The organism is Flavobacterium sp. (genome assembly GCF_032153895.1).
Lineage (GTDB): Bacteria > Bacteroidota > Bacteroidia > Flavobacteriales > Flavobacteriaceae > Flavobacterium.
Genome location: NZ_JALDYN010000001.1, coordinates 1 through 57,671, shown reverse-complemented (window position 1 = coordinate 57,671; position 57,671 = coordinate 1). Strand labels below are relative to the sequence as shown.

Here is a 57,671-nt window from a genome sequence, read left to right as displayed (position 1 = left end):
AGTTGCAACGCTTCATACCCGTCAACCTCATTGGTTCTGACTTGGGTAACGACACATGGACCCGCTTCGATTACAGTACAAGGAATATTCTTCCCGTTCTCGTCGAACAAGCTAGTCATGCCGATTTTTCTTCCAATTAACCCAGACATATTAAACTATTTATTAATAAATTATAAAAATTCTTATTTTTTTGAGTGTGCAAAAGTAGGGATTATATTTTGAATACCAAAACATAATCCCTAAATACTTTAAAATGCGTGATTTATCACACTTTGATTTCTACTTCAACTCCACTAGGCAACTCTAATTTCATTAGAGCGTCGATAGTTTTTGAAGAGGAAGAGTAGATATCTAAAAGTCTTTTGTATGAACTCACTTCAAACTGCTCTCTTGATTTTTTGTTTACGTGCGGAGAACGTAATACAGTGAAAATCTTTTTGTGAGTTGGTAATGGAATAGGACCAGTTACCACAGCACCTGTACTTTTTACAGTTTTTACGATTTTTTCTGCTGATTTATCAACCAACATGTGATCGTAAGATTTTAATTTTATTCTGATTTTTTGACTCATCTTGATAAAAATTAAGCGTTACCTTTTGCTTTTTTAATTACTTCATCTGAAATATTAGATGGAGTTTGCTCATAGTGCGAGAATTCCATAGTAGAAGTTGCACGACCTGATGACAATGTTCTTAATGTAGTTACATAACCAAACATTTCAGAAAGCGGCACGTTTGCTTTAATGGTTTTAGCACCATTTCTGTCACCCATGTCATTAACTTGTCCTCTACGACGGTTCAAGTCACCTACAATATCACCCATGTTTTCTTCCGGAGTAATAACTTCGATTTTCATGATTGGCTCTAAGATTACAGCTCCAGCAGCTTTCGCAACTTCTTTGTAACCCATTTTCGCTGCTAATTCGAACGATAATGCATCCGAATCCACCGCGTGGTAAGAACCATCCAATAAAGTAACTTTCAAACTATCTACAACATATCCAGCCAAAGGACCTGTTTTCATAGCTTCGCGGAAACCTTTCTCAACAGCAGGAATATATTCTTTAGGAACGTTACCTCCTTTTACCTCGTTAACAAACTGCAATCCTACAGCTGGTTTACCATCAACTGCCTCAGCCGGCTCCAAACGGAAAACGATATCCCCGAATTTACCACGACCTCCAGACTGTTTCTTGTACACCTCTCTGTGTTGTGCAGATTTCGTAAACGCCTCTTTGTACTCAACTTGCGGCTCACCTTGGTTAACCTCAACTTTGAATTCACGTTTCATACGATCTACCAAGATATCTAAGTGAAGCTCACCCATACCAGAGATGATAGTTTGACCTGAAGCCTCATCCGTTCTAACTGTAAACGTTGGATCTTCTTCAGCTAATTTCGCTAAAGCCATACCCATTTTATCTACGTCAGCTTTTGTTTTAGGCTCAATCGCGATACCAATTACCGGATCAGGGAATTTCATAGACTCAAGAATAATTGGATGTTTTTCATCACACATTGTATCTCCAGTCTTGATATCTTTAAATCCTACTGCCGCTCCAATATCTCCAGCCTCAATGTATTCGATTGGATTTTGCTTGTTAGCGTGCATTTGGTAGATACGAGAAATACGCTCTTTGTTTCCTGAACGTGTGTTCAAGATATAAGAACCCGCATCTAAACGACCAGAATAAGCACGGAAGAACGCTAAACGACCAACATAAGGGTCAGTAGCAATTTTAAATGCTAAAGCCGCGAAAGGCTCTTTTACATCTGGACGACGTAAGATTTTAGTTTGATCTTCTTCTAACAAATCAGCATCATCAGGGTGAATACCTTCGATACCTTCTTTATCCAAAGGAGATGGTAAGTATTTACAAACTGCATCTAACATGAACTGAACTCCTTTGTTTTTGAAAGAAGAACCAGCAATCATTGGGATGATCGCCATGTCGATAGTAGCAGCTCTTAATGCAGCGTTGATTTCGTCCTCAGTAATTGAGTTCTCATCTTCCATATATTTGTCAAGTAGATTTTCATCATACTCAGCAACCGCTTCAATTAAGATTGATCTGTATTCTTTAACCTCAGCTACCATATCAGCAGGAATGTCTACGATATCAAAAGTTGCCCCCTGAGTAGCATCATGCCATACAATCGCTTGATTTTTTACTAAATCTACAACTCCTTTAAAATCGTTTTCTTCACCGATTGGCAAAGTAATAGCCACAGCGTTAGATTTTAACATATCTCTAACCTGCTGACAAACGTTTAAGAAATTAGACCCTTGACGGTCCATTTTGTTTACGAATCCCATACGAGGAACACGGTACTGATCCGCAAGTCTCCAGTTAGTTTCTGATTGCGGCTCAACACCGTCAACAGCAGAAAATAAGAAAACTAAACCATCCAATACACGTAACGAACGGTTTACCTCTACGGTAAAGTCAACGTGTCCTGGAGTATCAATAATATTAAAATGGTAAGGTTTTGAATCCGCTACCAATTTACCTTGCTCCGTTGGAAAACTCCACTCACAAGTTGTCGCTGCAGAAGTAATGGTAATACCTCTTTCCTGCTCTTGCGCCATCCAGTCCATGGTTGCAGCACCATCGTGTACCTCACCAATTTTGTGTGATTTTCCAGTATAAAATAAGATACGCTCCGTTGTTGTTGTTTTACCAGCATCAATGTGAGCAGCAATACCTATGTTTCTTGTGAATTTTAAATCTCTAGCCATTTCTTATGAATTAAAATCTAAAGTGAGAGAATGCTTTATTAGCATCTGCCATTTTGTGAGTATCCATTCTTTTCTTAACTGCAGCTCCTTCTTCTTTAGCAGCAGCTAAAATTTCAGAAGCAAGTTTTGCCGCCATCGATTTTTCATTTCTTCTTCTTGCATACAAGATCATCCATTTCATAGAATAAGAAATTTTTCTATCTGGACGAATTTGCATTGGAATTTGGAACGTAGCACCTCCCACACGACGAGAACGAACTTCTACGTGAGGCATAACATTTGTTAAGGCATCTTTCCAGATTTCTAAAGCTGATTTTTCAGCATCTTGCTTTTTAGCTTCAACGATATCTAACGCATCGTAGAATACTGCAAAAGCAGTCGATTTTTTACCATCCCACATTAAGTTGTTCACAAAACGCGTTACTAACTGATCGTTAAATTTCGGATCTGGTAAAAGAGGTCTTTTTTTGGCCTGTCTTTTTCTCATGTCTTTTTCTTAAAAGTTAAAAATTACTTTTTAGCGTCTTTAGGTCTCTTAGCACCATATTTAGATCTTCTTTGAGTTCTACCGTTAACTCCGGCAGTATCCAAAGCACCACGTACGATGTGGTATCTAACACCTGGTAAATCTTTTACCCTTCCGCCTCTAACTAATACTATCGAGTGCTCTTGTAGATTGTGTCCTTCTCCAGGAATGTAAGCATTCACTTCATTACCATTTGTCAAACGTACACGCGCAACTTTACGCATTGCAGAGTTTGGTTTTTTTGGTGTAGTAGTGTAAACACGCGTACAAACCCCTCTTCTTTGAGGACAAGAATCTAAAGCAGCCGATTTACTCTTCTTAGTTACTTGGGCTCTCCCTGTTCTTACTAATTGTTGAATTGTTGGCATAATGTTTAATAAAATTACTAACGTTATTATTTCCCGACACTTTTCGGGGCTGCAAATGTAGGAATTAATTTTTACAAAACAAACCCTAATTATTTAATTTTCAACACAATTTCACTTTCCTTAAAAATCACATAATCACAAACCGTTTTTTGCGTTATTTTTACCAAAAGATTTTTCCGCTTGAAAAAACTATTCCTTTTTCTTTCCCTCTTTATCTGTTGCTTTACCTCAAAAGCACAACAACTGCATTTGAAAATTGAAGGGAATTCGTCGGAAGAAACCAAAACCATCGACAGCATCGGTTACAAAAAACTGCACGAGAACACCAAATCGATTTTGGATGAAACCCAAAATATCGCTGCAACACTTTTACAGAAAGGCTATTTGGAACAGCAACTTTTAAGTTCGAAAAAAGAAAATGACTCTACTTTTCTGTTTCAATTTATGGTCGGAAGAAAAACGAATCGCATACATATATATATAGGTAAGATTTCCGAAGAAGAAAAAGCACTGCTCAACTTCCCTTCCGACACAATTAAACTGCAAACCTCCGAAGTAGAAAACTTCATGAATACCAACTTAGCCAAATTGGAACAGAAAGGCTATTCTTTAAGCGAGCTCCAACTCGTTAATCATCGAAAAGAAAACAATCACCTACTAGCAGATTTCAAAATCAAAACCGAAAAACAACGAAATCTAAACGACATTGTTATTGTCGGTTATGAAAAATTCCCGGAAGGCATCCGAAAAAACATTTCCAAACAATACCGCAAGAAACCATTCAATCAGGAAACCTTAAAAGAAATAAACGACAAGTTCAAAACCCTGCCCTTTGTCAATCAGTTAAAATACCCAGAGATTCTATTCACCAAAGACAGCACAAAAGTGTATGTTTACTTAGAGAAATCGAAAGCCAATCGTTTTGACGGTTTCATCGGTTTTGCCAATGAGGAAAATTCAGGAATTCGATTTAATGGTTATCTCGATTTGCTTTTGAACAATGCTTTAAACACAGGCGAAAAGCTCAATTTGTATTGGAAAAGCGACGGGAACAAACAAACCACATTCAACATCGGGACAGAACTTCCCTATATTTTCAAAACACCATTAGGAATCAAGGCCAATTTGAAGATTTTCAAACAAGACAGTACTTTTCAAAATACCACAACGGATTTGAATTTAGGCTATTACTTCAATTACAATTCCAAAGTATACTTAGGTTACCAATCGGCTGAATCTGTCGATATTCAAAGTTCAAACACTTTAGCAATTAGTGATTTTTCGAATGCTTTTTGGACGACTTCCTATGAATACGTCAACTTCAACCCTGATGATTTCATTTTCAGAGAACAAACCAGTTTAAATCTGAAACTCGGAATCGGAAATCGGAAAACCAATGTACAATCAACAGAGCAATCTTTCATACAACTCGACGCACATCACAATTTCTATCTGAATCCTAAAAACAGCATCAGTCTCAAAAATCAAAGTTTTTATCTTCAAAGTAATGATTATATCATTAATGAATTGTACCGATTTGGCGGCATCAACTCCATTCGCGGTTTTGTAGAAAACAGTTTACAAGCCAATTTGTTTTCCGGCATTATGGCAGAATACCGTTATGCACTTACCTCAGGAATGTACGTTCATACCATTACCGATTACGGCTATTTCCAAGACAAAACCTCTGATATTAAAGAGAACTTATTAGGCCTCGGTTTTGGATTTGGCTTGCTGACAAAAAACGGTTTGTTCAATTTAATTTATGCCAATGGAAGTACTGGCAAGCAAGCCATAAAATTATCGAATTCCATCATACATGTTAAATTTCACATTCTTTTTAAGTAATTTTTGAGATATCATTGAATATTCTGTCATTTTTTTATAATATTTGCAGTTACTAACTCAAAACATTAAATATGAAATTTAAATTCAACGCATGGCTTAGCTTGCTAGTCCTGCTAATTGGACAAATTGCCTTATCACAAACCGGCACCGTGTCCGGAAAGGTTTCTGATCAAGGAGGGCTTGGCTTACCAGGCGTATCGGTTGTTGTAAAAGGGACTACTAACGGAACCCAAACCGATTTAGATGGTAATTACTCTATTCAGGCGAACAAAGGTGCAACCTTAGTATTCAGCTCAATTGGGCTTAAGACTAAAGAAATGATTGTATCTGGACAAACTTTAAACCTTACTTTAGAAGAAGAAGTAAGTGAATTAGAAGATTTGGTTGTTACAGCCGTTGGTATTAAAAGAAAGCCAGACGAATTGACTACCGCTAATCAGGTTATTAAAACCGCTGAATTAACTCAGGCAAACAACCCAAATGCCATTCAGAGTTTAGCAGGTAAAGTATCTGGATTACAAATCAACACTACTTCAACAGGTTTAACACCAAATACAAGTATTATTTTAAGAGGTCCTAAATCAATTTCTGGAAACAATGAAGCGTTGGTTGTAATTGACAACATTATATCTAGCGCTGGTGTTTTGGCTTCTATTGATCCAAATTCAATTGAATCCATGAACGTTATCAAAGGAGCCAACGGAGCTGCTTTGTACGGAGAAAGAGGATCAAATGGTGTAATTATAGTTACAACGAAAAAAGGAAACAAAACTGACAAATTAAACGTAGACATTGTTTCATCTGTAACATTCGAAGAAATAGCATATTTACCGGAAACACAAGACCGATATGGTCAGGGATGGCAAGGAGATTTAGACTGGACTGATCAAGGTTCATGGGGACCTGAATATGATGGTTCAATGCAAATTGTAGGTATTCCTTACCCTAACAGCGGCGACTGGAGATTGTTTAAATACGAACATATTGAAGACAACATCAAACCTTTCTTTAATACCGGTATCACTTACCAAAACAGTATTTCATTATCAAGTGGAAGTGAAGAGTCAGGTTATGCTACATTAAACTTCAACAGACAAGACTTTGAAGGTCTTATCCCAGAAGATACCCGAGTAAAAAACTACATCAATTTTGCTGCTGGTAAAAAAATAGGCAAATTCAGATTGAGCGGTATTGCCAGATACACCAAAGACAAATCTGACAGAGCAAATGGAGCGCTTTATCAGACTTTATCAAATACCCCAGGAAACGTACCTGTAGAAATGTTTAGCTCAGGAGACAACAACGACCACTGGACTCTTTACGATAATAGCCCATATTGGGTTTTGAAAAACGCAAGAGCGAATTCACACACAACAATCTCTGAACTTATGGGAGAAGGTCAGTATTTCTTAAATGACAATATTGATTTTATTTTAAGAAGTTCCGTTAGATCAACCGCATTAAATTCAAGTGCTTATTTAAATAGTTTCATCGATTTATATGAATACACCGGAACTAATCGATCAATCCGCTCATCATACAATAGATCAATCACTGAGTCTACCGTATTATACACTGACTTAATGGCTAACTTCAATTATGATTTAACAGAAAATCTTTCATTTAAATCCAATATTGGTTTAAACATTACTGACAGCAAATCTCATGGATTATCAGCTGGTGGTTCCGATTTAACATTGCCGCTTTTTTATGATTTATCTAATATTTCAAACGTAATTGATGCCAACGAAGATAGATTCCGTCAAAGAACTGCTGCTGTTTTTGCCAACTTTGATTTAGGATATAAAAACTATTTATTCTTAAACTTAACCGGAAGAAATGATTGGAACTCCGTTTTACCAAAAAACAAAAACAACTTCTTCTATCCATCTGCCGGTATCTCTTTCATTCCAACAAATGCTTTTGAAGGGTTAAAAGGAAAAATATTAAACAAAGCTAAAATCTCAGCAAGTATTGTGAAAGTTGGTAATGCATCTGCGTTATCTGCAGGCAGCGTTAACTTTGTTGCAAATCAAGCTCCAGGTTACCCTTACTTCCTTACTGCTTCAAACTCATTCTTACTTGAGACAACGAATGTTGACCCGAATATTGAAAATGAGTTTGTTACCTCAAAAGAATTCAACCTTAATCTTGAATTTTTAAACAGAAGAATTACTTTAGACGCTTCTGCTACCTTCACAGAAAACACAAATCAGTTATTGAATACTACAAGTTCTAATGCAACAGGTTTTACTTCAACATTAATCAACGTTGGTAAAACAAGTTCAAAAGCATTTGAAGTTGATTTAGGATTTACTCCTGTTAAAACCAATGATATTGAATGGAACAACACAATTTCATTTTCAACTTACAAAACGGTTGTAGACAAAGTAACTGATGATTCTAATATTGTTGGATCTGGAGCACCAGGTATCTATGCAGTTGAAGGAGAAGAATTTCCTTTAATCAGAGGAACTGCTTACACTAGGGATGATGAAGGAAGAATCGTTCTTGATGCAAACGGAAATCCAATCAGAAGTTCTCAATTGCAAATTCTTGGAAAAACAACTCCTGATTATATTTTAAATTTCTCAACAAGCTTTAAATACAAAAACTTCAAGCTTAGTGCTGTTGCTGATTACAGAACAGGACACGTATTCTATTCTGGAGTTGCTGATCAGTTGAACAGCCAAGGAAGAACTATCGAATCTGCACAAAATGGTAGAGAGCCATTCGTAATGCCAAACTCAACAGTTCAAGGTTCGGGTACAACGAATACCTCTGTATTATCTGGTGGAAGCGGATCTTATGCTGGATACCAAAGTTATGTAACAGACAACTACGGTTTCTTTGATGAAAATTTCGTTTTGGATGCCACCGCTTTCAAACTACGTGAAGTTTCTTTAACTTATGACTTACCAACTGCATTTATTTCAAAATTAAAGCTTAACCGTCTTAATATTGGAGTAAGCGGAAGAAACCTTTTAACTGTTTTACCTAAAGAAAACAGAGGCTACAATGATCCAGAAACTGGTAGTGGATTAGCTGGTTACAGTTTCACACCACCTACTAGATTTTATGCATTCAGTATCAATTTAGCATTTTAATTTTTAGTTTTTATGAAAAAAATAATTAGACAATATAGCAAAGTCTTCATCTTAGCATTAGCTTTTGGCGCAGTCGTTTCATGTGACGACTACGTTGATGTTAATAAAGATTTAGACAATCCTGGAGTTGAAGATTTAACACCAGATGCAATGCTTGCCGGTGCCCAAACCACTACTGCAAGCACATTGAACGGAACAATGAACCAGCTTGGAAACTTATTCACAACAAACTGGTCAGGAAATGCAACAGATTTTTCAAGCCCATTTAGGACAGAATTCCAATATGATCTAACCAGTACCTTTTATACGGGAATTTGGTCTAATCTAATGGTTAGAACACATAATTTTTCACACATTGAAAAATATAATGGAGAGGGAAACTGGGATTACCACAAAGCCATTTCTAAAATATTAAAATCTTTTTATTTTCAATATTTGGTTGACTTATATGGAGACATTCCTTATTCTCAAAATCACGACAGAAACATATTGTTTCCAGAATATGATAACGCAAAAACCGAAATTTACCCGGCTTTATACGATTCACTAGACGAAGCAATAGCGTTAATCCAAAACACTGATGTAACCACTGTTAAATCAGCTGCAAGTGCAGATGTTATTTTAAACGGTAATATGGATGAGTGGGTAAAAGTTGCAAACACTTTGAAGTTAAGACTACTAATCCGTCAGTCGGTTATTGCTCAAACAGATGCTGCAATTCAGACTTATGTTAATGACAAATTTACAGAGTTAGTGAATGACGGTGCTCAATTTGTATCAAGTGACGTTACTGTTAACCCAGGTTACATCAATTCTGAAGGTAAACAAAATCCTTTTTATGAAGCATATGGATTCAATGCACTTGGATCAGATGCAGATTCATCAAGAAGATTGGTTGGTCCATCCAAATATGTTTCAGATTTCTTAAGAGGTATCCTTCCTAATACCACACCTGATGAGCGAAGATTTAGAATATACCAACCTAGATCTGGAACAGAAATTGCCGGTGTTGTACAAGGAGCTACAACCGGAAGACCGTCTTACTTAGGCCCTGGAATCATTAAAGGTTCGGATCAAGATTTATATTTAATGTTAAGTGCGGAGAGTTATTTCCTTCAAGCTGAAGCAGTACAAAGAGGTTATTTACCGGGAAGTGCACAAGGTTTATTCAATCAGGGAGTTGAAGCATCTTTCATAACACTTGGTTTAGATGGAGCAACGGCTACAAATTATATTGCTAATTCTGATTTCCTTGATGGTTTAGGATGGACTGGTTCAACAGACAAAATCCAAGCAATCATCACTCAAAAATGGATAGCATTAAATAGCATCAACGGAATAGAAGGTTGGATTGAGTACACAAGAACGGGATACCCTGCGAACATTCCTCTACCAACAATTACATCTCAAACAAGCAGACCTGTTCGATTATTATATCCGCAGTCTGAATATTCAGGAAATTCAAACAATGTTCCTAACCAAACTGCCGGAGATGCATTTACAAGTAAAGTATTTTGGTATAACTAATTAAGACAAACCATGAAAAATATTAAAATTATAATCGCAACTCTATTCTTAGGCGCAATCACTACATCGTGTTTGGTTGATGATGAAGTTGAATCTGAAAATTTAAAAGAGACACCGATGGTTGTTGGTTTTAACAAAACAGCTGTCAATTTCAGTTATTTTGAAGATCTTGGATCAGTCGAAAATGATGTATTTGTAGAAATCATCGGAGGAGGTTTAGGCTTCTCAACTTCTACAACAACAGCAACTTTTGAAATCGACCCAAGCAGTACTGCAACAGAAGGACAGGAATTTTCTTTTCCTAATGGCAAAAATTTCACAATCGATGCCAACCATGATTTAGGTTCTTTTAAAATCGCGGTAAATACCGGAAGTTTAAATCCAACAAATCCAACTTTTGTTAAATTAAATATTGTTCCAACAGGTTCAGTTGTACCAGCAAATAATAAAAAATCCATTACTATTGAATTTGTAGGCTGTAACTCTGAAATAATTCCTGGAAATTATGCAAATTCAAACCTTCCTGGATCAACTGGGGGTAATGCTGACATTGATGAAATTGCACCAAATACTTTTGAAACAGTTTTTCCAGTTTATACACTAGGTGGTCAGTTAATTTACTTTGTTTTTAATGACACTTGTGGGAATTTATCAATTGTTAGTTCTGATTTGGATGGAACCTATTTAATCACTGCGGATGATATTGTATTTGACTCAGGTGCTAATACAATAACATTTACCAATTTGGTTATCCACAATGGTACAAGTCCTTCAGATCCTCCAGTTGTAGCTCCTGTACCTACATCAACTTATACTTTAAACTAATAACTTAAGAAGATAGTTATGAAAAATAAATTCATTGCACTTTTGGCTATCGTAGGATTATCGTTATCCTATTATTCTTGCCAAGAAGACGAATCCCTGGAAAGAAAAGGGAAACCAACCATTACATTTGACAGCAATGATATTGTTGTAAAAGAAGGGGATAACATTAATTTAGATTTTATCTTAAGTTACCCAATTAAAAGTGATTCAGAAGTAAGAATTGAGGTTTTAGAAGAAACAACTGCAGAAGCAGAAGTTGATTTCGAACTTGGCGATCTTATTACCATGGAAGATGCTGGTGGTGGCTTTTTTGGAGGAAATGGGTATTATTATGCTATTCCATCCTTAACCACAAATCATACTTTATCATTACCAGTAATTGCTGATAATACTGTTGAAGGTAACGAAACTTTAAAATTAAGATTTTATAGTGCTGGTAAAGGTGAGGCTATGGTAGATCAAATTGTTACTATAACAATTGAAGACTCTAGTGATTTGATTATCGATTTAAACTGGTCTGGAACATTTGACGACGGCGGTACTCCAACTGATTTTTGTGATTTAGACATGGATTTGGAATTATACGATCCAAATGGAGATTTGATCATGGTTAGCTACAATGATTGTCCAGAACAAATCACAATTCCAACTTCAGCTCCAGACGGCACATATTTATTAGATGCCAGTTTATGGACAACTAACGGTTATGCACAACCAATAAATATTCCTGCAAATGTAATCTTCAGCAAACCTGGAATTACTTTATCGGAAACTTTTGATGCCTCTTCTTATTTTCCAATGGCTGATGGAGGATTATCTGATGGAAATGGAAATGCACTAATCACTTTTGAGATTATTAAAAACGGACATATTTTTACAATCAACGAACCAGGTGGAACAACTGTATTCCAAGGAAGAGTTGCTCAAAATATGGCGAATAAAGCTGTTTTGAAAAAGAAACACAAAAAGTAAAAATCCTTTTTTATAAAAACCACCGCTAGCGGTGGTTTTTTTTTACCTTTGTCTCATGGAAAAAGAACACCAAATATTTGGAATCCGTGCCATTATCGAAGCGATTCATGCCGGAAAAGAAATTGACAAAGTTTTCATTCAGAAAGATGCCCAAGGCGACTTAATGCAGGAACTGATGAAAACGATGAAAAAAAACAACATCAATTTCAGTTATGTTCCCGTTGAAAAACTAAACCGATTAACCCATAACAACCATCAAGGTGCTGTGGCCAGCATTGCCCCTATTTCGTTTGTGACGCTTGAAACTTTGGTGGAAAGTGTTATCGAAAGCGGCAAAAAGCCTTTATTCTTAATTTTAGACCAATTGTCTGATGCCAGAAACTTTGGCGCCATTATTCGTACCGCAGAATGTACCGGTGTTGACGGAATCATCATTCAAAAGCAGGGTTCAGCACCAGTAAATGGCGACACGGTTAAAACATCTGCCGGTGCCGTTTTCAATGTTCCTATCTGTAAAGTAGACCACATCAAAGATGCTATTTTTTATTTGCAAGGTTCGGGCGTAAAAACTGTAGCTGCTACTGAAAAAACTGAGCAACACATTTACGACATTGAGCTTAACGAACCTGTTGCTATTATTATGGGAAGTGAGGACCGAGGTGTAAATCCATCAGTTCTTAAGATTGTAGACGAAAAAGCAAAACTACCCATGTTTGGAACCATTTCTTCCTTGAATGTTTCGGTGGCTTGTGGGGCTTTTTTATATGAAACGGTTAGACAGCGTAGCTAATTTCTAAAAATAAAAGAAAAAGTCTGAAGCGAAAGTTTCAGGCTTTTTTGTTATTGTAATTCCCGCTATCCTTACAAGTCCTTCACTGCGTTTCGGAGCTTTTCATACTATCGGGGCTAGACAGGTTTTGATTTGCTTCTTTGTCGTCTTTCAAAAAATATATCACCGGAAGATTCGAAATAAAATAGGAATATTGCTGTTCCGACAAATCAGGTTTAGAAGTTGGTACAAAATTTCCTTGTTCATCAAAATGCTTCATAAACGGATCCTGTTTTGGGTCGAAATCAGGGCTCTCCCAATCGTACTTAATCGGTTTTTGATAATCTTGTGTTTTAATAAAAAAAGACAATAAAAACCCTGTGATGAATCCCGCCAAATGGCCTTCCCACGAAATATTTTCTTCCGCACTAGGAAATAAATACCAAACCATTCCTCCATATAGCACCACAATGGTTAAGGAAAGTGCTACTAATCGGTAGTAGCCAGACTGAATTCCTTTGAAAAAAATAAAACTCACCAACACATAAATCAAGCCGCTGGCACCAATATGCATGCTTTCCCTCCCAATCAGCCAAGTCCCGAATCCGGAAAGTAAAACTCCAAAAACCAAAACCTGAAAACTTTGTTCCCGATAAAAATACCGCAACGCCATCACCAAAGCAAAAAGTGGAATTGTATTGTTGTACAGATGCTCCAAACTTCCGTGTAGAAAAGGACTGAACATAACGCCTTTCAAGCCAGACAAAGTTCGCGGATAAATTCCATAATCGTAGAAACTCATCTTAAAACGGATTTCAAGCCAAAAAACTGCCCAAATAGCCAACACAAAGAGCATCGGCCAAGCAATTACAGACGGAGAAAATTTAAAATCGGTTTCTTTCATCAATTGAACTTTCTGGTTGTATATCAAAAACACCACCAAAATAAATTTAATGAAGTTTTGTCATGTTTTTAAATTTGATACTTATTTTAGCATTCAATACTAACCTCATGGAAAGACTGTTCAGCATTTTAAACTCCAAAGTCGAAATTTCAACTACAGATTGGGAATTCATCATCTCCAAAATAACTATCAAGGAATTCAAAAAGAAAAAGTATCTCATTACCACAAACACTATTGAGCAAAACATTTATTTCATTCTGGAAGGTGTTTTTCGCATTTTCATTGAATTGCCCGAAAAAGATGTTCACTCAGATTTTGGTTTCCCTAATGATTTTATCAGCAGTTATTCTTCCTTTTTAACCCAAACACCGAGCGTGGCTTGCATTCAGAGTTTGACAAAATCGAAAGTGATTTACATAACTCGCGAAGATTTACAGGAAATTTACAAAAACACTTCTTGTGGCGAATCCATCGGAAGAATTGTTGCGGAAGAATTTTTTCGTTACAAATCCAAAAGAGAATTGAGCTTCATGAAGGATTCTCCAACGGAGCGTTATTTAAACCTGTTCAAAGAGCAACCCAAACTCATACAAGACATTCCTCAAAAGTATCTGGCTTCCTACATCGGCATTACACCACAAGCTTTGAGCAGAATTCGCGCTAAGTTGTAACAACCTCCATTTTTATTAACCGAAGTTCATTGTTTCACCTTTCACATCTTCCTTTCTTTGACTTAGAAATTTAAACAGAAAAATCATGGAAACTAATCAAGAAAACAAAATCGAAGTAAAAAACACGGAAACAAAAGAAATATTCATCATGCAGAAACCCACCAGTGCCTTTGTAGGTGCCGCTTGGTTTACTTTATTAACCGGTATGGTATCCTACTGCATCGGACTTTGGAATGCCGAAATGCAACTTAACGAAAAAGGATACTATTTCACAATCTTGCTTTTCGGATTGTTCTCCGTCATTTCAGTGCAAAAATCAGTACGCGACAGAGCTGAAGGCATCCCAGTTACCGATATGTATTACGGCATCAGCTGGTTTACCACAATTGCAGCGATAGTCTTATTAGTTATCGGCCTTTGGAACGCAGACTTAGAGCTAAGCGAAAAGGGATTTTACGGCATGTCTTACCTACTTAGTTTGTTTGCCGCTATTAGTGTTCAAAAAAACACGCGTGATATGTTATTAGCCAACAACGCTCAAAAAAGTCACTAAACCATTTTATAGTCAATCAAGGTTCGGAATTAATTTTCTGAACCTTTTTCATTGAGATAAAAGTCAAAAAGATGTACTTTTACCACTATGGAAGCACCTTTAGCCGAACGCATACGCCCGCAACATTTATCGGACTACATCAGCCAATTACACCTGGTTGGCCCTGACGGTTCATTAACCCATCAAATTGGCCGAGGAATAATTCCATCACTGATTTTATGGGGACCACCCGGCACCGGAAAAACGACCTTGGCGCAAATCATGGCTCAGGAAAGCAAGCGACCATTTTACACCTTGAGTGCGATTAATGCCGGCGTAAAAGATGTTCGCGAAGTAATTGACAAAGCCAAGCAAAACAACGGCTTATTTACCGCTAAAAACCCAATACTGTTTATTGATGAGATTCACCGTTTCAGTAAATCGCAACAGGATTCCTTATTGGCTGCCGTAGAAAAAGGTTGGGTAACTTTAATTGGAGCTACAACCGAAAATCCAAGTTTTGAAGTAATTCCCGCTTTATTGTCAAGATGTCAGGTTTATGTACTCAACGCGTTTACCAAAGACGATTTAGACGCTTTATTGCACCGCGCTATTGAGGTTGATTCTGTACTGAAAGAAAAAAACATTCAATTGAAAGAAACTGAAGCCCTACTCCGACTTTCTGGTGGTGACGGTAGAAAACTATTGAATATTTTTGAATTAGTCATCAACGCTTCAGAATCAGACACCATTGAAATTACGAATGAAAAAGTGATGCAATTGGTTCAGAAGAATACCGTATTATATGACAAAACCGGCGAACAGCATTACGATATTATCTCGGCATTTATCAAGTCCATACGAGGAAGTGATCCTAATGGTGCTGTTTATTGGCTAGCCCGAATGATTGAAGGTGGTGAGGATGTAAAATTCATCGCCAGAAGAATGTTAATTTTAGCCTCCGAAGATATTGGCAATGCAAACCCAACGGCTTTAATTATGGCCAACAATACTTTTCAGGCAGTTACCACTATTGGTTATCCGGAAAGTAGAATTATTTTAAGCCAATGTGCCATTTATTTAGCCACTTCTGCTAAAAGCAATGCAAGTTATATGGCTATTGGAAAAGCACAACAAATTGTGAAACAAACCGGCGATTTACCGGTTCCGTTGCATTTAAGAAATGCGCCAACCAAACTGATGAAAGAATTGGGTTATGGCGATGAGTACCAATATTCGCATGATTTCCCGAATAATTTTGCCGCTCAGGAATTTCTTCCGGACGATATCAGCAACACTGTATTTTTTGAACCAGGGAATAACGCCCGTGAGAAAGAATTGCGTCAGTTCTTAAAAAACCGATGGGAAGATAAATATGGATACTAAAATTTAATTTCCAATTTTTCCGTTACCAGGTTTTCATTCTGATAGTATTCAAAAAACCATTGGCTATTTTTATTGAAAACTACGCCTTGAACAGTTTCTTTCTGTCCAATATAAAAGTTAGCCGCTGATGTTTTGTAAAGTTTCATCACTACTTTTGGAGTCGTATCAACTAATTGGTAACCATTAGAGTTGGGCTGAGCGAAAAGAAGAACAGTTCCTTCTTTATAACTTGGGCCTTCATTTGCATCCTTAGCAATTGAATTAGAAACTACTTTATTATTAATCACCTCATTTGAATCTCTTAACAATTTACTATTGATATTAGCTATTGATTTTCCTGCAATCCTAAATGCTTCTATATAGGCTTTAGAATATGTCTTTTCCCTGCTCACCCCTTCTACCGAGCTTAAAACCTCCTTATTGGTACAATCTTTAAGAACATATTGAATTTTAGTCAAGAAAAGATTTCCTCCTTTTAAAACATTAACATACAAAGCATCACATCCGTTTTGTGACAACTCTAAAGGAAATTCCTCAGTATCATAGTAAACTTCAAACCCTTGATTTCTAAAAATCATCTTCGTGATTTCATTCAAATTGTATTGATTAGGTTCCTTCTGAAAATCAAACTTAGCAGGAACTATTACATATTTATATTTATTCTCAATCTGTGCAAAACTCACAACTGAAAGAAACAAGCTTAAAAGCAACAATATTTTTTTCATCTATAACATATTTTTAAGTTCCGTCAGATGATATACCTGTGGAATTGTTTTTGTAATATCCAACTTTGACTCATTAAAGAAAACCGCATCCAATCCAATGTTTAAAGCTCCCTCAATATCCGCTTCAAAACTGTCCCCAATCATTAAACTTGACTGTTTTTTAGCATTTGCCAAATTTAAAGCAAATTCAAAAATTTCCGGATTAGGTTTTTTTACGCCCGCCATTTCTGAATTGGTTACTGTAGTAAAAAAATGCTCAATGTTGGCATTGCGTAACTTACCGTTCTGAACTTCCTGAAAACCATTAGTAATGATATGCAGTTTGTACTTTCCGCTAAGATATTCCAAAACTTCCATCGCGCCTTCAAAAAGATGATTGAATGTTGGCAAAAACCGAATGTATTCTTCTGAAATCAGATCAATTGTAGTATCATCAATCGCAAACGGAACAGAATCAAAAGAATCTTTCAATCGTTTGTAGCGTAATTCCTGATGACCGATTTTTTCTTCGCGATACAAAACCCAATACTCCTGATTAATCGGAACATAATGTTTTAAAAACTCTTTCAGATTTACATCGATTTGATGCTTGAGAAAAATAGTTTCAAAAGTAAGCGCCGAATTTCGTTCAAAGTCCCAAAGGGTATGATCTAAATCAAAAAAAATATCCGTTTTATTAGCAAATCGCATTATTTGGCTCCTTTCACAATTACGGCGTCCTCGATATGGTAAATCCAATCGTCTACATCAGATTCATTGGAACGAAATGTTCCGACAATGGTTACATATTGATCAGTTCTTAACTTAGGGGTTTCGCCACGAAATTTAATTCCGGCTATCGTTTCCGGTCCAGATTTTCCGCAGAAAAAACACGACGCAAACACGTTTTTACTCAAAGCGTAATTCTTATTATCTATCGGAACAATAAAACCGCTCATAGCCACTTTTCGCTTATTGGTTAACCGAAGTTTGGTATTCACAACCGGAAACTGTACTTCGCCATAGGTTTTGTCTTTTTTCTTCACGAATTTAATGTCACCCAACAGTTTCCAGGTAAGCGTATCCGGATGATTCTGCAATAAATTATCAAAATTCGGCAAAAAAGAAGCCTTACTCAAAGTTACAGCAGGCTGTGTAAATGCTTTGGTTTTCGGATTGTAAAACTGTTCTAATCCTAAAATCACAACTATCAGAAATACTATGCAATATATTTTACGCATTGGATAACGTTTTTGAAATATTCAATCGGTAGGCTTTTATCGCTGGGATAAAGGCTGCTAACAGTCCGACAAATATAGTTACTAAAAATAAAATCCCTTCTTTCTCCCAAACAAACTCTAACGGATTGAATGCTATTTTAAATTCTTCATCCGAAGATTTGGAGATGAACAACAAAGCAATCCTACCAAGAATTGTTCCAAAAAGAAAACCGATGGTGCACAAAACCAAACTTTCAATCAGGATGGTCTGCAGCAACTGAAAACGGGACGCGCCTTGGATTCGCAACAATGCAAATTCATATTTACGTTCTTTTAAAGTATTGAACAGCGCAATGAAAATACTGATTCCGGAAATGAGCATAATGCCATAAGCCAAATATTGCAAAGCCTCCAAACCAATTCCGAAAAGCGTAAACAAACGATTAATTTCAATTGCGGGTGAAGCCGCCTGCATTTTTGTGTTTTGCGCTATCATCCTTGGCCATAAAACGATTCCCATCTTATTTCTAAACTTGATTAAGACGGCTGTAATTTCTTTACCTTCTTCGGAAACCTGATTTTCATCACCTTCGATGTGAACGTGTTCGTCTTCACCATGCGGATGCACTCCTTCTTCGTGATCGTGGGTTTCGTGCATTGCCCAAACACTCTGAATGTTAGACAAAATCAGATTATCCACAACTTTTCCTGTCTTGGAAGCAATTCCTACCACTTTATAAGCCGCTTCTTCGTGTTTTTCACCTTCTTTGGCATCGCCGTGGGAACCGTAAAACGTATCGCCTACTTTAAGTTGCAGTTTCTGAGCAATTTCACTTCCGAGGACAACTTCGAAGGTTTGCGAGAACATTTTTCCCTGCTCGACTTTGCCTCCAAACTTTGCCAAATATTCCGGAGTAGTTCCTAAAATTTTAAAGCCTAAATAATTGTCGCCATACGCCAAAGGAATAGCCGATTTCACAAACGGATTCTGCATCCAGGTTTTAGCTTCGGCATAATTGATGTTTCCGGTTGGGGCATCCATTTGATAAACAGATGACAACACTAACTGCAACGGACTGCCTTGTGCTCCCAACACCAAATCAATATCATCCGCATTGCTTGAAAATTGTTCTTCAAACTGTTTTTGCAATAAAATCAGTACCGTAATAATCGCTACGCTCGACATGAGTAAAATAATACTCAAAATCGTATTCAAAGGTTTGAACCAAGTATTTCGCCAGGCTAATTTTGCAATCATGACAACGAAATTTGGTTAGTAAAACGTTCTTTCAATCGGGAATCATGGGTTACGATTACCAATGCAGTCTTATATTCTGCGGATATTTTCTCTAACAAATCGGCAACTTTAAAAGCATTTTCATCGTCTAAACTCGAGGTAGGTTCATCGGCTAAAACCACTTTCGGTTCATTAATTAAAGCCCTTGCAATGGAAACCCGCTGTTGTTGCCCGACACTTAATTGCGAAGGTAATTTATGCAACTGCTCCTGCAAATCAAGGTGTTCCAACAAGGATTTTGCTTTCTCACGAGCTTGTTTACCCGTTCCCAGCCAAGAGGCCAGCATCACGTTTTCCAAAACTGTAAAAGCTTCGATAAAATGATTTTCCTGTAAAACCAAGCCGATGTTTTTTCCGCGAAAATGATCTAATTTCCGTTCCGACAATTGTTCAATATTGGCATTGTTGATTACTACTTCACCTGATTCCGCTCGCAAAAGTCCTCCAAGAAGATGCAACAACGTGGTTTTTCCTTTCCCGCTTCCGCCGGTAATTAGGCAAACTTCGCCTTCGTTACACGAAATGTCCGGGAACTGAAATGTAGTTTTGGAATTATAGGAAAACGTTACTTTCTGCGTTTGAATCATGGTTAAATTTACTGAACAAGTAGCGCAATTTAGGAAATCCAAACCGAAAAACTCTTAAAGTCATATTAATTATAGAATTCCTTCGTCGGCAAAACTGAAATAATTCGTTTCCGTAACAATAACATGGTCTAATACCGAAATATCGAGGTGTTTTCCAGCTTCTTTCAGTTTTTTGGTTATCTGAATATCGGCTTCGCTGGCGATTAAACTTCCGGACGGATGATTATGCGATAAAATAACCGAAGTAGCGTTGTATTCTAAAGCAATTTTATAGATGATTCGTGTATCAACAACAGTTCCCGTGATACCACCTTTACTGATTTGTGTTTTGTAGACAACTTTATTGGAATTATTCAGATACAATACCCAAAACTCTTCATGCAACAATTCCCCGATAATGGGTTGCATGATTTCAAAAACGGCTTTGCTTGAAGTGATTTTTGTCAATTCCAGACTTTCTTCTGACTTTCGTCTTCTTCCTAATTCGGTGGCGGCGACTATGGAAATCGCTTTGGCTTCCCCAATTCCTTTGAAATTCGTTAACTGTTTCACGGATAATTTTCCGAGTGCATTCAGATTATTATCGACGGAAATCAAGATGCGTTTGGACAATTCCACAGCACTTTCGTTTCGGCTTCCGGAACCGATTAAGATGGCAATCAATTCGGCATCACTTAGTACGGATTTGCCTTTCAGCATTAGTTTTTCACGCGGTTTATCGTCTTCAGCCCAATACTTTATGGCAAAATTTGTATTTTCCATGGCATATACTTTTAAATTTATTTTGACGTTATATCTGATAAACGAAGATATGAAATTCCCACAATACTTAATCCTTTTCTTACTTTTAAATAGTTTTGCAACTTCCGAGAAAAGTTTCTATGAAAAACTTTCAGATGCTGCTTTAGTGCTTACAAAAGACAAAGTGACTTATGATCCTGCTTATGTCGCAATTCAGTATCCGAATGGCGATGTCCCTAAAAACAAAGGAGTTTGCACCGATGTTGTGATTCGTGCCTACCGCAAATTGGGCATCGATTTACAAAAAGAAGTTCACGAAGACATGAAAGCCAATTTTTCAAAATATCCGAACCTGAAGAAATGGGGCTTAAAAAAAACCGACACCAATATCGATCACCGTAGAGTACCGAATCTGGAAGTATTTTTCAGTCGAAAAGGAACGGAATTAGCAATTTCAGAAAACGCCAAAGATTACAAAACCGGAGAACTCGTAACTTGGATGATAAACGACAAATTACCACACATTGGCATAGTTACCAACAAAAAATCACCGGACGGAAAACGCCCGATGATTGTTCATAATGTGGGAGCCGGACAGGTTTTAGAGGATTGTTTGTTTTCCTATAAAATTGTTGGGCATTATAAATATTCTAATTAATCAAACCTTTTACATCATCAAAATTCAATCCGCCATAATTTCCGGAACTCATCAATAATAAAGCGGAATTCTCTAAATCACGGTTAAACAAAAAGTTTTTAAACTCTTCCGGATTCGTGTAAATAATCAAATCATTGCGTTTGAAAGCCTGTGCAATTTGTTCGTAAGTCACTTCTTCCAACTGTTTGATTTTTACCGCATCAGGCGAATAGAAAACTACGGCCACATCGGCATGATCTAAAGCTCCTTCGTATTCTTTTAGGAAATCAGCGTTCAAACTGCTGTAGGTGTGCAATTCCAGACAAGCGACCAAAGTTCGGTTAGGATATTGCTCTTTTACAGCTTTAGTAGTAGCCGAAACTTTACTTGGTGAATGAGCGAAATCTTTATAGGCTACTTTGGTTTTACTCTCAGCAATTTTTTCCAAACGCTTGGATGCGCCTTTGAAACTGGCAATTGCCTCATAAAAATCGGCTTCGTCTACGCCCATGTTTTGACAAATCCACTTGGCACCGGCTAAATTGTTTAGGTTGTGCGCTCCGAAAACTTCAATCGGCATTGGACCTTCTGGAGTTTCTAAAAGCGTTACGCCGTTTTCAACCGCATATTCCGGTGTGTGATAAGCAATTTTACGGATTGGATTGGTTGCAGCTTCGGCTACACGTTTTACTTCTGAGTCGTTTTCGTTGTAGACTAAGATGCCGCCGTTGGTAATCTTCTGAATAAAAATCTCGAATTGCTCAACATAATTTTCATACGTCGGAAACACATTGATATGATCCCAAGCTATTCCGGAAATCAAAGCAATGTTCGGCTGGTACAAATGAAATTTAGGACGACGATCTATTGGAGACGACAAATACTCATCCCCTTCTAAAACGATAAAATCATTTTCTTCGGTTAAATGTACCATGGTATCGAATCCTTCTAATTGGGCGCCAACCATATAATTCACTTCAATACCGTGATAATGCATCACATGAAGAATCATAGAAGTAATCGTGGTTTTACCATGCGAACCACCAATTACTACACGGGTTTTATTTTTGGATTGTTCGTATAAAAACTCCGGATACGAATAGATTTTCAAGCCTAATTCTTTTGCTTTTAACAATTCTGGATTGTCGGCTTTGGCATGCATTCCTAAAATGATGGCTTCAATATCGGAGGTGATTTTTTCAGGAAACCAACCCATTTCAACCGGCAATAAGCCTTTCTTTTCCAAACGGGATTTCGACGGTTCGAAAATAGCATCGTCGCTTCCGGTTACCTGATATCCTTTACTGTGTAAGGCTAGTGCTAAATTGTGCATGGCTGCTCCGCCAATAGCTATAAAATGTGTACGCATTTGTAAATCGTGAAATTATGCATTGAAATCAGCCTTTAACTTTTGGGCTTTTTCAGCGTTTTTTAATTTGTTCAAATATAAATCATAAAGCTTTTCAAAAGTGGTTTTGGAGTGACCAATTTCGTGTGCTTTTTTTAAATGAATTTCTGCTTTTTGATATCGTTTAAAATAGACATCAATATAACCTTTGGAAAGATAACCATCAACTTTGGACAATTTCATAAGTTCATCGGCATATTTTTGGGCTTTGGTTTCGCTACCGCCAACAATTCCGGGTAATTCGATGTAAAGCATTACGAGCGCCCAACGGGTTTCGATGTGATTTTTATCCAAATTGGCCGCGGTTCCAAAAGCTTCTTTAATATCATCTAACATTCCTAATGCTTTGAATTTACTAACCGATTTGGCTTTCATTCCTAATGCGCCGCCATACTTATAATGGTAATTCGCATTTTTAGAGTACTTTGTTTTCAAACTTTTATAGTAACCAATCGCTTCGTCCCATTGCTTTTGATGACCGGCAATGTCGCCTAAATATTCGATGGTTTTAGAATCCGAAGAATTATGCTTGAGATAATTTTGAAAATAGGGTTTGGCAGAAGTGTACTTTTTTTGCTTGAACAGCATTTCTCCTTGCTCAAAATCGGATTGCGACCAGAGGAATAGCGGGAAGAATAAAATTAGTAAAAAGTACTTCATGGGTCAAAAGTAACGAAAAGACAACAAACACAAAAGACCTTCACCACTTAGCCCCGGGTGGAGCGGCACCTTGTAAAGCGGAACACGGGAATGACGCCAACAAACTTGCCTGAATATTTGCTTCAAAAAAAAAAATCCGGAGACATTGCTGCCATCCGGATTTGAATTCCTTGAAAGGATAAATTATTTCACGATAGTCATTTCGTCTACGATGTGTTTTGCGTTTGAGAAGTTCTCAATTACCCACAACACGTAACGGATGTCTACGTTGATTGTTCTTTGTAATTTGCTGTCGAAGATTACGTCTCCGGCCATTGCTTCGATGTTTCCGTCGAAAGCCAAACCGATTAATTCTCCTTTTCCGTTCAATACCGGTGAACCTGAGTTACCACCTGTAATATCATTGTCAGTCAAGAAGTTTACGTGTAACGAACCGTCTTTGTCAGCATAACGACCAAACTCTTTGTTTTTGTTCATTTCCAACACGCGAGTTGGTAAATCGAACTCTTGGTCACCTTTTTTATATTTTTTCACCTGACCAGCCAACGTAGTGTAGTTGTTGATAGTCGCATCGTTGCGCTTGTCTGCCGGTAATGAACGTACTTTTCCGTAAGTTAAACGTAATGTTGAGTTTGCATCCGGATATTTGATTGTTCCGATTTTAGACTCACGTAAACCTTCTACCAATTTGCGGAATGCTGCACCGTAATCGTTAGTCGCTTTAGCAACTTCATCCGATTTTGCGTTGTAGTGGTTCAATAAATCGTTCGATAATTTTACGATTGGATCGTTTGAGATTAACGCCTCGTTTGGTACTTCCAAGAAAGCAGCGATGCGCTCTTTTGAAGATAAAATACTTAAGTCAAATGCAGCGTTTACATATTTTGTAAAATCGTTGTTGTTTGCTTTTGCCAACTCAGCAACAGCTGGTGCAATCGCATAACCTGTAGATTTTGTAGCGTACAATTTCAATTGTGCAGCTAAGATATCTTTTTCTGCAGGAACGTGAACTTCTTTGAAGAACTCATCTGCCATTTCTAAAATAGCCGGAGCCATTTGAGCACGTTTAGTTGCATCTGCTTTAGCGTAGTTTTCTAATTGTCTACCTAACGTTCTTGAAGCGGTTCCGTAAGCTGATGTTCTGAAAAGAGTCATCAAATAGTTATCGTGACGTGCTTTATCATTAGTCAGTTTGTAGTAATTGTTGATCGTTGCTACTACATTTCCGTATTTGGCTTTGTTCTCTTTTTTATTCGCCCATTTGTTGAATTTCGCTTCTTGAGACGCTTTAGTTTTAGCCGTTCCGAATTTGGTTAACGCGTCAATCATTCCCTGACGGTTTTTCCAGTAGTTCGCTACACCTGCATATTTAGAAGCATATACCAAGTTCAAAGCGTCGCTCTGATCCATGTACTTTTTCATCGCATCCATACCCGTTTTAGATCCTTCAACCCAAGCCGGATAAGCATATTTTACGTTTTGATCGATTCCTGAAGCAGGCATCCAACGGTTAGTTCTACCCGGATATCCTAAAATCATTGCGTAATCGTTTTCTTTAACACCTCCGATGTTTACCGGTAAATAGTGTTTTGGTTTTAAAGGCACGTTGCTTGTTGAGTAGTCAGCAGGATTTCCGTTAGCATCTCCGTATACACGGAACATAGAGAAATCTGCAGTGTGACGAGGCCACTCCCAGTTGTCAGTATCTCCACCGAATTTACCTAAACTTTCTGGTGGTGTTCCCACTAAACGAACGTCTTTATAATCTTGGTAAACAAAATAGTAGTACTCGTTTCCTTGGAAGAACGAACGAACAGAAACCGTATATTTTCCACCTTCGTTGTTTTCTTTTTCAATTATAGCGATTTCAGCGTTGATTGCTTTTTCACGTTCAGCCTCAGTCATGTTATCATTAACTTGAGACAAGATACGTTTAGACACGTCGTCCATACGCACGAAGAAACGCACGAATAAACTGGAAGGCTTTAATTCTTCCATTTTGGAATTAGCCCAAAATCCGTTTTTAAGGTGATTTTTTTCTGCAGTTGATAATTCAGCAATTGCATCGTATCCGCAGTGGTGGTTTGTCAATACTAAACCGTCTTTTGAAATCATTTCAGCAGTACATCCTCCGTTGAACTGAACGATTGCATCTTTCAAACTGTGGTTGTTGATACTGTAGATTTCTTCAGCCGTTAACTGCAATCCCATTTTTTGCATATCTCGGTGGTTCAAACGCTCGATGAACATTAAAAACCACATTCCTTCATCCGCCTTTACACTTGCAGGAACAAGCATAACTGCTGCGATTAGAGATAAAAGTAATTTTTTCATAGTAATATGTATTTTTAGTGGTGCGAATATAGTTTTTTTTGACTAATTGACTGATAGTTACCCTTGAGATTTAATCTATGTTAAGAAAATTTTAACAGCATTTTAAATAAAAAAAGCACCCATTTCTGAGTGCTTTTAAATATTGTAAAGTAAAACTTAATCTACCAACATTTTTCTAACAAAAGATTCTTCGCCAGAAAGTACTTTTACAAAGTATACACCAGTTGCTGCAGAACTCAAATTAATTTGTTGCTCTAAATCTGAATTTCCTTCAAATTTGTTACTGTAAACTGTTCTACCCGACTGATCATAAACTTCAACGCTGAAATCGTTAACATAGTCTGAAAACTGAATCACAAAACTTCCTTTGTTCGGATTTGGATAAACTGAAATACTATTCTTTTGGACAAACTCTCCATTTGACAAAGTTGTCTGATTGAAAGAACCCACAATTGTATTGAAATGAGCTTGTTGTCTTGTCGTTTGACCAGCTGTAAACATATACATACAAACATCGTTCGTATAATCCATGTAGTTCATTGTCATTTCTCTTGGAGTACCTGCACAAGTTGATAAATGTGAAATAGCAGGACATCCTCCATTTGCAGTGTTATGTTGTGGTGTATCTGCCACAAAATCATTACCACATGTTCCGTTACCCCAAATATGATTTAAGTTGAAGTAGTGGCCTAACTCATGTGTTAATGTTCTACCTAAATTATACGGAGCTCCTGGCATATATCCCGAACAACCATTTCCTGTTGCGCCAAAAGCAGTATTATTCATAAAAATAGCCGCCCCATCTGCTGGGTCAGAAGCAAGATAGGCATACCCTAAAGTACCCCCTAAATCATTTCTAACAATAATATTCAGATAACCAGCCCAATTAGTATCCCAATCACTTCCAGAACCAAAATCATATCCAAAAGTTACTGCAACATCTCCATTAACTAAACCCATTCCAGCTGGGTGATTTTGAGTTGCCAATTCTAACTGTATATTCAGCGAGCCATAATTCACACCCGGAAAATACGAACTTGTAGTATTTGTCCAAGTAGAAAGATCTGCATTTTGCGCATTATAATCTGCATTCAAAATATTTATCTGGTTTTGAGCCAAAGCCCTTAGACAATTTTTCAACGAAGCATTAGCACTACCTGCATTAGGATAATGAACCGCTACCGGTATTCTGGTAGGCCCTGATTGAGCACTTTTCTCTAAAGGTAATGATTGCAATCTAGAAAATTCATTCTCAAATCTCGCTTGTCTTTCTTCATACTTCTGTCGCATCACAGGATTTGACAACATTTCATTCATTTTTACCTCCATCAAACATTTTTCCTGAGAAAAACCTAGCTGGGAAATAAAAACAAGAGCTAGTAATTTAATTTTCATATAGTTATTAGTTTTAGTTAGTCCGCAAATCTATTTATTTTTTTTTAAGAAACAATGTTTTTATAACAATTTATTTGAACCTTGTTAAAATAAAAAAACACTCATTTCTGAGTGCTTTTTCGTACTTATACATTTAACATTTGCCAAAGTTTATCCTTCAATTCCGTGAGTCCTTGTTGGGCTACCGAAGATATGAACATATACGGTATTCCTTTCAGTTCTTTGTCGAGGTGTGCTTTCATTTCCGATTTAAGTTCATCGTCCAACATATCGGATTTGGAAATCACCACCAATCGGTCTTTATCCAACATTTCCGGATTGTAGCGGCGCAATTCATCAATAAGAATTTCGTATTCTTTTTTAATATCGTCTGCATCTGCTGGAACCAAGAACAACAAAGTCGAGTTACGTTCAATGTGACGTAAAAAGTAATGCCCTAATCCTTTTCCTTCCGCTGCTCCTTCTATAATCCCAGGAATATCAGCAATAACGAACGATTGAAAATCACGATAAGCCACAATTCCTAAATTCGGTTTTAAAGTGGTAAACGGATAATCGGCAATTTTAGGTTTGGCTGAAGTTAACACCGACAATAAAGTTGATTTCCCGGCATTTGGAAAACCTACTAAACCAACATCAGCTAAAACTTTCAACTCTAAAATTACATCGGTTTCTTCACCGGGCATTCCGGGCTGCGCATAACGTGGCGTTTGATTGGTTGCACTTCTGAAATGCCAGTTTCCTAAACCGCCTTTTCCACCTTTAACTAAGATTTTCTTTTCGCCTTCTTCAGTAATTTCAAAAAGGGTTTCACCGGTTTCAACATCTTTCACTACTGTTCCTAAAGGTACTTCGATGAATTTATCTTCGCCATCGGCTCCGGTACTTCTGGAACTTCCTCCATCACCGCCGTGACCTGCTTTAATGTGACGCAAAAATTTCAAATGAAACAAGGTCCATAAATTTTTACTTCCCACTAAAAACACGTGTCCACCACGACCACCATCACCACCATCAGGACCACCTTTTTCAATAAATTTCTCGCGGTGTAAGTGCGAAGAACCCTTACCTCCTTTTCCGGAAGCGGCATATATTTTAACGTAATCTACAAAATTCCCCTCTGTCATTTTTCAATCAATATCAGTTTGCCCTTGACAAACCGTTCATTTATAATTCGTCGTCTTTAAGTACGCGCACTAAAACTTTGTCAATTTTAATACCGTCCATATCGACAACTTCCAATTCCATTTTGTTCCAAATCAGTTTTTCCCCTAATTTCGGTATATAACTTAATTCAGTCATAATTAGTCCGCTAACCGTAGTTACATCATAATCATTAATCAACTCGTCCATATCGAAATAGGTCAAGAAGTCGTGTAGCGAATAATGTCCATCAACCAACCAAGTTCCGTCTTCGCGAGCGACTAATTGAAACTCTTCTTCATAAAACTCCGAAGCATCTCCAACCAAGGCTTCCAATATATCATTCAAAGTAATAATACCCTGAAAAACACCGTATTCATCCGTTACCAAAGCATAATGTACTTTAGAACTTTTAAAAATCTCAAGTGCTTTATATGCAGAGGTGTGCTCAATAAAATAAACCGGTTCTTTCGAAATAGACCTCATATCAAAAGTTCCTTTCTTCTCAAAACCTAAAAACAGGTCTTTCAGATGCACCACACCAATGACATTATCCAAATTCTCCTCACAAATTGGATAAACGGAATGCAACTCATCCAATACTTTCTCCTTAGTTTCTTCGAAAGTATCTTCCAACGACAAATAAGTTACCGATTTACGGTGCGTCATTAAGGAATTCACTTTTCGATCACCGATATGGAATACACGTTCCACAATATCTTGCTCGATTTCCTGAACTTCCCCAACTTCGGTTCCTTCTTTAATAATCGCTTTGATTTCTTCTTCGGTTACTTTTCCATCAGCCGTTGGCTTGATTTTCAAAACATTAAGTATGAAATCTGTTGACGTAGTAAGCAACCAGATAAAAGGCGCAGTGACTACCGAGATAAATTTCATTGGAACCGCAACTGCTTTTGCAATTGTTTCCGGATAATTCAACCCGATACGTTTTGGAAGTAATTCTCCTAAAACCAATGAAAAATAAGTTAAAACCACAACCACAATCCCAACGGCCAAGCTTTGAGAATACGGCTTCATCATTTCAAATTGTTCTAAGAACAACTGAACATTATCGGTTACTTTTTCACCACTGTAAATACCAGTTAAAATACCAATTAAGGTAATCCCGATTTGAACGGTAGATAAAAACTTGTTTGGCGAATTCGCCAAATCTAAAGCTGTTTTTGCACTCGTGTTACCTTTTTTAGCGGCGGTTTCCAACCTGTTCTTTCTTGCTGATATGAGTGCGATTTCTGACATGGAGAAAACTCCATTTAGTAAAATCAGCAAGAAGATTATGACTATTTCCAAATTTTAGAATTTTAGTTATAATTTATCTATCACGTTACTCAAACGCTCTGTAATTTCGGCGATAGAACCAATACCGTTTACGGCATGGAATTTTTGTTGTGCTTTATAGTAATCCATTAACGGAGCCGTTTTTTCATTGTACTCCTGGTAACGGTTACGGATTTTTTCTTCGTCCTGATCGTCTGCGCGACCTGAGGTTTTTCCTCTTTCTAAAATTCGTTGTACCAAAACATTGTCATCGGCTTCCAGAGCAATGGTTGCGGTTACTTCCCAATTTTTACTTTTCAGGAACTCGTCCAAAGCATCTGCCTGTGCAATTGTTCTTGGGAATCCGTCAAACAAAAACCCTTTAGAATCCATGTTTTTCTCAACTTCGTCCTGCAACATTTTGATGGTCAGGCTATCAGGAACTAACTCTCCGTTTTCGATGTAACCTTTAGCTTCTTTCCCTAAAGCCGTATCATTTTTCATGTTGTAACGAAAAATATCACCGGTGGAAAGGTGTGTTAAATTGTATTTTTCTTTTAAAAATTCAGCTTGTGTTCCTTTTCCAGCGCCCGGTTTCCCGAACAAAACAATGTTAATCATTTTAAAATAGTATAGTATGTTGTTTATGTTTGATTTACTTTAACTGATAGACTTCTGGCAGATTTCTTCCCAACCCGTCATAATCGAGACCAAAACCTACAATGAAACGGTTTTCAATTTCGATACCAATATAATCAATTTTGATGTCTTTTTTATACGCTTCGGGTTTTAAAAATAAGGTTGCGAATTTTAATTGCTTCAGCTTTTTGTCCGAAAACAACTTGTGAAGTTCTTCTATCGTATTTCCGGTATCCACAATATCTTCAATAACCACAACAGTTCGTCCGGTCAAGTCTTGATTCAAACCGATTAATTGTTTCACTTCATGCGTAGTTTCCATACCGTCATACGAAGCCATTTTGATAAAACTGACTTCACACGGTTTTTTATAATGTTTCATAAAATCGGAAACCACCATGAAAGCGCCATTCAAAACACCAACAAATACAGGAGTTTCTTCGCCCATATCATCCGCTACCTGTTTAGCCATTTGGGCAATAGCCCAATCCAATTCTTCAGCCGAAATGAAAGGAACAAAGTGTTTGTCGTGAAGTTGAATCTCCATAGTTACTTTATAGAATAATTGGCAAAGATAATTATTTTTAGTTATGTGTTATGAATTATAAATTGCGAATTATTACTGTTTTTCATCTATTTTAGTCCTCACAACCGATTAACAAAAATGAGTAAGAGTTTTACCGAACAATTAAGTCTAATCAATGCCAGCACCGAGAACCGCAACCGAATGCGCGATTTTGTTTTACAAAACCCTGAATTTTTGGATGATCTAATCACCTTCGGAACCGATTTAACCAACAAAAACCATCATAAAGGCGTTTGGATAATTGAAATGTTAGCCGAACATCAAACTGAGTTACTTGCTCCTTTTGTAGACAAAATCTGCCAAACCATTTCCAATTACAAAAATGATTCGGCAATTCGAGGCATTTCAAGAGTTGCTTATTTTCTGGGGATTTCAAAAAACATCAATTTAACAGAAAGTCAGCACGAGAAACTGGTTGAAATCTGCCTAGACTGGCTCATTCGCGATGAACGTGTTGCCTGCAAAGTCTATGCTATGAAAACTTTACATCATTTCGGTAAAAAAGAACCTTGGATTGCTGAAGAAGTTAAAGATATCGTCAGCCGAGATTACGCCTATCAATCTGCTGGATACAAAGCTGCAGCTCGTGAAGTTTTAGGAAAATCAAAATAATCACAATCCGTTAACATTATCAATTATTCATTGTTAATTATCAATTGAATAGTATCTTTGCACTCAAACAACAACACACATAATGAATTATTTTTCTTCCGATTTCAAACTGGGAATCTTAGGCGGTGGTCAATTAGGTAAAATGCTTTTGGCTGAAACCCGCAAATTCGACATCCAAACGTACGTTTTAGATCCTAGCAGCGAAGCACCTTGTCAATTTGGAGCTACCAAATTTTTTCGTGGTAATTTAATGGATTTTGAAACGGTGTATCAATTTGGAAAAATGGTTGATTTACTGACTATTGAAATCGAAAACGTGAATTTGGATGCACTAGATGTTTTGGAAGAAGAAGGCTTGAAAGTCTATCCATCACCAAAGACTTTGCGTTTGATTCAGAACAAAGGCCGTCAGAAAGATTTTTATGTAGAAAACGAAATCCCAACATCGGCTCACCAACGTTTTGTAGGCATCAACGACTTAAAAAAATCAATAGAAAAAGACGAATTAGATTTTCCTTTTGTGTGGAAATGCGCTCAGTTTGGCTATGACGGAAACGGTGTGAAAATCGTTCGTTCCACTATGGATTTAATCGATTTACCAGAAGTAGAATGCATTGCCGAGCAAATGATTCCGTTTAAAAATGAATTGGCCGTTATTGTTTCGAGAAGCGTTTCCGGTGAAGTAAAAACCTATCCCGTTGTTGAGATGGAATTCCATCCGGAAGCCAATCAGGTAGAATATGTAATTTGTCCGGCGAGAATTGATGAAAATATAGCTGTAAAAGCGCAAAAAGTGGCTTTACAAGTATCCGAAGCTTTCAATCACATCGGATTATTAGCCGTAGAAATGTTTCAAACCGAAGACGATGAAATTTTGGTAAACGAAGTCGCACCACGTCCGCACAATTCAGGACATTACAGTATTGAAGCCAGTTATACTTCACAATTCGAACAACACATTCGCTCGATTTTAAATCTGCCTTTAGGCAATACCAACAGTAAAGTTGCCGGAATTATGGTAAATTTGGTAGGCGAAGAAGGTTTTTCAGGACAAGTGGTTTATGAGAATATCGAAAAAATCATGGCGATTGATGGCGTAACTCCTCATATTTACGGAAAAAGAGAAACGCGCCCGTTTAGAAAAATGGGACATGTTACGATAGTGAATGAAAACATGACCGAAGCCCGAAGAATTGCGGAAGAAGTAAAAAATAGCATTAGAGTAATTAGTTAAAAGTTATTATAAATGATGAATTATAAATTTTGAATGAAAAAGTAAAATCATTTATAATTTATAATTTATAATTCAAAATAGAACCATGAGCAAAGTAGCCATCGTAATGGGAAGTATTTCCGACATGCCAGTTATGCAGGAAGCCATCGACATATTAAAACAATTTGGAATTGAAACGGAAGTAGACATCGTTTCCGCACATAGAACTCCTGAAAAATTATTCGATTTCAGCAAAAATGCGCACAACAGAGGAATTTCTGTAATTATTGCGGGAGCCGGTGGTGCTGCCCATTTACCAGGTATGGTTGCCTCGATGAGTCCGCTACCTGTAATTGGTGTTCCGGTAAAATCAAGCAATTCGATTGACGGTTGGGATTCCGTTTTATCTATTTTACAGATGCCGGGCGGTGTTCCTGTTGCAACAGTAGCGTTAAACGGCGCCAAAAATGCAGGAATTTTAGCAGCACAAATCATCGGAAGTCACAATAAAACCATTTTGGACAAGATGGTCGAATACAAAGAAGGATTGAAACAAACGGTACTTACCGCAGCAGAAAACCTAAAGAAATAAAATAAGAAAAAGCGCTTTGTGGCTAGCGCTTTTTCGGGGTCCACATACTAATGGGTTACAATTAGTGTTGTGTATCGTAAAATTTTTAGAGTAAAAAAGAAAAGTCAGACTAATATCTTTATTAGTCAACTCGTCAAAATTATACTTTTTATCGTTAAACTGCAAATAAAAAATGAAAATTTTAACACATAAATTCAACACTAAACACAATACCGCGCCTTTTTCTCAAATTACTATATCTGATTACGTTCCGGCAATTCAGGAAGGAATCGCATTAACCCGTTCGGAAATCGATGCCATTGTTGCTAATGCTGATGAACCTACTTTTGAGAACACCATTGAAGCCTTAGAATTTGCAGGACAAACCCTAGACCGAATAACGAGTATCTTTTTTAATTTAAATTCGGCTGAAACTAGCGATGCCATGCAGAAAATCGCTCAGGAAGTTTCACCTTGGTTAACCGAATTAGGAAATGATATTTCACTGAACGAAGTGCTTTTTCAGAAAGTAAAATCGGTTTATGAGCAAAAAGACAATTTGAAACTTTCTACAGAACAAGCTACACTTTTAGATAAAAAATACAAAGGTTTTGCCCGAAACGGAGCTCTTTTGCCCGAAGATAAAAAAGCAAGACTTCGCGAAATCGATACCGAATTAGCCAAATTAAAACTAACGTTCGGTGAAAATGTATTAGCCGAAACCAATGCGTATCAATTGCACATCACAAACGAAGCTGATTTGAAAGGTCTTCCGGAAGGCACAATTGAAGCCGCTCATTCTTTAGCCAAAAGCCACGATAAAGACGGCTGGATTTTCACTTTGGACATTCCAAGTTACCAACCATTTGTAACCTATGCCGACAATCGCGAATTACGTAAAGAACTAGCGATTGCCTATGGTAAAAAAGCATTTCAAGACAACACTTTCAACAACGAAAACAACGTATTGAAAATTGCCAATTTACGTCATGAAAGAGCTAATTTGCTAGGTTATAAAACCCATGCCAATTTCGTATTGGAAGAGCGCATGGCACAAACTCCCGAAAAAGTAAAATCATTTTTGAATGATTTATTGGTTAAAGCCAAACCCGCAGCCAAAAGGGAATTCCAACAATTAACTTCTTTTGCTGAAAAACTTGACGGAATCAATCAATTGGAGAAATGGGATGGCGCTTATTATTCTGAAAAACTGCGTCAGGAATTATTCAATTTGGATGATGAAAAACTGAAACCGTATTTCAAATTACAAAATGTTCAGAATGGTGCTTTTGAAGTTGCTAAAAAATTATTCGGATTGAACTTTACCGAAGTTTTCGATATCGACAAGTATCATGAAGATGTTCATACTTTTGAAGTAACCGATGAAAAAGGAGAATTGGTTGCCATCTTCTACTCTGATTTCTTCCCGAGAAAAGGAAAACGAAACGGTGCCTGGATGACTTCTTTTAAACCACAATATGTAAAAGACGGTATGGACGAACGTCCGCATGTGTCGATTGTTTGTAATTTCACTAAACCGACAGAAACCAAACCTTCTTTACTGACGTTCAATGAGGTAACGACATTATTCCACGAATTCGGTCATGCTTTACACGGCATGTTAGCCAATACAACGTATCCAAGTTTATCCGGAACATCGGTTTACTGGGATTTTGTGGAATTGCCTAGTCAGGTGATGGAAAACTGGTGTTACGAACCGGAAGCTTTGGCTTTATTCGCCCATCATTATGAAACCAGAGAAGTTATTCCGCAGGAATATGTCGATAAAATAAAGGAAAGTGCCAGCTTTTTGGAAGGAATGGCAACCTTACGCCAATTAAGCTTCGGTTTATTGGATATGGATTTCCACGGAGCCGATCCATCCGAAATTACCAACGTTAAAGCTTTCGAGAAAAAATCGATGGAAAACACCGCTTTGTATCCGGATGTAGCGGAAAATTGTATGAGTGTTTCGTTCTCACACATCTTCCAAGGCGGTTATTCTTCAGGGTATTACAGCTATAAATGGGCGGAAGTTTTAGATGCCGATGCCTTTGCCTACTTTCAGGAAAAAGGAATCTTCAACAAAGAAGTGGCCGATAAATTTAAAGACAATGTCTTATCTCAAGGCGGAACCGACCAGCCGATGACGCTTTACAAAAAATTCCGCGGTCATGAACCACAACCGGAAGCGTTATTAAAACGTGCCGGATTGCTATAAAATCAAGAGCCGAAGTATTGCTTCGGTTTCTTTTTCAAATAAAGTTTCATTATTTTTTGAAAGTTTAGAAATTTTGTTATACATTTGACCTATGCAATTCAATGAAGCAAAAAATAAATTCGTTCAAACCTGGGGAGCATTAGGTTCGCAATGGGGCATCAACAAAACCATGGCGCAAATTCATGCCTTGTTAATGGTATCGCACGAACCGGTTTCTATGGAAGATATTATGGAAGAATTACAGATTTCTCGCGGAAACGCTTCCATGAATTTAAGAGCTTTAATGGATTGGGGTATCGTTTACAAAGAATTCAAAGCCGGAGAACGTCGCGAGTTTTTCACTGCTGAAAAGGATTTGGACGAATTGGCGGTAAAAATTTCTAAAGAGCGAAGCAAAAGAGAAATCAAACCTGCGCTTAAAGTTTTAAAAGAAGTTTCTTCCATCAACGCCAATGCAACAGCCGAAGAGAAACATTTTGTAGAGCAAACCGGTAAATTATATGATTTCGTTCTAAAAGCCGATAACGTTCTGGATAAAATCACCGAATACAAAGACAATTGGTTAGCACAATTGTTCATGAAATTTATGAAGTAACAATTCATATATTTTTTAATTAAAAGTTTCAATTTTTTCTGAAAGTTTAAAATAAACAATAAAATTAAAATCCATGACATTCTTAACGGCATATTGGAAAAACCTGATAATGGCAAATTACATTATCAACCCTGAATATCTTAAAAAATACATTCCTGCAGGTACTGAACTCGATTACTGGAACGGCAACTGTTACGTAAGTCTTGTCGGCTTTCTTTTTAATGACACTAAAGTTTTAGGCCTAAGCATTCCGAAACATAAAAATTTTGAAGAAGTAAATCTTCGGTTTTATGTCAAAAGATTTGAAAACGGAGAATGGAAGCGCGGTGTTGTTTTTATTAAAGAGATTGTTCCGAAAAGCGCAATAACCTTTGTAGCAAATACTTTTTATAAAGAAAATTACGAAACTCAGCCCATGACACATCAAAACAAATTACAAGCCGAAATATTTACAGTTGGTTATCAGTGGAGCAGTAAAGAAAACCTACACAGCCTTAAAGTAAACGCCTATGATTTCACAACAGAAATTGACACGGAAAGTGAGGCTGAATTCATCATGGAGCATTATTTCGGCTATACCAAATACAACGAAAACACAACTTATGAATATGAAGTTCAACATCCAAAATGGAAGCAATACCTGATCAAAAATCACAACATCAAAATTGATTTCGAAAAAGTATATGGGAATGATTTCGGATTTTTAAATGATGTAAAACCAGCATCTGTATTTCTTGCTGAAGGTTCTGAAATTAAAGTAAAAAACAAACGAAAACTGGTATTATGAAAACCCTCGAACACCAAACCATACTGTACGATGAAAACTGTCCGCTTTGTCAGGCTTACACTTCTACTTTTGTAAAAATAGGTATGTTAGATCAAAACGGAAGAAAACCATATTGCAACATTGATGAAACCGAAACGGACTTTATCGATATAGAAAGAGCTGCGAACGAAATTGCTTTGGTTGATTACAAAACAAAAACTGTTCGTTATGGCATTGAAAGCTTGCTCACCATCATAGGGCATTCTTTTCCGTTTGTTGCAAAAATTGGGCATTTAAAACCTATTAATTACGGTTTGAAAAAACTATATTCTTTCATTTCTTACAACAGAAAAGTGATTATGCCGAGCCCGGTTCAAGAGCCTCAAACTTTAAAATGCGAACCGACTTTCAATTTTACTTATCGTTACATCTATCTTTTCTTTGCCGTAATCGTAACAACATTGGTGCTTTTTGAATGTTCTAAATTATTACCACAACTACCACAAAGCAGCATTACCAGAGAATTTCTTCTCGCATCTGGACAAATCATTTTTCAAAGTGTATTTCTTATGCAAAGTGATAGCAAAAAAAGACTAAACTACTTGGGCAATATGATGACTGTTTCACTTTTCGGTTCACTACTTTTGCTTCCGATAATTATTGCTTCAAAATTCATTACACTAAGCAGTTGGTTGGTCCTCGCATGGTTCGGAATAACCGTTTTACTGATGCTGAAGGAACATTTGAGAAGAATTAAACTGCTTCAACTTCCTGTCTATTTAACCGCAACTTGGGTATTGTACCGAATGCTTGCATTACTAATCATTTTAAACTAACAACCATGAAACTCATCATCGCTGCCGGAACCGGATTCTTAGGAAATGTGCTTATCAATCATTTTCAAAATAAATTTGAAGAAATTATAGTGCTAACCCGAGGAAAATCCGAAATTAAGAAGAACATTAAATATGTACATTGGAACGCGAAAACCTTAACCGGTTGGGAAAAAGAATTGGAAAACGCCGATGTACTCATCAATCTGGCCGGTAAATCTGTGGATTGTCGCTACAATGAAGCTAACAAAAAGGAAATTCTGCTATCCAGAATCAAGAGTACTAAAATTCTGAACCAAGCTGTTTTGCAATGTGAAAATCCGCCGAAACACTGGCTGAATTCTTCCACCTCAACAATTTATCGTCATTCCGAAGACAAACAAATGGATGAATACACTGGCGAAATTGGCAATGATTTTTCGATGAATGTGGCTCAAAGCTGGGAAAAAGCCTTTTTCAAAACCGAAACGCCAAACACTAAGAAAACCGCTTTACGTACTTCTATCGTTTTGGGTAAAAAAGGCGGCGCTTTTCTTCCGTTAAAAAACTTAACCAAAGCAGGTTTTGGCGGAAAACAAGGCAACGGCAACCAATTTATCAGTTGGATTCACGAAGAAGATTTTGCCCGAGCAATAGCATTTGTCATCCAAAATGAAATCACAGGGAAAATTAATATCGTTTCTCCGGAACCAATTCGGAATAAAGATTTTATGAAAGCGTTACGAAAAGCGCTAAAAATTCCCTTCGGAACACCGATCGGGAAACGAATGCTCGAATTTGGTGCTAAAATCATCGGAACCGAAACCGAATTGGTTTTGAAAAGCCGAAATGTAATTCCGAAACGATTATTAGAAAATGGGTTTACCTTTGACCATCCTGAAATCAGCGAAACCTTTAAAAGCTTATTAAACAATGATTAAAATAGCATTAACCACAAGAATTAAAGCCAGTAAACAAACCGTTTTCGATTTAAGCCGAAATATTGACATACATGAGCAAAGCATGCAAGACTCCAACGAAAAAGCGGTTGGCGGCGTTACTTCCGGTCTGATAAACGAAGGTGAAACAGTTACTTTTAAAGGCAAACATTTCGGTTTTACGCTAAGCCATCAAAGTCTGATTACCGAAATGAGATTATACGATTCGTTTACCGATGTGATGCAAAAAGGACAATTCAAATCTTTCCAGCATGAGCATTTGTATCGTGAAGAAAACGGACAAACGTTGATGGTTGACCACATTCAGTACGAAGTCCCGTTTGGAATTTTCGGAACCCTTTTCAATCGGCTGATTTTAAAAAAATACTTGACCCGAATGATTGAAAAAAGAAATGCTTTCATTAAAAACCTAGCAGAACAACACCACTAACAACCACCAGAAAACAGGCACGCTTTCTACCCAAAACAAAGTGTAATATTGCGAACGCTTCGGGCTGGCGAAAAGCGTAAACAAAGCTAATACAAGTATCAGAATCAAGTTAATCCAAAGCTGAATTGTCTGAAAATCGGACTTCAAAAATTCCAGACAATAGAACGGAAGCAGTAAAAACCAATTCAGCATTTTCGTTTTTTGCACACCTAATTTCTGTGGAACGGTTTGCAGCGAAGCATCGTCGTGTTTTAAATCGATAATTTCAAAAATCAGAATCAGAATAATTACCAATAAAAAACGCTGGCAAAATTTCACCCAAACATCGTGAGACAAGGGCAAATCGGCATTTAGAATCGGTAAAAAAAGGGTAATTCCAGCCCAACAAAACGCTACTATATAAATCTTCACTCCTGCCCAGTTTCTCGCATTGCCAAGCTTCGGAAAAAAAGGCAACGTGTACAACATGGTCAACCCTAAAAAGGCAACCGCGATAACCTGAGTTATTCGCTCCAACAGAAAAAAACAATAGGCCGTTGCCAAGAGCGACACGAAACTTATCACCACAATTGCCTTGCGTTCGGTAGTCATTTTATGTTTTTTGGCACGTACCAGTTCATCGTACTTCACAAAATTGTAGCCCACAATGGTTCCGAAGAATGCGAACAACGCCATCGGTTCATCATAGTCGATATGAAAGAAATGAAACGTCATGCGCACCAAGGCATACACTGCCAGCGCTACGTGCACGCTTCCGTGTAAATACAGGTCGAATATCCGCTTGAGTAGTTGCATCCTTACAAAAGTACACAATATGTAAGGAAGTAGGTTTTTTGTTCACAAATTCCTCCAAAAATGGTATTAAAAAACGAAATTATTCGCCAATTAATAATTACTTTTGTGCGCATTAAAAACACAACTTAACCAATGTTTGCGGTTCTGCCTCAAACACTTATAACAAACAGTAAAGAAACTGATGAAAACAGATGCATTTGCTTTAAGACACATTGGCCCGAGAGAATCGGATTTACAACACATGTTCAAAACCGTTGGGGTGAAAGACATGACTCAATTGCTTTACGAAACATTCCCTGACGGAATCCGTTTGAAAAAAGATATCGAATTAGATCCAGCTATGACGGAATATGAGTACTACACGCATATTACGCAGTTGGGCGCAAAAAATAAAGTATTCAAATCGTACATCGGTTTAGGATACCACCCTGCTATTGTTCCACCGGTTATTCAGAGAAATATTTTCGAAAACCCAGGTTGGTATACGGCTTATACACCCTATCAGGCTGAAATTGCACAAGGTCGTTTAGAGGCGTTATTGAACTTCCAGACTACCATCATCGAATTAACGGGAATGGAAATTGCCAACGCTTCGTTATTGGATGAAGGAACAGCGGCTGCAGAAGCAATGACCTTACTTTTCGACGTAAGAACCCGCGATCAAAAGAAAAACAACGTGAGCAAATTCTTCGTTTCAGAAGAAATTTTACCGCAAACGTTATCGATTTTACAAACTCGTTCTACGCCATTAAACATTGAATTGGTTGTAGGTAACCACGAAACATTTGATTTCTCTGAAGATTTCTTCGGAGCGATTTTACAATATCCAGGTAAATACGGACAGGTTTTCGATTATGCAGGTTTCATCAACACCGCAAATTCGAAAGATATTAAAGTAGCCGTTGCTGCAGATATTTTATCATTAGCAAAATTAACTTCTCCGGGAGAATTAGGAGCGGCTGTTGTAGTGGGAACTACACAACGTTTTGGTATTCCAATGGGTTACGGTGGACCTCACGCAGGTTTCTTCGCTACTAAAGAAGAATACAAACGTTCGATGCCGGGACGTATCATCGGAGTTTCCATTGATGTGAACGGAAACCGCGCTTTGCGTATGGCCTTAGGAACTCGTGAGCAGCACATCAAACGTGAGAAAGCGACTTCTAACATTTGTACCGCTCAGGTATTGTTAGCGGTTATGGCGGGAATGTATGCAGTGTACCACGGTCCAAAAGGCTTACAGTACATTGCTGATAAAGTACACGCTTCTGCCGTGACTACGGCAAACGCCTTATCCATCATCGGAATCAACCAAGTAAACTCTGCTTTCTTCGATACAATTTTAGTAAAAGCTGATGCTGCTAAAGTAAGAGCTATCGCTGAGAAAAACGAAGTAAACTTCTTCTACCCGAACAGCGAAAGCGTTTCGATTTCTTTCAACGAGACGACTTCATTATCTGACATCAACACGATTGTTGCCATTTTCGCGGAAGCGGCTGGTAAATCAGCAGTGCATGTTTCGGAATTGACTTCGGAAGTTAAAATTCAGGAAAAATTAATCCGTACCTCATCGTTCTTACAACACGAGGTATTCAACAACCATCATTCTGAAAGCCAGTTGATGCGTTATATCAAAAAATTAGAGCGTAAAGACTTATCATTGAACCACTCTATGATTTCTTTAGGTTCTTGTACGATGAAATTGAACGCGGCGGCAGAAATGCTTCCTCTTTCAATGCCAAACTGGAACAGCATCCACCCGTTTGCTCCAGCTGACCAAGTTCAAGGGTATTTAACGATGTTGAAGAAATTAGAACAGCAGTTAAATGTTGTAACTGGTTTCAAAGGAACTTCGTTACAGCCAAACTCTGGTGCTCAGGGAGAATATGCAGGTTTAATGGCGATTCGCGCTTACCACATCTCAAGAGGTGAAGGACACAGAAACGTGTGTTTGATCCCTTCTTCGGCTCACGGAACCAATCCGGCTTCCGCAGCGATGGCTGGTATGAAAATCATCGTTACTAAAACTACTCCAGAAGGAAACATCGACGTAGAAGATTTAAGAGCAAGAGCTATCGAGCACAAAGACGATTTGTCTTGTTTGATGGTAACCTACCCTTCTACTCACGGGGTTTACGAGTCTTCAATCATTGAAATCACTAAACTGATCCACGATAACGGCGGATTAGTCTATATGGACGGTGCAAACATGAATGCCCAGGTAGGTTTAACAAACCCTGCTACGATTGGTGCTGATGTTTGTCACTTGAACTTACACAAAACCTTCGCCATTCCTCACGGTGGTGGTGGCCCTGGTGTTGGACCAATTTGTGTGAACGAGAAATTAGTTGACTTCCTACCTACTAACCCGGTTGTGGCTACAGGTGGTAAAGACGCTATCTCGGCTATCTCGGCTGCTCCTTATGGTTCGGCTTTGGTATGTTTGATTTCTTACGGTTATATTACCATGTTGGGTGCTGAAGGATTACGTTCGGCTACGGAGCATGCAATCTTAAACGCGAACTACATGAAAGCGCGTTTAGAAGAGCACTACCCGATTTTATATTCAGGAGAAATGGGACGTGCGGCTCACGAAATGATTTTAGATTGTCGTTCCTTCAAAGAAAACGGCATCGAAGTAGGTGATATTGCAAAACGTTTAATGGATTACGGTTTCCACGCACCAACTGTATCGTTCCCGGTAGCGGGTACGTTAATGGTTGAGCCAACTGAATCGGAAGATTTAGCGGAATTAGACCGTTTCTGTGACGCGATGATTGCCATCCGTAAAGAAATCTCGGCTGCAACAGCTGATGATACCAACAACCCATTGAAAAACGCGCCTCACACTTTAACCATGTTAACGGCTGATCGTTGGGACTTCCCTTATTCAAGAGAGAAAGCAGCATATCCGTTAGAGTATATTGCTGAGAATAAATTCTGGCCTACGGTGCGTCGTATTGACGATGCGTATGGGGATAGAAATTTGGTTTGTTCTTGTGCGCCGATTGAGGCTTATATTGAGAGTTAATAGTTCTTCTTTTATATTTAAAAGCCCTTTCTTGCGAAAGGGCTTTTTGTTTTTATGAATTCTAAAAGGGTGTATCGATTTTAAAAAGCTGTGCTTTTTAATTTTCCCTTTTCTTTTGTCTTGACACAAACCTTTAGGTTCAACGAATACCAAGACAAATATTATCTAAATGAGTTAAAAGAAACAAAAAGTCAAGACTTGGAACGCTACGCCTAAAAATTCAAAGCACTTCCTAAAATATCCGAACTCGCTTCGCTCAAACAGCGGATATTTCTTAACGGAAGTACTTTAAATTTTCTTAACGGCTTCGCGTCCCTAGGTCGGGGTGGTTTGATTCGCGTTCTTTTTTTATACAAATATGGCTCGCTATGGTAGCTGAGATGGTCCCTGAGCCTGTCGAAGGGCACTTTCCCTATTTTCCAAATTACACTATCCTCAAAAATTTAAGAAATAAAAACATTTTCAACAATTACACCTTATCAATAACAAGTATTCAATAAAAATAACTTTGCGGTAAACTTTTACCAACATTCGCTCGTTTTAATCGATAACTTCGTAAAAAACAATCGCTATGAATGTCAAAATAACAGGATCCGGAAGCTATATTCCGACAGAAGTCGTTACCAATAAAGATTTTGCCGAGCATGTTTTTCTAAACGATGACGGAACGCCTTTTCCATTACCCAATGAAGTGATAACCGAAAAATTTCATGACATCACCGGAATAATAGAACGTCGTTATGTTTCGGATGATTTATTGACTTCAGATATCGGAACCATAGCCGCTAAAAAAGCCATTGCAAATGCCAATATCGATCCTGAAACTTTAGACTATATCATTTTCGCCCACAACTTTGGCAATGTAAAACAGGGCGCCATTCAAACCGACATCCTACCAAGTTTAGCCACAAGAGTTAAATTCGATTTACGCATTAAAAACCCAAAATGTGTAGCCTACGATATGCTTTTCGGCTGTCCGGGTTGGGTGGAAGGCGTGATTCAGGCGCAAGCTTTCATTAAGGCCGGGATGGCAAAAAAATGTTTGGTGATTGGTGCGGAAACTTTATCCAGAGTGGTTGACATACATGACCGAGATTCTATGATTTATTCGGATGGAGCTGGTGCTACCATTATTGAAGCTATTGATGAAGAAGGTGGTATTTTAGCTCATGAAACCGCAACTTTTACTTATGATGAAGCTTATTATTTGTATTTCGGCAATTCCTTCAACAAAGAGTACGACCCCGATGTGCGTTATATCAAAATGCACGGCAGAAAAATATACGAGTTTGCGCTAAGTCAAGTTCCTAAAGCGATGGCATCCTGTTTAGACAAAAGCGGCATCAACATTTCAGAAGTTAAAAAGGTTTTGATTCATCAGGCGAATGAAAAAATGGACGAAGCGATTATTCAGCGGTTTTATAAAATCTACAAACAAACGCCTCCCGAAGGCATTATGCCCATGAGTATTCACGAACTGGGTAATTCTAGTGTTGCTACGGTTCCTACGCTTTACGATTTGATTGTGAAAGGTAAAATTGAGAATCAGAAGATTGCTAAAGGGGATGTGGTTTTGTTTGCTTCTGTGGGGTCTGGAATGAATGTTAATGCGATTGTGTATCGATACTAAATCTTATTTCTTTTCCTTATTGATGTTAAAATCTTTATTAGGACAATTATCTTATTGACTGATGTTCTTTTCTTTTGCCTTGATGCAAAAGAAACAAAAAATCAAGACTTGGAACGCTACGCCTAAAAATTCAAAGTACTTCCTAAAATATCCGAACTCGCTTCGCTCAGACAGCGGATATTTCTTAACGGAAGTACTTTAAATTTTCTTAACGGCTTCGCGTCCCTAGGTCGGGCGCTTTGATTCGTGTTTATTTGTGGTTGCACCTTTCCACTTCTCACCTCTCACTTTTCCAAAACACTTTTCATAATCTCAAGCATTGCTTTCTTACGTTGTAACTGCTCTAGTTTTTGTAGGCTATGTTTGTTTAAGGTTTTGGTTGCTCTGTGCTTTATGCTGGCGGCTAAATCGGTTTTTTCGTTTTGTTTTTCTAATAATGTGGCTACTTCCAGAGCGGCGATGCATTCGGTTCTTATGTTTTCGACTGTGGTGATTTCTTTTTCTGTTCTGTATAGCTTAAGCTGAAGGTCGAGGTATTCCAGTTTTGTTTTTTCTTGGGCTTTTTGCTGTTCTGCTTTTAGGAATTGTTGGATTGCTTTGGAAGGTTTTGCTTTATTAGTTTCTGTTATAAGGGCGCTTAATTGTTGCAAGGCAGCTAGTGGCAAATCGCGCTTACCGGATTTAAACATACCCCATTGGCTGGTTGGGATTCCTAGAAGCATTCCCATTTCTTCCTGTGTTAAGCCTAAAAGCGATTTTAAGGTTGCTGCGTTTTTCATTTGTGATTTATTTTGTTCTTTTTTGATTGAATCACAAATATTGTGATTGTTTTCGATTTAGCAAAATTTAATCACGGTTTTTGTGATTAAATTTTTAGAATATTTTACAAATCACGGTTCGCTTTTAGCTCTATAATTATTTTTTGAAATATCACTAAATTTGGTGATTGTGTAGGTAAATTTTTATGGTTATGTTTGGGGCTTGTGTTATAAAAATAACTTACGTGTTGAAGTAGTTTATCTACATATCTGCAAGTTACCGAAAGACTGCTACAAAACAGTCATATTAGTTTAATTATGGAAGAAGCAATTACAACAATCGGAATAACCTTAGGTTGTTCATTAATTAACTTTATTTCGACTAAAGTCTATAATTTAGCCACTGGAAGTTCAAAAAATTTTTTGTGGAAAGATCAAAAAATAGACTTAAAACAATTGGAAACTTCTTCAAGTTTTGAAGAATTAAAACGATTAACTAGGATAGTAGTTATTGACGATGAAAATAGTTTTCCAGTTCAAATTTTTCAAGACGAAGGATATTCTATTGATAAATGGGACATTGTTAAAGATTATAACAAACTCGAAAATGGATATTACGACATTATCGTTTTGGATATAAAAGGAGTAGCTCAACATATCTCAGAAAATGATGGTCTTGGAGTTCTACAAAGTTTGAAAAAACAAAATCCTGCACAAATTGTCATCTCATACTCTCAACACAGTTATGATTTAAGCAAAATTCAATTTTTCCAATTAGCTGACGAGAACATTGCAAAACCAAGCGATTATCTCAAAATAAAAAGCATTATAAATAACTTGATTTCTTCCAAATTCAAATCAGAACGTTATATTAGCGCATTGACTCATACCCTTCAAGCAAATCATGTAAATCCGAAAGATATAGAAAAGTATAATTTCATTTTAGCAAAATCAATTAAAAGCAAAAAAAATCCAGATTGGGACAAATCACTTGAATTCATAGAACATCGTCCTGATTTAGTTAAACAAACAATATCTCTAAGTAAAACCATTTTGAAATTTTATAAATAAATTATGGATATCGAACTAATCAAATCACTTTCTAAATATCCATTTGCTTCGAATGTTGAACTTTACGATTCTACTGAACTCAAACAAAATAAAACTTGTAAAGAAAAGTGCAAAGAAAAAGATTGTTTAAATTTACTTGATTCTGATCAGAACAAGTCAGAATACATCTGTTCAAAAGGATACAATAATATTTTAATAATCGTTGACGATATTAAATTCATACTCAATGGCCTAATATACAAGGACAACAAAACTATTCCGCTAGGGAGAAAAGATGTAAGAAAAGAACACATCGTAAACAAAACTGATGTTTTTATATTTATAAGTAAAATAGAAGAAATTGAAAAACACTTAGTTAATCGAATTAATGAAAACACTGAAAAAAATTTTTCTATGTTTCACGATTTTAAAACTTCCATGAGTATTTTCTATTCATGTACTCAAGACATTATCAACAAACTTCCAGGTAATTCTTTTCTTGAAAAATTGGAAAATAGTGACGATGCCTATAAGGACCTTTATAATTCTCTTGACCTGATTACATCTCAACTAGGAATGATTGATGTTATAATAAATCCAAGAAGCATCTCTTTTGGAACCAAACGTTCAATTAATATGTATCGCCTTTTTGAGAAAATTAAAATTCTTTTTGGGCATTTATCTACTAAAAAACAGGATATAAATATAAAACTCAGTTCTGAAGTGTATGTCAATGACTGTCTTTGTTATGAATCTATAGAGTTTATTCCACTCATTCTACTCGACAATGCCTTAAAATATTCTGTACCTGGATCTGATATTGAAATAAAATTTGAGCACCATTATGGAGTTTTAAAGGTAATAGTAAAAAATATTGGCCCTTTAGTAAGTGATGAGGACGCACCCTATATTTTTGACAAATTTTACCGTAGTGAAGCTGGAAAAAAGTTTTCAAAAGAAGGAATAGGAATGGGGTTGTGGATTGCCCAAGAAATTTTGAAAGCACATAATTCTGAACTTCACTATCATAAAAACCCTAATAGTATTGGGTCAAACGGACTAAATATTTTCGAGTTTGAACTACCAATATAATAAGACACTATATATCGAATTCACAATCTGTACACAAAAAAACAACCAAAATTAAAACCCAAAGTTCTAGTTTTATTTTTTTCTTTTCAACACTTTATATACATGCGGCAAATAAAAACAACAACTTCAATTATGTTACTGTTTCAGTACAAATTGTAAATCCGCGTTATCGATTACGAACAAGAAAATACACTTTAAAGAACTTCAGCAATGGTATGTAAAAGCCAAAACATCAATCAAAGCACCAGCGACCTAGGAACACGCAACCGTTAAGAAAAATAAAAGCAATTTCGTTAAGAATTATCCGCTGTTTGAGCGCCAGCGAGTCCGGATAATTTAGGAATTGGTTTTGTTTTTTAGGTGGAGTGTTCCAAGTCTTGATTTTTTGTTTCTTTTGCATCAAGGCAAAAGAAAAAGACAACATTAATGAGGCAATCATGATTAAAAGTATAGTTAAACAATCATGAAAATTATCGTTTCCGCTACACTAAACTAACAATGAAGACACACACGTGGCTTCGAGAGCCTCAGTCACCGCAGGTAAAAAAACTATTTAAAAAGCGACTTCGGCATCACTTCCCTAACCGAAATAATCTTAAAAACCCAATTCCCCAAAACAAAAATCGCGAAAGCGATTAAAGGCTTATAACAAAGCGTCAAAAACCTATTCTCAAAATCCGGCAAAAAATACCCAACAAGCAAAACCACAAGCAAAATCCCTAACACATACAAATATTTAGTATTGAAAGGATGCACCCCAAACTTGCGGTAATTGAACACAATTTTAATCAGGTTATAAATCGTTAAAGAAGTAGCCGTTGCGATAGCAACTCCCGTTATTCCTAAATTGAAAAGCTTAAGAAAAACCAGATTACTCACAATCGTCAGCAACGCCAAGGCAATGGTCGTGGTATTATTGAATTTATAGTATTTGGAATTCGTAATGATGTAACCGTTAAAACCAGTCGCCAAATCGAACAACAAAGCAAAACCGAGGATGTATACCACCGGAAGTCCTTTTGCCAATTCCTCACCGTTATTCATCAGTACAAACAAATCTGCAATACCGGAAGCAATTAAGCCGAACAGCACCGCACCCATCGTAAACAAATAAAAAGACGTTTTTTGGTGTAATGCTTTTAAATCGCCCATGTTGTTTTCTTCCACATATTTAGCGATAATCGGTGCGGAAATTGTGTAAACGCCCAAAGCGGGAACGGTAATCATCCGTACCAAATTCGCCGAAGTATTGTAAATGGTAACTTGCGAAAAATCGCCGATGAGTTCTCCAATCATTACGGTATCGATATTCAGCGCTACTATAGAACCCAAACTTCCGAAGAACGTATAGAACGAATACTGCATCAACTCTTTTTGAAAATTGTCTTCTCTTAAGAATTTAAAAGAGGTTTTTCCGGTAAACCGATCGAGTTTCTGAACGTAAAAGAAAATCCCGATTAATGCTAAAACGAAGAACAACACCACAATCCAAATCGCGGCAGTAGCTTCGGTTTTAAAAAAGAAAAAGGTTGAGAAAGCGAAAATCAAGCCCAGTTTCGGAAACACATTTTCAAAAAGATTCGGAACAACGATGCGCTTTTTTACCGAGATGAATCGCGAAAACAACTGAATGAGCGCCAAACAAAAAATTACCGGAAAAATATAAAAACTCAATTGGTAAAACTTAGTTTGCCGAATCGCCTCTACTCCGTATGCCAACAGGAAAAACAACGCGGTTACTATGGCAAAATTCCTTACAATAAACCAGATGGAATATTTCAGTAAATTATGACGGTTATCGGTAGCTTCCATCTTCGGATAAAACCGAACATTGGCGTGCATGATGCCAAAGGTGATAACTGGCATAGCCAATAACGCAGCCGGTAAGATATACTGTATTTTACCTGCAAAATCCAAATCTAACGGATACAGAAATACCGTAGACAGTATCCCGATGAAGGTACTGAAATAGCCTACGATGCTGTATTTTAGACTTTGGCGCGCTACAACCGACATTAGTGATTTGGTATAAAAATGAAGTTGTTAATATAACGATTAAAATCATTCAAGTATTCGTCTTTCTGAAAATCAGCTATTTGGTTGTAGTCAAAAGGAAGGGTTGTTAAAGTTTTTCGATCGAAGTAAAAAACCTCGTAACCGAAATTGGTTATAAAATCAAAAATTTCATGAATTGGGTAATGGGCGTGACGCAATTCGATTTCGATGATAAAAATCGGCTTGATGGTTTTTAAGATTTCTGAACAACCCTTGATGGTATCGAACTCATGCCCTTCTACATCGATTTTCACGACATCGATTTTTGTCCATTGCTTTTCTTTGGCAAATTCGTCTAGCGCCACCATTTGGATTTCGATTTGTTCTACATCATCGCCCATTGCTTCTAACGAAGCGCGTGTATCCTGCAAACCATTTCCTTTTTTCGGGATGTTCAACACCGCAGTTCCGGATTTGGAAGAAACGGCAAACGGATAAATTTCGGCTTTCGGAAACAATGGTTGAATGTAATTCACCAAACTTTTATTGGGTTCAAAGCCGATGATTTTACCATTGGTAATGACTTTTTCCGCCTGATACAAATAAATTCCTTTATTGGTTCCGATGTCGATAAACACCGAATCTGATTTCAAGACTTGTTGAATGTATAGCAATTCGGGTTCGCATTTATAGTTTTTTGTAGAAAGCGAATCCAACGTTTTGTAATAACGTTTCTTATATAACGACGGCCAGAATTGATAGGCCAATTTGATTAAAAGTTTCAGCATTTATTAGGGATTGGCCAAAGCCAGCAATTGGTTTTCTAAATTATTTTTGACGCTTTCGAAAGTGTATTTGTTTATGTACGGTTGCAATTTTTGATATTCTGAGGAAAGCTGTTCTATGGTAAGTTCGTTCAAAATCGATTCTAAATCAGAAGCGTTTTGGTAATACAAATTGTGCCAGTCCATTTTTGGGTACGATTTCGGAAACAAACCTACTTTTCCGTTGTAAATACAATCGCCTTCGCTACCGCTTACTTTCGTTTTACCGTAAACCTCGTCGACTAAATAAAACGAAGTTTCGCTCTTAATCGGACACAACAACAAATGCGCTTTGGCAATCACGCGGCTGTATTCTTCCCACGGAATGAACTTATTATAATGCGTAATTTCGATTTGCGAGGCACATTGTTGCTTCAAGTTTTCAAGCTGCTGCAACACAGCATCCGATTCCGGTTTCCCTAAAAATGTAAAATGCAATTTCGATTCTGGTTGCAGTTTCGGAAGAATTTCAAACAAAGTTTTAATGTCTTTTCGTTTTTCCGATACATTTCCCGGCATCACAATTTGAAGGGTTTCAGAAGGTTCAAACGAAGACGATTTACAGTAATTCAACTGAAGTAGCTTCGTTTTATCTGCAAAAGGACTCAACTTAAACACTTCACTCAGAAGACTCTGAGACAAAACACCAAACTGATTTGCTTGCAAAACGGCTTTTCGTTGAGAATCAATTTTTTCTAACAAATAAAGTTTCAAAAAATAAGTCAATCGTTTTCGTTGCGACCACACATTTTTCCAATTAACCGATTGAAAGAACAGACTGAAATTGAGATTATGAAGCACAACCAGACTTTTCCTCTTTTCAAAAATCGTTTGGTACTGCTTGAAATTTCTATGAAAGGTATTCACCACAACGGCGTCAAAACCGGTAAGTTCACTTTCGATTGCTTTGGCATCGTGCACTAGCATTATAAATTCGGAAGGAATAGCAGAAATTTTACTTTTCACTTTCGGACTGATAAAGAAATAAAAATCTACCGACGGCATTTCTTTCAACAGCAGATACCATTGCTCCAACAAAGCAGAATGCGTTTCGAGTTCGATAAAAGCGATTTTTTTCTTTTCCAAGTCGGTAATTTTTCTAATCCCACAAAAATAAAGATATTTACACACTACTTTTACACCGATATGAAATATTACATCGTAATTCCGTCGCATAACGAAGAAAAACTCATTGCTCTGACACTGGAATCGTTGGTAAATCAGACCGTTTTACCTTCAAAAGTGGTAGTGGTGAACGACAATTCTACGGATAACACCGCCGGAATTGTTCAGGAATTTACGCAAAAACATTCGTGGATTTCTTTGGTGAATAAAACCTCAGATGCAATTCATTTACCGGGAAGCAAAGTAATTCAGGCGTTTCAGAAAGGCTTAGAAACTTTGGACATTAATTACGACATCCTAGTAAAAGCTGATGCGGATTTGATTTTTCCGAACAACTATTTCGAAACGATTATCAGCCATTTTAAAAGTGACGAACAAATCGGGATGGCAGGCGGATTTGCTTACATTGAGAAAAATGGAGATTGGATTTTAGAGAATTTAACCGATAAAGATCACATTCGCGGCGCCTTCAAAGCTTATCGAAAAGCCTGTTTTGAACAAATCGGCGGGCTGAAACCAGCCATGGGTTGGGACACCGTTGACGAATTATTGTGCAAATTCTACAACTGGAAAGTCGTTACTGACGAATCTTTGAAAGTAAAACACTTAAAACCAACCGGAGCGAATTACAACCAAGCCTCGCGCTACAAACAAGGCGAAGCCTTTTATACTTTAGGTTATGGTTTTTTCATCACCGCGATTGCTTCTTTAAAATTGGCCATGCGCAAAGGGAAACCGCTTTTGTTTATTGATTATTTAAAAGGGTTTTGGAAAGCACAATCTGAAAAGAAAACGATGTTGGTTACACCGGAACAAGCAAAGTTTGTGCGTAGTTACCGTTGGAAAAAGATGAAGGAAAAGCTTTTTTAGTTTACAGTCGCAGTCACAGTTTGCAGTCTTTCACAAACTGGCAATTCAAAAAATAAAGTATTCTTTTTTTCGGGTCGTAACTAATCCTTATTTTAGCGGATATTTTACAAGCATGATTCGATATTTATCCCAGATAGGAAAATACTTTTTAATGTTGAAGGAAGTCTTCAACAAACCCACCAAATGGTCGATGATGAAACAGCTCATCATGAAAGAAATTGACGATTTGGTTATTGGTTCCCTAGGAATTGTAGCATTCATTTCGTTCTTCGTGGGCGGGGTTGTGGCAATTCAGACAGCGTTGAACTTAACCAACCCGTTAATTCCAAGATATTTGATTGGTTTCGCGACCAGACAATCGGTAATTTTGGAGTTTGCCCCTACCTTTATTTCCATCATTATGGCGGGTAAAGTAGGTTCCTTCATCACATCAAGTATTGGAACCATGCGCGTTACCGAACAAATTGATGCTTTGGAAGTAATGGGTGTAAATTCCTTGAATTATTTAGTATTCCCAAAAATCATAGCCTTGATGTTATATCCTTTTGTGATTGGTTTGGCGATGTTTTTAGGAATTTTTGGCGGTTGGATTGCCGGAGTTTATGGCGGTTTTGCTACAAGTACAGAATTCCAGACAGGACTTCAGGTGGAATTTATACCGTTTCACGTGGCGTACGCTTTTATTAAAACCATCGTATTTGCCTTTTTATTGGCAACCATCCCTTCTTTTCACGGCTATTACATGAAAGGTGGCGCGTTAGAAGTTGGAAAAGCGAGTACCACATCGTTCGTTTGGACATCGGTTGCGATTATTTTAATGAACTATATCCTAACACAATTACTGTTAAGCAAATAAGAAGATGATTGAGGTAAAAAATGTAGAAAAATCGTTTGGCGAACAGAAAGTTTTAAAGGGAATCACCACCACTTTTGAAACTGGAAAAACCAATTTAATTATCGGACAATCAGGTTCGGGTAAAACGGTCTTGCTTAAAAGTTTGTTAGGAATTCATAATGTTGATACCGGTACAATTGCTTTTGACGGGCGAATTTATTCTGATATGTCTGCCGATGATAAACGTAACTTACGAACAGAAATTGGAATGGTATTTCAAGGAAGTGCGCTTTTCGATTCGATGACGGTGGAAGAAAACATTGGCTTTCCCTTAAAGATGTTCAGTAACAAAAACGCCAGAGAAATCAAAGAGCGTGTGGATTTTGTTATCGACCGTGTAAAACTGATTAATGCCCACACTAAAAAGCCTTCAGAAATTTCCGGAGGTATGCAAAAGCGTGTTGCCATTGCAAGAGCCATTGTAAACAACCCGAGATATTTGTTCTGTGATGAGCCTAATTCCGGACTAGATCCGAAAACGGCTGTAGTAATCGATAACCTGATTCAGGAAATTACCCAAGAATACAACATCACCACGGTTATTAATACACATGATATGAACTCGGTGATGGAAATCGGGGAAAAAATTGTTTTCCTGAAAGAAGGTGTTTTAGCTTGGGAAGGTACTAAAAAAGAAATCTTCAAAACAGACAATGAAGCGATTGTGGATTTTGTGTATTCGTCGGAACTGTTTAAAAAAGTACGTAAGGCACAAAACAAAGCCGATAAATTATAATTATATAGCTATAAAAAAGGAGTCAAAATTGACTCCTTTTTTATTTATTATCATTAATAATTGAGATATACCCAACCCGTTTTAGTTTCACCTGTTTCGAAACGAATAACGTAATAATAGGTAGCCGGCGGTAACAATCTACCTTTGAAATCCTGCCCTTTCCATTCGTTTACATAATTATCCAATTCGTATACATTCACTCCGTAACGGTTGAAAATTTTTACATTGGTTATACCTTGCAGACACGACAAATCAAATTCGTCGTTGGAGCCATCCTCATTGGCTGAAACTCCTCTTGGAATACCGCAGGAGGTACAAAGTACTTCCACCGGATTCGTATAGGAACAACCTTCTGCTGTGGTAATGGTTAATATATAAGTTCCGGTTTGTCCTCCGGTCACATTAATTGGATTGGTACTCACGGTAGTTCCGTCAGGATACGTCCAAGTATAGGTTACCGTATTCAAATCAATCGCTGGGTTTAACATTTCAGCAGAAAGAATCGTTTGGCTTCCTTCGCATAAATTAGTTGTTGAAAAATACGGCAATGTTCCTACCGTTATGTCAATGGTATCCAAAACCGACTCACAGCCTCCTTGAATTGCCATCACACTGTAAGTTCCCTGGTTGACCGTTGTTGCATTGGGGATAACCGGATTTTGCTCCGTAGAAGCAAATCCGTTTGGCCCAGACCATTGATAAGTTGCTCCAGGCACATCCGTTGCGAAAAGTTCTAAAGTTTCTCCTTCACAGACAATTGGGGTGGCACTAGCTTCCGGACTTAAAGGTATTTGACCAAGGGTAAATGTAACAATAGCTTCGGCATTAAAGTCACACAAACCGCTTACGGTATATTTAAAACTATAAACTCCCGGTGGTACACTTGCAGCATTCCAAATGTGATTGATGAGCATGCCGCTATCTGAAAGTTCATCCCAAATACCATTAGCCGAATAGGTACCAGACAAATAATCAAAAAGATTGATATTGGATTGAGGCCCACAAAATAAGGTTGAACTACCTGTTCCTGCTTGTGGATTTGCCAAATCTGCCGAAATTTCGAAATCCAACACTAAATTCATACACGAATTCGGGTCGCTAGGATTAGTTATACGAACATGGTACACCCCAAAGTGGATTGCCGCGTTAAACGGCGTGAAATCCAAAGTATTGGCAGTACTCAATATGGTTGTCGTATTGTTGTCTTTCCACCATTCGTAACTAAAAAAAGAAAAATAAGGTACATAAAGGCTTCCCGGTTGACCATCACACAAATCAATCGGCTGAATGGTAAAACTTACCGGAGAACTGATATCGTAAACCCTATTCAAAATATTACCACAAGCATCTTCAATTTGGAAGTTATAAACACCTTGGCCTAATCCAGAAAACAATGCGGAATTACCGTTATTTACTGTAAATGGCTGTCCGTCTTTTTCTGTTATTCTATATTCTAACGGAATAAAACCAACGGCATCCACAATCACATCAAACGAATTGTCTGAACAGGAATAACTGAAAATATTTCTGATTTTTGGTCCGATAGTATATTCGAATTCCTGAAGTACTTCTTCACAACGACCTAATGCTGCTGACCCCCCGTTAGGATATACATTAAACGTATGTACTACTCTAAAATTACCATAATACGATAAACTAAAATTGTTCGAATTATTGTTTAAAGCAATGGCATTAGCCGGGTTTGCCGGAAAACCGTCTGAAAAACCATTTTGTGGATGTCCCCAAGTTCCATTTGTTGCGTCATATTTCTGCAGCCAATAACTTGACATATTTGCATTTGAAGCATGGTTTAAGTAGATATTGAAGGAGCTACAATTATCAGTAACTGTAACAGTATTTGCAGTCACCTGATAACTTGGAATGGTAACCGCATCAATACGAGAGCGACCACAAACATCAACGGATCTGAAAATATATACTCCTGCCGGTAACGAATTCATCGAGAAGAATTCCGCATCTGACTTAATATTCTCGCTTACATCAAATGGCAAGGTTTGTCCTAAAGCAGCCGGAGCAGACAGAATAGTTACTGATTGAAAATCAAAAGCCATTTGCAATTCTACAGATCCAGACCCTATTGCACATCCTGGCATAACATTTATACTTAACGGTTGTGGTACTCCTGTAACGTTGAATGTACTTGTCTTGGTTCGACCGCACTCGTCTGTAACTTTAATGGTGTAAGTTCCTTGTGGTAAAGGAATTGTCGCATTAAAGTAAACAGCTTCTGAAGAAAAAGGCCCAGGATGGTTACTATTAAATGTTGTAGGGTTAAATCCGGCAGGTGCTGTCAAAAACTCAACCGTAAAACTGACCGGGTCAGTAACTTTAACTACTAATTTTTTACTACATCCCTCTACAGGCTCTGTTACCGTAAAATTAAGAGGAAGTTCTTGTGTTGTATAAGTTTTAGTAACGCTGTTCCCACAGCCATCGGTTATCTGGATCACATAAGTCCCGTCTGGATATGGTTGTGACGTATTATAGTATGATGCATCCTCACCAAAAGCTCCAGGATGCAACGGATTATAATCTATCGGATTAAAACCCGCAGGTGCCGAAAGAAAATTAACCGTAAAATTATTCATGGGTAAATTAGAGGGAACAACTGACAACACTTTAACACAATCGGTAGTCATTTGCTCCGAAATTGTCAACCCTATAGGTTCATAAATAACATTATTATTTTGCTGATACACATTTCCGCAGGCATCTGTAATTGACAAATCATAGGTATACGATTGATTGACAAAAAGTGGCAAAACCATAGCAAAACCCTGAATCTGTGTATTACCATTATTCATTGTCAGATTTACAGGAATAGAAGGTCCTCCAGAAGGCGGATGAACAGTAGCCAGTATTTGCAACGGATAAGCAATAACATTGTTGTTCCCCGGTATTAAGGAACCATTACTGATTTGAACATTCAGAACTATCTCTGTACAAAATTTGTCACCAAGAGCCAAGTCAACAAAATCCAAGTCCGGCGTAGAGGATTCCACTACCACATCACGAACAATTCCATCACCACAAGTATTAAAAACCCTTACCTGATACATTCCTGCCACCAACCCACTAAAAACATTGGTAGTTTGCAACGGCAAAGTCATCGGGCCGGCAATTATTTCATAACCAACAGCAACTCCTTGTGTGACATTTACGGTGATTACACCATCATTTCCACAAACCTCTCTTTGACTTACCAGGTTATACAAAAAAGGGGCAATCTGATTCAAAATAATCACATCGCGTTGTTGTGTATTTGATTCTGCTCCTAAAGTCTGTGTTGCAATTACCCTATAATTTCCCGCGACTAAACCCGTTAATGACGTACTGCTCGTTACGGCAATGGGAGACGCTAGATTAGGCAGTTGATACACAGTATACACCATGGAAGAGCCTGCTGTAACATCTGTCACAGCAAAATTCAAACCGCCGTTACCGCTACAAGTTTCATGAGTCACCCCCACTTGAAGCACAAAAGGCTCTAACTGACTAAATGTAAGATTTGATATTAAGAAAAAAAGTAAAAGTAAGCCTTGTTTTATTTGGAGCATCTAAACAATTATTTGATTTGATTTGCTAATGTTGTTATTCGCTTTATTTCCTGTTCTTTTCCTTTCGGATAGATTAAAAGGACATCATCTTTATCTACAATGATAAAATCTTTGAGACCGTCAACCACAACCAATTTCTTACCTTCAGTGCGGATAATATTATTTGAGGCATTTTCCAAGATAACAGTCGCATTCACCACCGCATTATCTTGCTCGTCTTTTGGCAACTTATCATAAAGTGAGCCCCAAGTTCCTAAATCGTTCCAATCGAAAGTGGCTGGTAAAACGAATACGTTTTGCGCTTTTTCCA

The 57,671-nt window shown here is 37.4% G+C and carries 52 protein-coding genes and 1 pseudogene (1 of these 53 running past the window's edge); 26 read left to right on the top strand and 27 right to left on the bottom strand.

The window, feature by feature from the left end; genetic code table 11:
• The 5 genes from rplC to rpsL form a co-directional block, all read right to left on the bottom strand.
• Positions 1-149 carry the 5' portion of a 50S ribosomal protein L3 gene (gene rplC, locus RUH60_RS00265; RefSeq protein WP_313803637.1) on the bottom strand. It extends 469 nt beyond the left edge of the window, so 149 of the gene's 618 nt are visible here — the first part of the coding sequence; its start codon is at positions 147-149; its stop codon lies beyond the left edge, outside the window.
• A 116-nt stretch (positions 150-265) separates the two neighbouring features.
• Complete coding sequence (gene rpsJ / locus RUH60_RS00260) at positions 266-571, bottom strand: 30S ribosomal protein S10 (protein WP_023579610.1); 306 nt, start codon at positions 569-571, stop codon at positions 266-268.
• Between the two features lie 11 nt (positions 572-582).
• A complete protein-coding gene (gene fusA / locus RUH60_RS00255; RefSeq protein ID WP_313803632.1) occupies positions 583-2,739 on the bottom strand; it encodes an elongation factor G in 2,157 nt (718 codons plus the stop codon).
• Between the two features lie 10 nt (positions 2,740-2,749).
• Complete coding sequence (gene rpsG / locus RUH60_RS00250) at positions 2,750-3,226, bottom strand: 30S ribosomal protein S7 (protein WP_313803629.1); 477 nt, start codon at positions 3,224-3,226, stop codon at positions 2,750-2,752.
• A 23-nt stretch (positions 3,227-3,249) separates the two neighbouring features.
• Positions 3,250-3,633, bottom strand: a complete 384-nt coding sequence (rpsL, locus tag RUH60_RS00245; protein WP_026981392.1) for a 30S ribosomal protein S12 — start codon at positions 3,631-3,633, stop codon at positions 3,250-3,252.
• Positions 3,634-3,813: 180 nt separating this feature from the next.
• Between rpsL and RUH60_RS00240 the strand changes: the two genes are divergently transcribed.
• From RUH60_RS00240 to rlmB, 6 genes are all read left to right on the top strand, one after another.
• Positions 3,814-5,481, top strand: a complete 1,668-nt coding sequence (locus RUH60_RS00240; protein WP_313803621.1) for a hypothetical protein — start codon at positions 3,814-3,816, stop codon at positions 5,479-5,481.
• A gap of 71 nt (positions 5,482-5,552) precedes the next feature.
• The gene (locus RUH60_RS00235; protein ID WP_313803618.1) at positions 5,553-8,588 is read left to right on the top strand and encodes a SusC/RagA family TonB-linked outer membrane protein; all 3,036 of its coding nucleotides are present in this window, start codon (positions 5,553-5,555) and stop codon (positions 8,586-8,588) included.
• A gap of 12 nt (positions 8,589-8,600) precedes the next feature.
• The gene (locus RUH60_RS00230) at positions 8,601-10,115 is read left to right on the top strand and encodes a SusD/RagB family nutrient-binding outer membrane lipoprotein (RefSeq protein WP_313803615.1); all 1,515 of its coding nucleotides are present in this window, start codon (positions 8,601-8,603) and stop codon (positions 10,113-10,115) included.
• Between the two features lie 12 nt (positions 10,116-10,127).
• A complete protein-coding gene (locus RUH60_RS00225) occupies positions 10,128-10,940 on the top strand; it encodes a hypothetical protein (protein ID WP_313803612.1) in 813 nt (270 codons plus the stop codon).
• A gap of 18 nt (positions 10,941-10,958) precedes the next feature.
• Positions 10,959-11,912, top strand: a complete 954-nt coding sequence (locus RUH60_RS00220) for a hypothetical protein (protein ID WP_313803609.1) — start codon at positions 10,959-10,961, stop codon at positions 11,910-11,912.
• Positions 11,913-11,967: 55 nt separating this feature from the next.
• A complete protein-coding gene (rlmB, locus tag RUH60_RS00215) occupies positions 11,968-12,702 on the top strand; it encodes a 23S rRNA (guanosine(2251)-2'-O)-methyltransferase RlmB (RefSeq protein WP_313803606.1) in 735 nt (244 codons plus the stop codon).
• Between the two features lie 82 nt (positions 12,703-12,784).
• Here rlmB and RUH60_RS00210 read toward each other — a convergent pair whose 3' ends face one another.
• Positions 12,785-13,585 carry a rhomboid family intramembrane serine protease gene (locus RUH60_RS00210; RefSeq protein WP_313803603.1) on the bottom strand — a complete coding sequence of 267 codons (801 nt, stop codon included), beginning with the start codon at positions 13,583-13,585 and terminating at the stop codon, positions 12,785-12,787.
• A gap of 107 nt (positions 13,586-13,692) precedes the next feature.
• Between RUH60_RS00210 and RUH60_RS00205 the strand changes: the two genes are divergently transcribed.
• The 3 genes from RUH60_RS00205 to RUH60_RS00195 all read left to right on the top strand — a co-directional run bounded on the left by RUH60_RS00205 (position 13,693) and on the right by RUH60_RS00195 (position 16,174).
• On the top strand, positions 13,693-14,256 hold the full coding sequence (locus tag RUH60_RS00205) for a Crp/Fnr family transcriptional regulator (RefSeq protein WP_313803601.1): 564 nt from the start codon (positions 13,693-13,695) through the stop codon (positions 14,254-14,256).
• Between the two features lie 85 nt (positions 14,257-14,341).
• Positions 14,342-14,809 (top strand): inner membrane protein YiaA, encoded by a 468-nt coding sequence (gene yiaA / locus RUH60_RS00200; protein ID WP_313803599.1) that lies wholly within the window; start codon positions 14,342-14,344, stop codon positions 14,807-14,809.
• A gap of 87 nt (positions 14,810-14,896) precedes the next feature.
• Positions 14,897-16,174 carry a replication-associated recombination protein A gene (locus RUH60_RS00195; protein ID WP_313803597.1) on the top strand — a complete coding sequence of 426 codons (1,278 nt, stop codon included), beginning with the start codon at positions 14,897-14,899 and terminating at the stop codon, positions 16,172-16,174.
• Here RUH60_RS00195 and RUH60_RS00190 read toward each other — a convergent pair.
• The 6 genes from RUH60_RS00190 to radC all read right to left on the bottom strand — a co-directional run bounded on the left by RUH60_RS00190 (position 16,171) and on the right by radC (position 20,744).
• Positions 16,171-16,899, bottom strand: a complete 729-nt coding sequence (locus RUH60_RS00190) for a hypothetical protein (protein ID WP_313803595.1) — start codon at positions 16,897-16,899, stop codon at positions 16,171-16,173. The genes RUH60_RS00195 and RUH60_RS00190 overlap by 4 nt on opposite strands.
• Positions 16,900-17,589, bottom strand: coding sequence for a YjjG family noncanonical pyrimidine nucleotidase (locus RUH60_RS00185; RefSeq protein WP_313803593.1), 690 nt, complete (start codon positions 17,587-17,589; stop codon positions 16,900-16,902).
• On the bottom strand, positions 17,589-18,119 hold the full coding sequence (locus RUH60_RS00180; RefSeq protein ID WP_313803590.1) for a hypothetical protein: 531 nt from the start codon (positions 18,117-18,119) through the stop codon (positions 17,589-17,591). Before RUH60_RS00180 ends, RUH60_RS00185 begins: the two co-directional genes overlap by 1 nt.
• Complete coding sequence (locus tag RUH60_RS00175) at positions 18,112-19,356, bottom strand: FtsX-like permease family protein (protein ID WP_313803587.1); 1,245 nt, start codon at positions 19,354-19,356, stop codon at positions 18,112-18,114. Before RUH60_RS00175 ends, RUH60_RS00180 begins: the two co-directional genes overlap by 8 nt.
• Positions 19,353-19,982 (bottom strand): ABC transporter ATP-binding protein, encoded by a 630-nt coding sequence (locus tag RUH60_RS00170; protein WP_313803584.1) that lies wholly within the window; start codon positions 19,980-19,982, stop codon positions 19,353-19,355. Before RUH60_RS00170 ends, RUH60_RS00175 begins: the two co-directional genes overlap by 4 nt.
• Positions 19,983-20,051: 69 nt before the next feature.
• Positions 20,052-20,744: a RadC family protein gene (gene radC, locus RUH60_RS00165; protein ID WP_313803581.1), complete on the bottom strand. Its 693-nt coding sequence runs from the start codon at positions 20,742-20,744 to the stop codon at positions 20,052-20,054.
• 49 nt (positions 20,745-20,793) lie between these two features.
• On the opposite strand from radC, the gene RUH60_RS00160 reads away from it, so the two are divergent.
• Entirely contained in the window at positions 20,794-21,381 is a 588-nt protein-coding gene (locus RUH60_RS00160) for a DUF1287 domain-containing protein (protein ID WP_313804199.1), read from the top strand.
• Here RUH60_RS00160 and murC read toward each other — a convergent pair.
• From murC to RUH60_RS00120, 8 genes are all read right to left on the bottom strand, one after another.
• A complete protein-coding gene (gene murC, locus RUH60_RS00155) occupies positions 21,374-22,729 on the bottom strand; it encodes a Mur ligase family protein (protein ID WP_313803579.1) in 1,356 nt (451 codons plus the stop codon). The genes RUH60_RS00160 and murC overlap by 8 nt on opposite strands.
• 15 nt (positions 22,730-22,744) lie before the next feature.
• A complete protein-coding gene (locus RUH60_RS00150; RefSeq protein ID WP_313803576.1) occupies positions 22,745-23,428 on the bottom strand; it encodes a hypothetical protein in 684 nt (227 codons plus the stop codon).
• A 183-nt stretch (positions 23,429-23,611) separates the two neighbouring features.
• The gene (locus tag RUH60_RS00145; protein WP_313803573.1) at positions 23,612-25,762 is read right to left on the bottom strand and encodes a S46 family peptidase; all 2,151 of its coding nucleotides are present in this window, start codon (positions 25,760-25,762) and stop codon (positions 23,612-23,614) included.
• Positions 25,763-25,918: 156 nt separating this feature from the next.
• Positions 25,919-27,157, bottom strand: a complete 1,239-nt coding sequence (locus tag RUH60_RS00140; protein WP_313803571.1) for a zinc-dependent metalloprotease — start codon at positions 27,155-27,157, stop codon at positions 25,919-25,921.
• A gap of 125 nt (positions 27,158-27,282) precedes the next feature.
• Positions 27,283-28,284, bottom strand: a complete 1,002-nt coding sequence (obgE, locus tag RUH60_RS00135) for a GTPase ObgE (RefSeq protein WP_313803569.1) — start codon at positions 28,282-28,284, stop codon at positions 27,283-27,285.
• A gap of 40 nt (positions 28,285-28,324) precedes the next feature.
• The gene (locus tag RUH60_RS00130) at positions 28,325-29,560 is read right to left on the bottom strand and encodes a hemolysin family protein (RefSeq protein WP_409559640.1); all 1,236 of its coding nucleotides are present in this window, start codon (positions 29,558-29,560) and stop codon (positions 28,325-28,327) included.
• Positions 29,561-29,626: 66 nt separating this feature from the next.
• A complete protein-coding gene (locus RUH60_RS00125) occupies positions 29,627-30,199 on the bottom strand; it encodes an adenylate kinase (protein ID WP_313803564.1) in 573 nt (190 codons plus the stop codon).
• 34 nt (positions 30,200-30,233) lie between these two features.
• Positions 30,234-30,764, bottom strand: a complete 531-nt coding sequence (locus RUH60_RS00120; RefSeq protein WP_313803561.1) for a phosphoribosyltransferase — start codon at positions 30,762-30,764, stop codon at positions 30,234-30,236.
• A gap of 117 nt (positions 30,765-30,881) precedes the next feature.
• Between RUH60_RS00120 and RUH60_RS00115 the strand changes: the two genes are divergently transcribed.
• The 9 genes from RUH60_RS00115 to RUH60_RS00075 all read left to right on the top strand — a co-directional run bounded on the left by RUH60_RS00115 (position 30,882) and on the right by RUH60_RS00075 (position 38,982).
• Positions 30,882-31,415, top strand: coding sequence for a hypothetical protein (locus RUH60_RS00115; protein ID WP_313803558.1), 534 nt, complete (start codon positions 30,882-30,884; stop codon positions 31,413-31,415).
• A gap of 82 nt (positions 31,416-31,497) precedes the next feature.
• Positions 31,498-32,649: a 5-(carboxyamino)imidazole ribonucleotide synthase gene (locus RUH60_RS00110; RefSeq protein WP_313803556.1), complete on the top strand. Its 1,152-nt coding sequence runs from the start codon at positions 31,498-31,500 to the stop codon at positions 32,647-32,649.
• An 85-nt stretch (positions 32,650-32,734) separates the two neighbouring features.
• Positions 32,735-33,220, top strand: coding sequence for a 5-(carboxyamino)imidazole ribonucleotide mutase (gene purE, locus RUH60_RS00105; RefSeq protein ID WP_313803553.1), 486 nt, complete (start codon positions 32,735-32,737; stop codon positions 33,218-33,220).
• Between the two features lie 172 nt (positions 33,221-33,392).
• On the top strand, positions 33,393-35,420 hold the full coding sequence (locus RUH60_RS00100) for a M3 family metallopeptidase (protein ID WP_313803550.1): 2,028 nt from the start codon (positions 33,393-33,395) through the stop codon (positions 35,418-35,420).
• Between the two features lie 91 nt (positions 35,421-35,511).
• On the top strand, positions 35,512-36,015 hold the full coding sequence (locus tag RUH60_RS00095) for a GbsR/MarR family transcriptional regulator (protein ID WP_313803547.1): 504 nt from the start codon (positions 35,512-35,514) through the stop codon (positions 36,013-36,015).
• Between the two features lie 73 nt (positions 36,016-36,088).
• Entirely contained in the window at positions 36,089-36,802 is a 714-nt protein-coding gene (locus RUH60_RS00090; protein WP_313803544.1) for a DUF2071 domain-containing protein, read from the top strand.
• Positions 36,799-37,617 (top strand): hypothetical protein, encoded by an 819-nt coding sequence (locus RUH60_RS00085; protein ID WP_313803541.1) that lies wholly within the window; start codon positions 36,799-36,801, stop codon positions 37,615-37,617. Before RUH60_RS00090 ends, RUH60_RS00085 begins: the two co-directional genes overlap by 4 nt.
• A 5-nt stretch (positions 37,618-37,622) precedes the next feature.
• Complete coding sequence (locus tag RUH60_RS00080; RefSeq protein ID WP_313803538.1) at positions 37,623-38,534, top strand: TIGR01777 family oxidoreductase; 912 nt, start codon at positions 37,623-37,625, stop codon at positions 38,532-38,534.
• Positions 38,527-38,982 carry an SRPBCC family protein gene (locus RUH60_RS00075; RefSeq protein WP_313803535.1) on the top strand — a complete coding sequence of 152 codons (456 nt, stop codon included), beginning with the start codon at positions 38,527-38,529 and terminating at the stop codon, positions 38,980-38,982. Before RUH60_RS00080 ends, RUH60_RS00075 begins: the two co-directional genes overlap by 8 nt.
• Here RUH60_RS00075 and RUH60_RS00070 read toward each other — a convergent pair.
• A complete protein-coding gene (locus RUH60_RS00070) occupies positions 38,962-39,777 on the bottom strand; it encodes a hypothetical protein (protein ID WP_313803532.1) in 816 nt (271 codons plus the stop codon). The genes RUH60_RS00075 and RUH60_RS00070 overlap by 21 nt on opposite strands.
• Positions 39,778-39,958: 181 nt before the next feature.
• On the opposite strand from RUH60_RS00070, the gene gcvP reads away from it, so the two are divergent.
• Complete coding sequence (gcvP, locus tag RUH60_RS00065; RefSeq protein WP_313803529.1) at positions 39,959-42,808, top strand: aminomethyl-transferring glycine dehydrogenase; 2,850 nt, start codon at positions 39,959-39,961, stop codon at positions 42,806-42,808.
• Positions 42,809-43,379: 571 nt separating this feature from the next.
• A complete protein-coding gene (locus RUH60_RS00060; protein WP_313803526.1) occupies positions 43,380-44,438 on the top strand; it encodes a ketoacyl-ACP synthase III in 1,059 nt (352 codons plus the stop codon).
• Positions 44,439-44,722: 284 nt separating this feature from the next.
• On the opposite strand, the gene RUH60_RS00055 is transcribed toward RUH60_RS00060, so the two are convergent.
• Complete coding sequence (locus RUH60_RS00055) at positions 44,723-45,217, bottom strand: hypothetical protein (protein WP_313803523.1); 495 nt, start codon at positions 45,215-45,217, stop codon at positions 44,723-44,725.
• Positions 45,218-45,514: 297 nt separating this feature from the next.
• Between RUH60_RS00055 and RUH60_RS00050 the strand changes: the two genes are divergently transcribed.
• The gene (locus RUH60_RS00050; RefSeq protein ID WP_313803520.1) at positions 45,515-46,267 is read left to right on the top strand and encodes a hypothetical protein; all 753 of its coding nucleotides are present in this window, start codon (positions 45,515-45,517) and stop codon (positions 46,265-46,267) included.
• Positions 46,268-46,270: 3 nt separating this feature from the next.
• Positions 46,271-47,338 carry a sensor histidine kinase gene (locus RUH60_RS00045; RefSeq protein ID WP_313803517.1) on the top strand — a complete coding sequence of 356 codons (1,068 nt, stop codon included), beginning with the start codon at positions 46,271-46,273 and terminating at the stop codon, positions 47,336-47,338.
• Positions 47,339-47,887: 549 nt separating this feature from the next.
• Here RUH60_RS00045 and RUH60_RS00040 read toward each other — a convergent pair.
• The 3 genes from RUH60_RS00040 to RUH60_RS00030 are packed head-to-tail and all read right to left on the bottom strand — an operon-like array spanning position 47,888 to position 51,243.
• Positions 47,888-49,354, bottom strand: a complete 1,467-nt coding sequence (locus RUH60_RS00040) for an oligosaccharide flippase family protein (RefSeq protein WP_313803514.1) — start codon at positions 49,352-49,354, stop codon at positions 47,888-47,890.
• The gene (locus RUH60_RS00035; RefSeq protein ID WP_313803511.1) at positions 49,354-50,121 is read right to left on the bottom strand and encodes an FkbM family methyltransferase; all 768 of its coding nucleotides are present in this window, start codon (positions 50,119-50,121) and stop codon (positions 49,354-49,356) included. Before RUH60_RS00035 ends, RUH60_RS00040 begins: the two co-directional genes overlap by 1 nt.
• A 3-nt stretch (positions 50,122-50,124) precedes the next feature.
• Positions 50,125-51,243 (bottom strand): hypothetical protein, encoded by a 1,119-nt coding sequence (locus tag RUH60_RS00030; protein ID WP_313803508.1) that lies wholly within the window; start codon positions 51,241-51,243, stop codon positions 50,125-50,127.
• A 60-nt stretch (positions 51,244-51,303) separates the two neighbouring features.
• On the opposite strand from RUH60_RS00030, the gene RUH60_RS00025 reads away from it, so the two are divergent.
• The 3 genes from RUH60_RS00025 (at position 51,304) to RUH60_RS00015 (ending at position 53,783) form a co-directional block, all read left to right on the top strand.
• Positions 51,304-52,152: a glycosyltransferase family A protein gene (locus tag RUH60_RS00025; RefSeq protein ID WP_313803505.1), complete on the top strand. Its 849-nt coding sequence runs from the start codon at positions 51,304-51,306 to the stop codon at positions 52,150-52,152.
• A 112-nt stretch (positions 52,153-52,264) separates the two neighbouring features.
• Positions 52,265-53,008 (top strand): ABC transporter permease, encoded by a 744-nt coding sequence (locus RUH60_RS00020; RefSeq protein WP_313803502.1) that lies wholly within the window; start codon positions 52,265-52,267, stop codon positions 53,006-53,008.
• Positions 53,009-53,012: 4 nt separating this feature from the next.
• Positions 53,013-53,783: an ABC transporter ATP-binding protein gene (locus RUH60_RS00015; RefSeq protein WP_313803499.1), complete on the top strand. Its 771-nt coding sequence runs from the start codon at positions 53,013-53,015 to the stop codon at positions 53,781-53,783.
• Positions 53,784-53,836: 53 nt separating this feature from the next.
• Here RUH60_RS00015 and RUH60_RS00010 read toward each other — a convergent pair whose 3' ends face one another.
• Positions 53,837-57,361 carry a gliding motility-associated C-terminal domain-containing protein gene (locus RUH60_RS00010; RefSeq protein ID WP_313803496.1) on the bottom strand — a complete coding sequence of 1,175 codons (3,525 nt, stop codon included), beginning with the start codon at positions 57,359-57,361 and terminating at the stop codon, positions 53,837-53,839.
• Between the two features lie 8 nt (positions 57,362-57,369).
• Positions 57,370-57,671: pseudogene (locus RUH60_RS00005) on the bottom strand (mannose-1-phosphate guanylyltransferase); the annotation flags it as partial.

What these genes read in the sequence shown, in the direction of transcription:
- RUH60_RS00235 (WP_313803618.1), top strand. Translation starts at nt 5,553, where the DNA reads ATGAAATTTAAATTCAACGCATGGCTTAGCTTGCTAGTCCTGCTAATT.
- RUH60_RS00095 (WP_313803547.1), top strand. Translation starts at nt 35,512, where the DNA reads ATGCAATTCAATGAAGCAAAAAATAAATTCGTTCAAACCTGGGGAGCA.
- RUH60_RS00210 (WP_313803603.1), bottom strand. Translation starts at nt 13,585, where the DNA reads ATGAAAGAAACCGATTTTAAATTTTCTCCGTCTGTAATTGCTTGGCCG.
- RUH60_RS00185 (WP_313803593.1), bottom strand. Translation starts at nt 17,589, where the DNA reads ATGCGATTTGCTAATAAAACGGATATTTTTTTTGATTTAGATCATACC.
- obgE (WP_313803569.1), bottom strand. Translation starts at nt 28,284, where the DNA reads ATGACAGAGGGGAATTTTGTAGATTACGTTAAAATATATGCCGCTTCC.
- gcvP (WP_313803529.1), top strand. Translation starts at nt 39,959, where the DNA reads ATGAAAACAGATGCATTTGCTTTAAGACACATTGGCCCGAGAGAATCG.
- RUH60_RS00150 (WP_313803576.1), bottom strand. Translation starts at nt 23,428, where the DNA reads ATGAAGTACTTTTTACTAATTTTATTCTTCCCGCTATTCCTCTGGTCG.
- RUH60_RS00120 (WP_313803561.1), bottom strand. Translation starts at nt 30,764, where the DNA reads ATGGAGATTCAACTTCACGACAAACACTTTGTTCCTTTCATTTCGGCT.
- rpsL (WP_026981392.1), bottom strand. Translation starts at nt 3,633, where the DNA reads ATGCCAACAATTCAACAATTAGTAAGAACAGGGAGAGCCCAAGTAACT.
- RUH60_RS00130 (WP_409559640.1), bottom strand. Translation starts at nt 29,560, where the DNA reads ATGTCAGAAATCGCACTCATATCAGCAAGAAAGAACAGGTTGGAAACC.
- RUH60_RS00010 (WP_313803496.1), bottom strand. Translation starts at nt 57,361, where the DNA reads ATGCTCCAAATAAAACAAGGCTTACTTTTACTTTTTTTCTTAATATCA.
- RUH60_RS00080 (WP_313803538.1), top strand. Translation starts at nt 37,623, where the DNA reads ATGAAACTCATCATCGCTGCCGGAACCGGATTCTTAGGAAATGTGCTT.
- RUH60_RS00020 (WP_313803502.1), top strand. Translation starts at nt 52,265, where the DNA reads ATGATTCGATATTTATCCCAGATAGGAAAATACTTTTTAATGTTGAAG.
- RUH60_RS00205 (WP_313803601.1), top strand. Translation starts at nt 13,693, where the DNA reads ATGGAAAGACTGTTCAGCATTTTAAACTCCAAAGTCGAAATTTCAACT.
- RUH60_RS00230 (WP_313803615.1), top strand. Translation starts at nt 8,601, where the DNA reads ATGAAAAAAATAATTAGACAATATAGCAAAGTCTTCATCTTAGCATTA.
- rpsG (WP_313803629.1), bottom strand. Translation starts at nt 3,226, where the DNA reads ATGAGAAAAAGACAGGCCAAAAAAAGACCTCTTTTACCAGATCCGAAA.
- yiaA (WP_313803599.1), top strand. Translation starts at nt 14,342, where the DNA reads ATGGAAACTAATCAAGAAAACAAAATCGAAGTAAAAAACACGGAAACA.
- RUH60_RS00195 (WP_313803597.1), top strand. Translation starts at nt 14,897, where the DNA reads ATGGAAGCACCTTTAGCCGAACGCATACGCCCGCAACATTTATCGGAC.
- RUH60_RS00075 (WP_313803535.1), top strand. Translation starts at nt 38,527, where the DNA reads ATGATTAAAATAGCATTAACCACAAGAATTAAAGCCAGTAAACAAACC.
- RUH60_RS00045 (WP_313803517.1), top strand. Translation starts at nt 46,271, where the DNA reads ATGGATATCGAACTAATCAAATCACTTTCTAAATATCCATTTGCTTCG.
- RUH60_RS00055 (WP_313803523.1), bottom strand. Translation starts at nt 45,217, where the DNA reads ATGAAAAACGCAGCAACCTTAAAATCGCTTTTAGGCTTAACACAGGAA.
- RUH60_RS00050 (WP_313803520.1), top strand. Translation starts at nt 45,515, where the DNA reads ATGGAAGAAGCAATTACAACAATCGGAATAACCTTAGGTTGTTCATTA.
- RUH60_RS00180 (WP_313803590.1), bottom strand. Translation starts at nt 18,119, where the DNA reads ATGCGTAAAATATATTGCATAGTATTTCTGATAGTTGTGATTTTAGGA.
- RUH60_RS00140 (WP_313803571.1), bottom strand. Translation starts at nt 27,157, where the DNA reads ATGAAAATTAAATTACTAGCTCTTGTTTTTATTTCCCAGCTAGGTTTT.
- RUH60_RS00085 (WP_313803541.1), top strand. Translation starts at nt 36,799, where the DNA reads ATGAAAACCCTCGAACACCAAACCATACTGTACGATGAAAACTGTCCG.
- RUH60_RS00070 (WP_313803532.1), bottom strand. Translation starts at nt 39,777, where the DNA reads ATGCAACTACTCAAGCGGATATTCGACCTGTATTTACACGGAAGCGTG.
- RUH60_RS00115 (WP_313803558.1), top strand. Translation starts at nt 30,882, where the DNA reads ATGAGTAAGAGTTTTACCGAACAATTAAGTCTAATCAATGCCAGCACC.
- RUH60_RS00110 (WP_313803556.1), top strand. Translation starts at nt 31,498, where the DNA reads ATGAATTATTTTTCTTCCGATTTCAAACTGGGAATCTTAGGCGGTGGT.
- rlmB (WP_313803606.1), top strand. Translation starts at nt 11,968, where the DNA reads ATGGAAAAAGAACACCAAATATTTGGAATCCGTGCCATTATCGAAGCG.
- fusA (WP_313803632.1), bottom strand. Translation starts at nt 2,739, where the DNA reads ATGGCTAGAGATTTAAAATTCACAAGAAACATAGGTATTGCTGCTCAC.
- rpsJ (WP_023579610.1), bottom strand. Translation starts at nt 571, where the DNA reads ATGAGTCAAAAAATCAGAATAAAATTAAAATCTTACGATCACATGTTG.
- RUH60_RS00225 (WP_313803612.1), top strand. Translation starts at nt 10,128, where the DNA reads ATGAAAAATATTAAAATTATAATCGCAACTCTATTCTTAGGCGCAATC.
- radC (WP_313803581.1), bottom strand. Translation starts at nt 20,744, where the DNA reads ATGGAAAATACAAATTTTGCCATAAAGTATTGGGCTGAAGACGATAAA.
- RUH60_RS00090 (WP_313803544.1), top strand. Translation starts at nt 36,089, where the DNA reads ATGACATTCTTAACGGCATATTGGAAAAACCTGATAATGGCAAATTAC.
- RUH60_RS00100 (WP_313803550.1), top strand. Translation starts at nt 33,393, where the DNA reads ATGAAAATTTTAACACATAAATTCAACACTAAACACAATACCGCGCCT.
- RUH60_RS00190 (WP_313803595.1), bottom strand. Translation starts at nt 16,899, where the DNA reads ATGAAAAAAATATTGTTGCTTTTAAGCTTGTTTCTTTCAGTTGTGAGT.
- RUH60_RS00015 (WP_313803499.1), top strand. Translation starts at nt 53,013, where the DNA reads ATGATTGAGGTAAAAAATGTAGAAAAATCGTTTGGCGAACAGAAAGTT.
- RUH60_RS00160 (WP_313804199.1), top strand. Translation starts at nt 20,794, where the DNA reads ATGAAATTCCCACAATACTTAATCCTTTTCTTACTTTTAAATAGTTTT.
- RUH60_RS00040 (WP_313803514.1), bottom strand. Translation starts at nt 49,354, where the DNA reads ATGTCGGTTGTAGCGCGCCAAAGTCTAAAATACAGCATCGTAGGCTAT.
- murC (WP_313803579.1), bottom strand. Translation starts at nt 22,729, where the DNA reads ATGCGTACACATTTTATAGCTATTGGCGGAGCAGCCATGCACAATTTA.
- RUH60_RS00060 (WP_313803526.1), top strand. Translation starts at nt 43,380, where the DNA reads ATGAATGTCAAAATAACAGGATCCGGAAGCTATATTCCGACAGAAGTC.
- RUH60_RS00125 (WP_313803564.1), bottom strand. Translation starts at nt 30,199, where the DNA reads ATGATTAACATTGTTTTGTTCGGGAAACCGGGCGCTGGAAAAGGAACA.
- RUH60_RS00170 (WP_313803584.1), bottom strand. Translation starts at nt 19,982, where the DNA reads ATGATTCAAACGCAGAAAGTAACGTTTTCCTATAATTCCAAAACTACA.
- RUH60_RS00175 (WP_313803587.1), bottom strand. Translation starts at nt 19,356, where the DNA reads ATGATTGCAAAATTAGCCTGGCGAAATACTTGGTTCAAACCTTTGAAT.
- RUH60_RS00025 (WP_313803505.1), top strand. Translation starts at nt 51,304, where the DNA reads ATGAAATATTACATCGTAATTCCGTCGCATAACGAAGAAAAACTCATT.
- RUH60_RS00035 (WP_313803511.1), bottom strand. Translation starts at nt 50,121, where the DNA reads ATGCTGAAACTTTTAATCAAATTGGCCTATCAATTCTGGCCGTCGTTA.
- RUH60_RS00145 (WP_313803573.1), bottom strand. Translation starts at nt 25,762, where the DNA reads ATGAAAAAATTACTTTTATCTCTAATCGCAGCAGTTATGCTTGTTCCT.
- RUH60_RS00220 (WP_313803609.1), top strand. Translation starts at nt 10,959, where the DNA reads ATGAAAAATAAATTCATTGCACTTTTGGCTATCGTAGGATTATCGTTA.
- purE (WP_313803553.1), top strand. Translation starts at nt 32,735, where the DNA reads ATGAGCAAAGTAGCCATCGTAATGGGAAGTATTTCCGACATGCCAGTT.